Below are 55,923 nucleotides of genomic sequence, written 5' to 3'. Positions count from 1 at the left end.
TGAAGGTTGAACGATGAAGTACCGGGTGTGTTCGGAGCCGGGAAGGCGAGTTAAGGTTCAGGTGTCAAGCTTTACAAAACACGTGGAGTAAATTTGTAAATGATTCACAAGGGTGGATCATGCCCGCTCTGGTCCTAACGCATTGCCGGCATTCGGAAAAACTTCTCCAGGCTTGCTTACTTTGGCTAATTGTTTGATCTTGATCGAAGATATCTTATCCTAAAGGCGAAACGGATCAGAAGGAGTAGGGCCGGCAGAGCCCGTTCATGCCCGTGACAAAGCTCATGTCACCATCTTTACAATGTCGCCGCCTTTCGAAGTCCCCGATGAAAGGCTGATGCCTCCGGGCAGGAAGCCTGATGATGGAAACGGGCAGGGGAATAACGTCGCTCGTTCTGGTTTCCTGTGCCTGGAGCGCCTATCTTGCCTGCATCCGAATCCTGAGAAACGAACGCCTCATGCCTGTCCGCCGCCTCGATCCCATCCTCGTCGACCGCATCGCTGCGGGCGAGGTCGTCGAGCGCCCGGCGGCAGCGGTGAAGGAGCTGGTCGAGAACGCCGTCGATGCGAATGCCACCTCCATCGAGATCAATGTGGAGGCGGGAGGCCGTCGCCTGATCCGCATCATCGATGACGGCCGGGGCATGACGCCCGAGGATCTGGAACTGGCCGTCGAGCGACACGCCACCTCCAAGCTGCCGGACGGCGACCTGTTCGCCATCAACACCCTGGGCTTTCGCGGCGAGGCTCTGCCGTCCATCGGTGCCGTGGCGCGCCTGTCCATCCTCACCCGCACGGGGGAGGCCGAGACCGGCTCATCCATCGTGGTGGAGGCTGGCGTGAAGGGGCCGGTGCGGCCCGCGCCTGCGCCCAGGGGCACCCGCGTCGAGGTGACGGACCTCTTCGCCGCTACGCCGGCGCGCCTGAAGTTCCTGAAGAGCGACCGCTCCGAGGCGCAGGCGGTGGCGGAGATCGTCAAGCGGTTGGCCATCGCGCATCCGACGATCCGCTTCACCCTGTCGGGGGAGCACATCACCGCCTTCACCTATCCGCCGGAGGAGCCGGGCGAGCACGGCTTCCTGCGCCGTCTCTCACGGGTGCTGGGCGCTGAGTTCCACGAGAACGCCATGGCCATCGGCGTCGAGCGCGAGGGTGTGCGGCTTAACGGTTTTGCGAGCCTGCCGACCTATCACCGCGGCACCGGCACCTCGATTCACTTCGTGGTCAACGGGCGGCCCGTGCGCGACAAGCTGCTGATCGGCGCCGTGCGCGGCGCCTATGCGGATGTGATGGCCTCCGACCGGCACCCGGTGCTCGCCATCATGATCGATCTCGATCCGCACAGCGTCGACGTGAACGTGCATCCGGCCAAGACGGAGGTGCGCTTCCGCGATCCGAATTTCGTGCGCGGCTTCGTGGTGGCGGCCCTGAAGGAGGCCATCACCCGCCATGCCTTCCGCGCCTCCTCGACCGGCGGCATGCGCACGCTGGAGAGTCTGCGCCCTCAAGGCGCATTGCCCTCCTCACGCCCCGCCTATCCGCACCGCACGCACGCCATTCGCCCTGCGGGCGCCTTTGCCAACTGGCAGGCGCCCCTCGACGCGCCCGATCACTCCTATGCGCCGGCTTCCGGCCTCGCCGAGAGGCAGGCAAGCCTGCCCGATCTTTCAGCCCCCTCCGCCGACAGCCGTGCGACACTGCAGGAGGCGGAACCTCACACAGAGGAGTCGCCGCTCGGCGCTGCCCGCGCGCAGCTGCATGGCACCTACATCGTCGCGCAGACCCAGGACGGCATCGTCATCGTCGATCAGCATGCAGCGCACGAGCGTCTCGTCTACGAGCGCCTGAAGCGCGAGCGCGCAGCGTCCGGCATCGGGCGGCAGTTGCTGCTGATCCCCGAGGTGGTCGATCTCGATCCGGTGGATGCGGACCGCGTGCTTGCGGAGGCGTCAGCCCTGGAGAGCCTCGGCCTCGTCGTCGAGCCCTTCGGGCATGGCGCAATCCTGATCCGCGAGGTGCCGTCGGCTCTGGCCGGCGGACGGATCAAGGCGCTGGTGCAGGATGTGGCCGATGCCCTCGCCGAATGGGGGCAGGGGGCCTCGAACCCGCTCGAGGAACGGCTCGACGCCGTGCTCTCGCGCATGTCCTGCCATGGCTCGATCCGCGCGGGGCGGCGCATGCGGCCTGAGGAGATGAACGCGCTGCTGCGCGAAATGGAAGCGACGCCGCTCTCCGGCCAGTGCAACCACGGGCGCCCGACCTACGTGGAGCTCAAGCTCAGCGACATCGAGCGCCTGTTCGGACGGCGGTGAAACGCTCTTGACCGTGCGCTCCTCTTTGCGAGCGCGCTTCAGGGATGGTCAGATGCTGGTTTGCCAGAGCTTGAGATTCTTGCGCGCCGGCTTGGCGGCAAGATGGGCCGGCATCGCGGCGGCCTGGTCGAGGCAATCCGCGAAAGTGACCATGCGAGGAGCTTCCACTGCCGCGATCGCATCATCCTCTTCAGAGAAAGCAATGCCCGCGAAGTCACCCTTGCGCCAGCATACCCGCGCCCGGCGGACCTGCAGGTCGTGGGCTGCGATGAAGATCTCGAAGGTCTCGGGCAGATCCATCTGGGGCTTCAGGGCCAGCCTGGCGCCGCCGGTCGAGATGTCCTTCACCGTGCAGGGGATCATCGCGTCGGACCCCAGCAGGATCTGCGCCGGATGATGGGCACGAAAGCGCCGGGCGTGCCGGCGGTTGTCGGTGTCGATGACAGGGACCATGGAAGCGACCTGGGACAAATGGCCAATGAAGCTTTGCATTAACCATTTGTTAACCGACTTCTCAAGTCACTCCAAAGAGGTATCCCCAAAGGGGTTGGGGATGGGCACGACCTTAGAGCATCGTGCGGCCCTCCGGGGCCACACCCAACGATGCTCTCATTCATGGAGGATCCATCCGATGCTTTAGCGCGACGGCCCCTTTCGTTCCGCCGAGGCTGCCCAGATGTTCAGGTTGCCCTCGCCGGCGAAACGATCGATCTCGGCGAGTTCTTCCGGTGTGAACGATAGATTCTTGAGTGCGCCGACGCAGTCCACGACCTGTTCGGGACGGCTCGCGCCGATCAGGGCCGAGGTGACGCGCCCGCCGCGCAGCACCCAGGCCAAGGCCATCTGAGCGAGTGTCTGCCCCCGGCGTTCCGCAACGCCGTTGAGGCCGCGGATGCGGGAGAGATTGTCCTCGCTGAGGAAGGTGGTGCGCAGGGACTTGCCTTGCGCGGCGCGGCTCTCCTGGGGAATGCCGTTCAGATATTTCGTCGTCAGCATCCCCTGCGCCAGCGGCGAGAACACGATGGAGCCCATGCCGACATCGTCGAGGGTATCGAGCAAGCCATCCTCCTCGATCCAGCGGTTGAGCATGGAATAGCTCGGCTGATGGATGATGCAGGGCGTCCCGAGTTCGCGCAGGATGGCGACCGCCTCACGGGTGCGCTGGCTGTTGTAGGAGGAGAGGCCCACATAGAGCGCCTTGCCCTGCCGCACGGCCGAGTCGAGAGCCAGCATGGTCTCCTCCAGCGGCGTGTCCGGATCGAAGCGGTGGGAATAGAAGATGTCGACATAGTCGAGCCCTAGGCGCTTGAGGCTCTGGTCGAGACTGGAGAGCAGGTACTTGCGGCTGCCCCACTCGCCGTAGGGGCCGGGCCACATGCGATAGCCGGCCTTGGTGGAGATCACCATTTCGTCGCGCAGGCCTTGGAAGTCGTTGCGCAGGATATCGCCGAAGAGCGTCTCCGCCGAACCCGGCGGGGGGCCGTAATTGTTGGCGAGGTCGAAATGGGTGATGCCGAGATCGAAGGCCGTGCGGCAGATCTCCCGCGCGGTGGCCGAGGACTTGTCCTCGCCGAAATTGTGCCAGAGCCCGAGCGAGATTGCCGGCAGCATCAGGCCGCTGCGGCCGCACCTTTTGTAGATCATCTCGTCATAGCGATTGTCGGCGGGCAGATAGGCCATCGAACTCTCCAGCGCAGCAATGCGGCAGAAGACTTACATAGCGCGCCAAGCGCGTATTCAACAATGTGCTACCGACGTTCTCAGAAGCGCGTGATGACGCCGATGCCGATCCCCTCGAACCGATCCATGGCCATGAGGGCGGCGGGCGCCTCGTCGAGGCTGATGTGCTTGCCGACGAGCTTCTGCGGAGCGAGCTTGCCCGCGCGGATCATCGCCATCATGTCCTGATAGCGGAAGGCCTGCATGCCGTGGCTGCCGTAGATCTCAAGTTCATGCGCGATGATCTGCGCCATGGGCACGGAAGCCCGGGCATGGTCGCCCACCATCAGCCCGACCTGCACATGACGGCCGCGACGGCGCAGGTTCGCGATGGAGTTGAAGCACGTCGCAGGGCTGCCCAACGCATCGATGGAGACATGCGCGCCGCCCTTCGTGATCTCCTTCACCGCACCGACCACATCCTTGCTTGCACGCGCATTGACCGTTGCCACCGCGCCCATCTCCTGCGCGAAGGCAAGTTTCTCCTCCGTCAGGTCGACAGCGATCACGTTGGCGCCCATGGCAGTCGCGATCATGATGGCCGACAAGCCGACGCCGCCGCAGCCGTGAACCGCCACCCACGCGCCGGGCTTCACCCGGCCCTGATCGACGATGGCGCGGAACGAGGTGACAAAGCGGCAGCCGAGGCTCGCGGCCGTGGCGAAATCGAGTTCCTCGGGCAGCGCGACGAGGTTCGTGTCCGCGTAATCCACCGCCACATATTCCGCAAACGACCCCCAGGCCGTGAAGCCCGGCTGGAATTGCTGTTCGCAGACCTGATGGTTGCCGGAATTGCACTCGTGGCAGTGCCCGCATCCGCCGACGAAGGGCACCGTGACGCGATCGCCCTTTTTCCAGCGCGTGACTTGGCTCCCTGCTGCAAGAACCGTGCCGGCAAGTTCATGCCCCGGCACATGCGGCAGCACCACGTCGGGATCGTGCCCCATCCAGCCATGCCAGTCGCTCCGGCACAGACCCGTCGCCTCCACCTTGATCACCACGCCTGCCGCGGAGGGCGCCGGATCCGGAACATTCTGCACGCGCGGCGGCTGACCGAACTGCTCGAAGAGGACCGCTTTCATGATAAGCCTTGCCTGCGCGATGACGGGTGAGAAAGCGGTATAGCGGCTGGGTGAGGGGAGAGCAAATGCGAAAGCCGGCCATGTCAATTCAGGCGGTGTCATCCCCGCGAAGGCGGGGGTCCATAACCACGCCGCTTGCCCAGTCATGTGCTGCAGAGTCCGCTATGCCCTCTCCTGCGCCGTCAGCTTTTATGGATCCCGGACTCCGCTGCGCGGCCCCGGGATGACACCGGGGAAAACGATGAGCGACTTTTTTGCTTTCTCAGATCACGAAGAAGTCGTGGTAGGAGAGCTTGAGGTTCTTCGAGAGCGTCGCGATCTTCGCCTGGACCTTGGAGCCGGTGCCATCCGGGTCGTAGGAGAGCGCACCCGTCTTGCTGTCGTAGATGATGCGATCTTCCTTGTCCTTGGCTGCAGCAGCCTTCACGAACATATCCGCCTTGAACTTCACACCTGCTGCCAAGCCCTCGCCGAGCTTGGTGAAGATCTTGTTCTCCAGGTGGATCACATCATACCTCGGGTCGAAATCGTAGATCCGGTCGACATTGGTGCTCTTGTTCGGCTTGGTATCGAACACAAACACATCGTTGCTCGCGTCGGTGCCGCCATAGAGCTTGTCGTTGCCTGATCCGCCATAAAGCGTGTCGGAACCGGCATCGCCCTTAAGCGTATCGTTGCCGGACGAGGCTTTGAGCACATCGTTGCCGCTCAAGCCCTTGAGGGTGTTCGCGCCGGCATGACCAATAATCTCGTTGGCAATGTTCGAGCCGGTGAGGTTGGCGCCCTTCTTCGACGACACCCCCGAGAGCTTGAGCACCTCGATCTGCGCATCCGCTTTCAAAGCATAGCTGCCTCCGACAATGACCGTGTCCCGACCCTCGCCGGCGGCCTCTTCGAAAACATCTCCAGCCTTGATGGAGTAGGTATCGTTGCCGCGCCCGCCTTTCAGGATCGCCGAGCCGCTGCCGAAGAAAACGTCGTCGAAGAATGAGCCGATAATGCCTTCGATTCCGGTGTAGACATCGCCCGCCGCATCCCCTGCGCTACCGCCTGTAAGGCTCGCCGCGATGCCGCTCTTGGCGCTCGCAAAGGAAACGAAGTCTGTACCCTGGCCGCCGTTCAGGTGATCCGCTCCTGCGCCTCCTGAAAGCGTGTCGCTGCCGTCACCACCCTGGAGCAGATCGTCACCGTCGGCGCCGACGAGGGAGTCGTGACCGTTGCCGCCGTCCATCGTGTCTTTGAACGCGGTGCCGATATACTGATCGTCTCTAACAGTCCCTTGCAGCGACACCGCTTCATCACGCGGATCGACGATCTGGACGCCCTGCGAGTGCCGGACGAGGATGCGCCCGTCGGCTATGAGGTGAAGTTCCTGCAGATAGATGGACGCAGTTGTCGCTTCTTGGCTAACGCGGATGTCGTCGCTCAGTCGTTCTCCGTGCTTGTCGAAGATGGCGAAATGAACCTCCAAACCAGGCGCGCCACCTGCGGTGAGATCTGTCGCCTTCTCGTAAGCCACGGCGAATCCCCCGTCCGGCAATGCAAGCACATCCGAGTGCCCGGCGAACAAAAGGTCCGGCAGTGTGAGGGGCGAAACGGGCTTTACGCCGGAGACGGCGTTGCCTTCAGAATCATAGACTCTCAAGAAGGCATTGTATTCGGGTGTTCCAGCCGGGCCTTGCTCCATCCACGTCACAACAAAGCCGCCGCCTTCAAGGCCTGTGACCTTGATCCCTTCCTTGATGGGCGATGGGGTTGTTGAGATCTCGAAGGGTGCTGACAGAACCGGCTCGCCAGCTCCGGACGGCGTGAGCACGTAGCCTTTGAGGGACGACGTGCCTTCGCGTACCACCACGGCGACATTGCCATTCGACAGGGCTGTTACATCGGTGAGAGCGACTCCGGGCTGTGAGCCACCAGCCAAGCCAAGGTCCACTGCAGCCGAACGCGTACCATCCGGACTGAAGACGCGCAGATATGCGTGGCCGTCATCTTCGCTGCGGGCGCTGATGACCAATGTTCCATCATCGAGTGCTGCGATTGATTCCGCATAATCCCTGGCTCCGGAGATCGGATCGAAAACCGGTTTTGGCACCTCGATAGGTGCAAGATCGGCATTGTAGATGCAGACCCAAGGAGCCACGTAGGTGTTGCCGGAGGTGGGCGTGTGCACTGTCCACGTAATCGCGATACGTCCGTCCGGCAGTTCCTCCGCCATGGGATCGATGGCGAGGATCTCCAGCTTTCCGTTTATGCCCGGCACTTTGTGATCCGGTATGTCCAGGATCTGCTCAGCTTTCAGGGAGCCGTCCGCATTGTAGATCCATGCCTTGAGCTTGGTGTCTGGGAACGTCCCGGTCTTACCGACGAACAGGAAGGTGCCGTTGCTGAGCGCCGTCATGCGCGGGAATTGGATCCCGGTCGGAAGCGAGAAGGGAGATCCCCAGAGAAACGGTGCAGCCATGACGACTTCTCATTGCGGTCAAGAAAAAGGCGCCTCGTGGCGCGGTGACGCAATGTTATGCAGAATCAATGCTAGGACAACCGTCTTGTTGCAGGAGAGGGTTAAGCGTGCTCACTCGATGAAAAGCCCGAACACCACCTTCGTCTCTCCGTAAACCCGCCGCTCGATCTCTTCGAACCGTTCTGGCAGAGAAACTTCGACGCCCTGCGCCTCTTCCACGATCACGAGCGCATCAGGCACAAGCCAGCCGCCCTCGGCGCAGGAGCGTAGCGCTCTGGGCGCGAGATCCTTGCCGTAGGGCGGATCGCAGAAAACGACGGAGAAGGGAGCGTTGGGGGCGGCCTCGCCCATGCGGGTGGCGTCGCGGCGGAAGAGGCGGGTGGCTCCGCCGGCGCCGAGGGACTCCACGTTCTCCCGGATGATGCCGCGGGCCTGGGCGCCATCGTCGACGAAGAGCGCGAAGGCAGCGCCCCGCGAGAGTGCCTCCAGCCCCAAGGCGCCGGTGCCGGCGAACAGGTCGAGCACGCGCGCGCCCTCGATTGGGTCGTCGTAGGAATGATGGAGGATGTTGAAGACGGTCTCGCGCAGGTGGTCCGAGGTCGGACGGATGGCGTCCGAGCTCGGCCCCTTCAGCGAGCGGCCGCGCCAGCGCCCGCCCACGATTCTCATGGTCTGAACCTCATGAAGAGAGTCTCACAAAGCTTGCATCAAGCCTCATCCTGAGGAGGTCACGCAGTGACCGTCTCGCAGGAGGATCCAGTGCACCGGAATCTCCTGCGAGACGCAGCCTCACGGCTGCTCCTCAGGATGAGGATGGTGTTTCCTCAGGTTCTAGCGGCGACCGCGCGGGCCGCCTTTGGAACCGCCTTTGAAGCCGCCCTTCGAGGCGCCGCCCTTGGACGCGCCTCTGGGGCCACTCTTGAAGCCGCCGCCGGCGCCGCCTCTCGGCCCGCCGCGCGAAGGGCCGTCGCCCCGCGGAGGGCCGCGACGGGGACGCTCGTCATCGCCACGGGCGCGGAAGGGGCGGTCCCCCTCAGAGCGGCGAGGGCGGTCATCGCCGCCCTCACGAGAGCGGAAGGGCCGATCCCCCTGGGGCCGGCCAGGGCGATCCGCGCCACCTTCGCGCGAGCGGAACGGACGGTCGCCCTGCGGCCTGCGCGGACGATCCTCGCCGCTCTCGGTGCGGGCGCGGAACGGTCTGTCGCCGGCCGGACGGCGCGGGCGATCGTCATCGCGGCGTGGCGGACGGGGGCCACCCTCGCGGTCGCGCCTCGGCGGAGCACCGTCGCGATCATCCCGGCGGCGCGGCCGATCCTCGGCTCCGGCAGCACCCCGGCCTCTGCGCGGCGCGGGAGCTTCTTCCTCCTGAGGCTGGCGCACGAGGCGCTCCACCCGGACCTTGCGGCCTTCGCTGGAGGTAATCGCGCCGACGCGTTCGCGTTCACGTTCTCCGGCCACGGCGCGGGCCTCCCGCGGATCGGCGCCGCGACGGGGCATTTTCTTGCGCGGCGCATCCTCATCGGTCTCGCCGGCGCGCCATACGGTTCGCTTCGGCTCGAGACGCGAGGGGCGCCTCGCGGGCTCCTCCTCGTCACGGCTGCGGCGTTCGCCGTCACGGGCGCGGAACGGCCGCTCGTCATCGTCGCGGCGGCGCGGGCGCTCGTCATCGCGGTCGCGGCTGAAGCGGGACGGGCGCTCACTGCGCTCTTCACGGTCCTGCTTCTTCGGTGAGCCGAAGGGGGCGATGGGCTCGCGCACGGGGCTCTCGAAATCGACACCTGCTTCAATCGCGAGCGCTTCGCCGAGCTGATCCTTCAGCACCCTGGTGCGTACCTCCTCCACGAGGCCGACCTCGAGCTCGCCGAGCTGGAACGGGCCGAAGGACATGCGGATCAGGCGGTTCACCTGCAGGCCCATATGCTCCAGGATGCGCTTGATCTCGCGGTTCTTGCCTTCGCGCAGGCCCATCGTGATCCACGCATTGTCGCCCTGCACCCGGTCGAGGCGCGCCTCGATGGGGCCGTAATCGATCCCGTCGATGGAGATGCCGTTGCGGAGGTTGTCGAGGTCGGCCTGGTTGACCTCGCCGTGGGCACGCACCTTGTAGCGGCGCAGCCAGCCGGTATCGGGATGGGCGATCACGCGGGCGAGGCCGCCGTCGTTCGTGAGCAGAAGGAGCCCTTCCGTGTTGATGTCGAGACGGCCCACTGCCACCACGCGCGGCAGATCCTCGGGCAGGTTGTCGAACACGGTCGACCGGCCTTCAGGATCCTTGGCCGTGGTCACGAGACCGCGAGGCTTGTGGTAGAGCCACAGGCGCGTCCGCTCCTTGGCCGGCAGAGGCTCGCCGTCCACGGTGATCCTGTCGGCGGCGGTCACGTTGATCGCAGGCGATTCCAGAACCTTGCCGTTGAGGGTCACCCGGCCTTCCGCGATCAGCACCTCGGCATCCCGACGTGAGGCGACACCGGCGCGGGCGATCACCTTGGCGATGCGGTCCTCGACAGGCTCCTGGGGCTCGGCTCGCACGGCCGGGCTCTCGTCGCTGGCGCGCAGTGGGCGATCCTCCGCCGAGCGGTCGAAGCGGCGCGGGCGATCCTCACCGGCCCGTCCCCGGAAGGGCTTGTCCCCTGCGCTGCGGGCACGGAACGGCTTGTCGCCACCCTCCGAGCGGGGACGGAAGGATTTCTTCTCGCTACCCTCGAAGCGGCGGGGACGCTCATCGTTGTCCCGGCTGCGGAAGGGGCGATCACCACCTTCCGCACGCGGACGGAAGGGTTTGTCGCCGTCACGGCTGCGGAAAGGCTTGCCTGCTCCCTCGCGGGGCTTGCGCGGGCGGTCGTCGTCGCCACGGGCGCGGAAAGGCTTGTCGCCGCCTTCGCGAGGCTTGCGGGAGGGCCGGTCGCCCGAGGAGGTGCGGCCACGGTCGGAGCGTCCCGGCGGACGGCCCTTGCGATTATCGTCGTTGCTGTCGGTCATAGGAGCCTGATAGCAGAGGAGTGGTAGAGAAGCGAGGGCTATAGCATCGGACGTGAAAAGTGGACTTGCACTTTTGGGATCTGTTCCGATGCTGCATTCTTACATCAGCGCATCGTGTGGACCGGATCCGGTCCACACGATGCGCTAGGGACAAACGCGCTTGACGGACAACGCCGGGTCAAACCCATTCGATCCTCAGGGGCAGGGCCCCATGAGCCTGGCCTTCGACGAGGCCCGCGCCGCAGCCGCGCGCGGGGAGGTGCCTGTGGGTGCGGTCATCGTCAGGGACGGGCGCATCGTCGCCAGAGCCGGCAACCGTCCGCGCGAGCTGCGGGATCCCTCTGCGCACGCCGAGATGCTCGCCATCCGCCTGGCCTGCGAGGCCCTCGACGACGAGCGTCTCTCCGGCTGCGACCTCTATGTGACGCTCGAGCCCTGCACCATGTGCGCCGGGGCGATCTCCTTCGCCCGGATCCGGCGGGTCTATTACGCCGCCCATGACCCCAAGGGCGGGGCGGTCGATAATGGCGTGCGCTTTTTCGACCAGCCCACCTGCCACCACGCCCCGGAGGTCTATGGCGGCATCCGGGAGAGCGAGGCGGCGGCCCTGCTGCGGGAGTTTTTCGAGGGACGGCGATAAGGACGGCATGAAAAAGCCCGGAGCATTGAGCTCCGGGCCTATCCGTTGGTTCCTTACCAGGATTTAGCGGTTCTTATCCGTGGTGCCGGTGCGCGAGATGCCAGCGCTGCGCTCGTCATCAACCTCCACCTCGGTCTTGCGCACCGTGTCGGAGATGGTTTCCGTGCGCTGATCGGCGTCCTTGCGCACGACCACTTCCTCGACGACGCGGGCCTCCTTCGAGACGACGGCTTCCTCAGAGCGCTCTTCCATCTCGATGGAGCGCTCGCGGAAGAGATCGCCATCGTTCACCGAGCCGGTGCGCGCGGTGCCCTCGACCGGGCGGCGCTCGACGGATACGCGCTCCTCCTTCAGGGAGACCTGCTCCTGCACCGGACGTTCGGTGACGTGAGAGCGGATGCGCACGCGGCCATGGCTGACCTCGCGCTTGCCCACATGCAGCTCTTCCTCGGCAACGGGGATCACCTCGTCGCGATCCGAGCTGCGGTCCCGAGCGTACAGGCTATCGTCCTGGAGGCTTTCGCGATCGCGCGTGCCGCCGCCGGTCAGGCCCGTGCCCAGCACGCCGGCCGATGTCGTCGCCGTGCCTCCCAGATCCGCAACGCCCGAGTCCTGATGGCTCCAGCCCTCGGACCGCCAAGCATCCTGCTGCTCGTCGAGATCGAGAACATCATCGTCGTCGAGGATGTCGACCACGCGGTCGACCTCGTCATCATCGCAGCGCACGGCAATGAGAGCGTGGCCGCGGCGCACGCCTTCTGCATAGGCGCGGGCGTCATCATGCGGCACGCCGTTCGTGGTCAGGTAATTCTCGACACGGTCGTGGTGCGATCCGCTGGAGCTCTCGTCGAAATTGCTGGCCCCGTCCCAGGTCCGATTCTCGCCCGAAGCGGTGAACAGGCAGATCTTGCCCTGCGAGATGCCCGATTGTGCCAGCTCACGGACGATGGAAGAAGCTTGAGAGTCGCTGCTGAAAAGGCAAGTTACAGTCTTGGCCATTGCACACAATCTCCATGGGCCGTCAAAGCGGCCCGGTTGCTAAGAGTTACAGGTGACTCAGAACAGCTGAGCCGCATCACTGAAACGATCGCGGTATCAGACGCAGTGACTTATCAATTGCTGCTCGTGGACTTCGTTCCCGAAGACAAGCTGACTACGTGTTCTTTCACGTGCTTTCATGTATCGGTGTTCGCATCATCGTCGGTCGGTACGCGCTCGATGACGGCGCGCTGCTTGCGAAGCTCTACAGGAGTCTCGACGTCTTCGCTGGTTCTGCGCTTGTGAACGTGCAGCTCCTCTTTCAGGACAAGACGTTTCTCGACGACCAGAACCTCCTCGAGGATGGGAATGATCGTCACGTCGTTCTCGGTGCGGATTTCAGGAGCGCGATCAACGATCCGATCAATAGGAACCCGCGTCACCTCAACCTTTTCTCCGTCAAGCGTCGCCTTGACCATCTCCGTCTCGACATCGACGCTTGTGCGGACACGAACCTTGCCTGTAGTAACTTCTTGCTTGTCGAGGCGCAGCTCTTCTTCCATGAGCGGAATGACCTCCGTCTCAGACGATTCGCTCTGTAGATTCGGCTGGTCCGAAATGTGCTTGGCCATGAATGGGATCCCGTCTGCAGCGGTGAACGTGCCGCTTGCATGACAGGTTCCTCCCACCATGGGTGCGAAGATCGATGCTCTAATTGTGCAGGAAGGCCTGCAACGCCTCCAGGGTCGCGCCCGGGTTTTCCTCAGCCACGAAATGTCCCGACGCCACGCCGATGCCGTTCGCCTTCGGCGCGAAGCTCCGGCGCCAGATATCGAGGGGCTTCTGGTTGTGGCCGACGGGACCACTGACGAGATAGAAGTCGCTCCAGATCACGTAGGTCGGACATTGGATCGTCTTGCCGGCTGCAAGGTCGGCTTCGTCCGCTTCGATGTCGCGCGTGGCGCCGGCCCGGTAATCCTCGCAGAAGGCATGGATGCGCGTGGGCTCGTTGCAGCTCTGCCAATAGGCTTCCAGCGCCCGATGATCGAAGGCTCCGAGATCGCCGGCGGCGGACCATTTCCGCATCAGGCCTTCGAAATAGGGGATCGGATCGCGCCCGATCTCCTCCTCCGGCTTGGGATAAGGCTGGGACAGATAGCCCCAATGCGCTTCGGGAATCGTGCCGGCCCGCATCTGCTCCCACACGTGATAGGTCGGCAGGATGTCGAGAAGCGCGAGACGCTCGACGCGGCCCGGATGATCGAGCGCGAGCCGGTAGCCGACCCGCGCGCCGCGGTCGTGCCCGGCCACCGCGAAATGCACATGGCCGAGGGCCTCCATGACCTCGACGACGTCCCGGCCCATGGCGCGCTTGGAATAGGTCTCGTGCTTCGGATCGCCCTTGGGCGCCGTGGACCAGCCATAGCCGCGCATATCCATGCAGACGACCGTGTGGGTTTCGGCGAGCGTCGGTGCCAGGCGGTGCCACATGGCATGCGTCTGCGGAAAACCGTGCAGCAGGACGAGCGGCTGCCCGTTGCCCTTGCTGCGCGCGAAGATGCGTCCGACCTCAGTGTCGATCCAGTGGCTTTGGAAACCTGGGAAGAGATCGTCGCTCATCGTCAGCCGCTCGCCTGTTACGGAATGGCCTCGATAATAAGCTAGAGCGCCGATCCTCGAAATTGATGGGCCGGCTCCGGAAAATGGGGCGCAACCCAAAGGAGAGAAAACTTACCTAACGTCATCAGTCAATAGGGGTAGGCACATTTTTAGCCGTGCTCACGCTCCACTGCCCGCCAGCCGATGTCGCGGCGGCAGAAGCCCTGGGGCCAGTCGATCCGGTTGACGGCCTCATAAGCCTTCCTCTGGGCTTCGGTGATGGTGGCGCCGAGGGCAGTCACGTTGAGCACCCGTCCGCCGTTGGCGACGATCCGGTCGCCGTCCTGCTTCGTGCCCGCGTGGAAGACGATGACGTCGTTGAGCTCCTCGGCCCGGTCGATGCCCTTGATCTCCGATCCCTTCTCCACCGCCCCTGGATAACCGTTGGCCGCCATCACGACGGTGAGCGCTGCGGCATCCGACCATTGCAGGGAGATGGTGTTCAGGACACCATCGCAGGCGGCGAGCAGGGCGGTCACGAGATCGGATCTCAGGCGCGGCAGCAGCACCTGGGTTTCCGGATCGCCGAGGCGGGCATTGTATTCGATGAGCTGCGGCCCATCCTCGGTGAGCATGAGCCCGGCATAGAGGATGCCCGTATACGGCGTGCCCCGCGCCTTCATGCCCGCAAGCGTCGGCTCGATGATCTCGGCGATGACACGGGCCTGCAGCTCCGGCGTCAGCACCGCGGCGGGCGAATAGGCGCCCATGCCGCCGGTGTTCGGACCCTTGTCGCCGTCGAACACGCGCTTGTGGTCCTGGGCCGTGCCGAAGGGGATCGCGCGCGTGCCGTCGCAGAGCGCGAAGAAGCTTGCCTCCTCACCCTCAAGAAAGGCTTCGATCACCACCTCGGCCCCGGCCGCACCGAGGCCGCCGCCGATCATCATGTCGATGGCGCCCTCCGCCTCCTCGAACGATAGGGCGACCACCACGCCCTTGCCGGCAGCAAGGCCGTCCGCCTTCACGACGATGGGAACGCCATAGCTGCGTACATAGCTTTTGGCGGTCTCCGCATCGGTGAAGCGCCGGTAGGCGGCGGTGGGGATGTTGAACTCGGCGCAGAGATCCTTGGTGAAGGCCTTCGAGCCTTCGAGCTGAGCGGCCGCCTTGCTCGGCCCGAAGGCCTTGATGCCCGCAGCCTTCAGATCGTCCACGAGCCCGGCGACGAGGGGCGCCTCCGGCCCGACCACCACGAATCCGATCTTCATCACCCGGCAGAAATCGATCACCGCCCGATGGTCGGTCACGTCGAGCACCACATTGGTCCCGTGCTGCGCCGTGCCGGGATTGCCGGGGGCTATGAGGAGCTTGTCGCAGAGGGAACTCGCCGAGAGGCTGCGCGCCAGAGCATGTTCCCGTCCGCCGGAACCGATGAGAAGAATGTGCATGGGCTTGCCTCCTCGTGATGTCAGCGCTCTTAGCGGCTCGTAAGGCTGAAGCCTACCCCCGACCTGGGCGGAGGCTGTGTCTTTTGAAAAGTCGGCCTGTTGCGAGGAACGATCATCAAATGACGAACAGGTCGCTGTTTGTTAATTTTGGCTTTGTGGAGAAGATGGCAATCTCAACTGGTTTGAACTTGGTGTTGGAACCATCCGCATCATAGGAGAGAATGCCGCTCTTCCTGTCGTAGACAAGATAGTCGTTCATCCTTTGCCTTGTCGGTCGCGAAGTATGCTTTGCTGACCTTCGCAGGCTTGTCGATCGATCCGAGCTTCCCAAGCTTCGTGAACACTTTATTGTCGAGCCAGAGACTGTCGAACATGGGGTTGAAGTCTGAGATCTTATCCCGGTTCTTGCTTGTGCTCGGCTGTGTGTCGAAGACAAAGGTGTCGTAGCCAGATTCTCCTTTCAGGGTGTCAATGCCCGAACCGCCCCAAAGCCTGTCGCTGCCCACACCTCCATAAATCGTGTCATTGCCCGATCCGCCATAGATCAGATCGTTGCCTGCGCCGCCCTTGAACGTATCCTTGCCAGAGCCACCTCTCATGACATCCGACGAGGATGAGCCGGTGACGTTCTCGTTCGGCACATCGCTGATGGAGACCGTGAGATCCTGCTCGAACACCTCGCCAGCCTTGTCCTTGACCTGGAGCCGGATGGTATGAGCACGGGCCTGTTCGTAGTCGAGGAGGGAAGCATTCGCGATAACAATCGACTGTCCGTCGGCACCAAGCTTGAACCGGCCGCCGGCACTGTCGACGAGGCTGAATGTGAAGGTCTCTCCTGTATCTTGGTCAAGCGCCGAGAGGTTTCCGACTAATAGACCCGCCTTGGAAGCTTCGCTGACAAAGCTGCTGTTCAGGATGATCTGATGAGGGGGGGTGATGATCTCGAAGCGTTGCTGGAATATCTCCGTAGTGCCTTTGTCGCCAAGTCCCATCCATGTCACGACCCAGCCACCATTTGCTAAGGCAGACACATCTGGAAATTCTGGGTTTTCACTAGTCAAAGACGTAACGAGCAGATCTGCCACAGAAATCGCAACACCATTCTTATCATAAGCCTGCTGATAGATGTCTGAACCAGATCCATCCTGTGCTGTGGATATCCAGGTGATGACCCATCCCCCATTCGACAGGGCAGTGGCTTTCCCACTCATCTGTGCACCCGACGTGGATTTGTTGACGATCCGATAATCTGGATCAATGGGTGTGCCGCTCGCATTCAAGCGTTGCATGTAGACGTCAGAGCCCGAGCCAGTGCCTCTATCCTCGGTGCTGATCCTGATCGATGTGCCATCAGACAAAAGCGTCAAGTCCGATGAGGAGTTGGCAGGGGTATCGTATGGAAAAAGCGCCTGCCCATCCTTAGTGTATCGCTGTTGAAAAAGGCCTATGGCAACGGGATCATAGGACAGCCAGGACACAATCCATCCGCCGTCGGAAAGGGATGTCACCTTCTCTATGAATTGGCCCTCGTCCGTACGGACATTTACCCGCTTCTCAATGGAATAAAGAGGCTGGCCATCTCTATCATAACGTTGCTGGTATATATCGTCTCCTGATAGGTCCATCGCCGAGCCATCGGGATTATAGGAATGCCATACAACCACCCAGCCTCCGTCGGCGAGGGCTGTAATGCTAGGACGGCTCTGAGCGAGATATGTCATCAAATTAACATGCTGCTCTGCCGGGTATACGGCTTGTCCGTTCTTGTCGTAGCGTTGCTGGTAGATCTCAAGTTCGGAGCCGCCTCCGATGCGTTTATGCCAAGTTACAACCCAGCCTCCATCGGTAAGTCCTGTAACTTCGGCCTGCTCACTAATGTCGCCGGTCGGATTTCCTAAGTAGTCTCTTATTGTGGAGCTGACCTGCTGCTCAGAGCCGATATTGATGATCGAGGCCATTTGATCTGACTATTTTCCCTTGGGGTAACCAGCGTTTCTAGCTGATCTCAGGTTGAGGATCGATTGACGGACCGGAAGTTATCCACGGTTCGCGACGCGGCTTCTGACCGCCCTTGGCAGGGCCCTGCGGCACGGGGTAGGTTCACGTCATGTTCGCAGAAAAAGCCCCTTCGAATGCCCAGGAATGGTCGGTGTCCGATCTCGCGGGCGCTCTCAAGCGCACCCTGGAGGATGCGTTCGGCCATGTGCGCCTGCGGGGCGAGGTGTCGGGCTATCGCGGGCCCCATTCGTCCGGGCACGCCTATTTCTGTCTGAAGGACCAGAATGCCCGCATCGATGCGGTGATCTGGAAGGGGGCTTTCTCCAAGCTGAAGATTCGCCCCGAGGAGGGGATGGAGGTCATCGCCACCGGGCGAATCACCACCTTTCCGGGTTCGTCCAAGTACCAGATTGTCGTCGAGAGCCTCGAGCCCGCCGGCATCGGAGCGCTCATGGCGCTCCTCGAGGAGCGCCGCCGGAAGCTCAATGCGGAGGGGCTCTTCGCGCCCGAGCGCAAGCGGCGACTGCCGTTCCTGCCGCAGGTGGTCGGCGTCGTCACGTCCCCGACCGGAGCCGTGATCCGCGACATCCTCCACCGGCTGGAGGACCGCTTCCCGCGCCGCGTGCTGGTGTGGCCCGTGCGTGTGCAGGGCGAGACCTGCGCGGCGGAAGTGGCCGCCGCCATCCGCGGCTTCAATGCGCTCGAACCGGGCGGGCGAATCCCGCGGCCCGACGTGCTGATCGTCGCCCGCGGCGGCGGCTCCATCGAGGACCTGTGGGGCTTCAACGAGGAAATCGTGGTGCGCGCCGCCGCCGAGAGCGCGATACCCCTCGTCTCGGCGGTCGGCCACGAGACCGACACGACGCTCATCGACCATGCCGCCGACATGCGGGCTCCCACGCCCACGGGCGCGGCGGAGATGGTGGTGCCGGTGCGCGTCGAGCTCATGGCCGCCGTCAACGACCTCTCCCGGCGTCATGTGGAGGCGTCTCTTCGTCTCGTGGACCGTCGCCGGTCGGATCTGCGCGCCACGGCCCGGGCTCTGCCGAGCGCAGAGGCGCTGTTCTCCCCCAAGCGTCAGCGACTCGACCTTGCCGCCACTAAGCTTGGGCCCGCGCTTATGGGTAATGCCCGCCGGAGTGAGAACCGGTTAAAGGAGGCATATAGCCGTCTCGTTCGATACTCACCGGTTTCACGTCTAGCAGCTATGCGCGCTAAGTTAGATGCAGTCGGACCGCGTCCCTACAATGCGGTCTGCCGCTCGGTTGTGTTGAAAAACGAGACATTGAAGCAGGTTGGCGAGAGGTTAGTCGTCTCCCGCGAGGCCCTGCTGCGTGCCGAGCGGACGCGGATCGTTCAGATGAACGAGGTCATGAAGAGTCTCGCCGAGCGGCTCGATCCGGCGATAAAGGGGCAGATGACCCGCAAGGCCAAGCAGCTGGATGCCGTATCAAAACTCTTCGACAGCCTGAGCTACAAATCCGTGCTCAAGCGGGGTTTCGCGCTCGTGCGGGATGCGGAGGGTCGGCCCCTGAACTCCGCGGAGGCCGTGCACGACGGTCAGGCTCTGGTGCTCGAATTTGCCGACGGCAAGGCCGATGCCACCGGCGGGCGCATCGGCACGCGGCCCAGACCTGCGAAGCCGAGGGTCTTGGTGGCGGAGGAGCAGGGCGCTCTGTTCTGAGTTAAAGCATCGGCCCGGGGGCCGCGTCGGCGACCCAAAGGGCCACGCCAGCGAAAACCGGGTCCACTTTTCTGCACGATGCTCTAAGGTTGGAAATCCTCCCGCGTCGTCCTTATGTGAGGAGCGGCGCAACGCATTTTCGATGTCCTTCATGTTGAACAAGTTCGAACGCAGCGGCGGCGAGGCCGTCGTGCAGTATCTCGACAGCAATCTGCGGGTGGTGAAGCCCGGAGCCTTCGTGCGTTGCGCGGTGACGGGGGTCGAGATCCCCTTGGACGAGCTGAAGTACTGGAGCGTCGAGCGGCAGGAGGCCTATGCCTCGCCGGAGGCTGTGATGATGCGCATCACCGGACGGACAGCACCCGGTCGATAATCCGCCCTCCTCAGGCGATGCGCAGGCGCCGTTCGTTGATGCGCCGCAGGAGAAGATTGCGCAGGCCCGTCTCGTTCTCGATCCTGAGCCGCACCGGCAGCGCCATCAGCTCAGGCCAAGCCTCCCCGGCGCCGGTTATCCGCACAAGGTCCTTTTCCGTCGTGACGGGCATAAGCTCCCGGGCTTCGGCTTCCTTGCGCAGGGCGGCCACTTCTTCGGGTTTGTAGGGATGGTGGTCGGGAAAGGTATGCGTGACATCCGCGATGGCCCCGCAGGCGTGCAGCGTGTCGAAGAACTTCTCGGGCCGCCCGATGCCGGCAAAGGCCATCACCTTCCTGCCCTTGAGCGCCTGAACCGCCTCGCTCGCGGGTTCAAGGGCCGCCGTGAACACGCGCTTCCCGTGCTCGTCCGCCTCCTGGGCGACTTGGCGTCCCGGCTCCCCGTCCCCGATCACCAGAACGGCATCCACCAGGGGCCACTGGGCCGCCATGGGCGCCCGCAAGGGACCTGCAGGCAGAGGCAGGCCGTTGCCGATGCCCGTGGCTCCGTCGACGACGGCGATGGTGCAATCCTTGACCAGGGTGGGATTCTGGAGCCCGTCATCCATGATGACGACCGTTGCGCCGATCTCATAGGCGAGCCGCGCTCCGGTCGGGCGGAAGCGGGATACGATGGTCCGGGCCGTGCGGGAGAGGAGGATGGGCTCGTCGCCCACATCGGCAGCCTCGTGCTGTGGCTGGACCCTGACGGGACCGGGGAGCCGGCCGCCATAGCCTCGCGACAGGAACGCCGGGCTCTCGCCAGACGCATCCAGGATCGTGGCGATCGCGAGAGCCGTCGGGGTCTTGCCGGCTCCGCCCGCCGTGAAGTTGCCGATGCAGATGACCGGCAGCTCCATCTGCTCGCCGCGCCGCCTCATTCGTCTTGCCGCAACGGAACCGTAAATCAGGCCGGCTGGGCGAAGCAGGTTGGCCTGCAGCGAAGGGGAGGGTTGCCACCAGAAGCGCGGGGCGCGCATCAGCGGCGGGCTCCCAGTTTGGCCTGCACGATGAAGGGTTCGACGGATTGCATCGTGCGGTCCACTGCGCCGCCCAAGGCCTGCACCGCGTCGCCGGCGGCGCGGGCCATGTCACGGGTCACGGCCGTGTTGCTGAGCAACTCGCTGACCGCCCGCGCCAGGGCGCCGCTGTCCTTCACCATCAGGGCACCTCGCGACTGATCGAGGGCGTCGTAGATTTCCGCAGCCGTATGGACATGGGGACCATGCAGGATGGCGGCTCCCAGCTTGGCGGGTTCGATGGGGTTGTGCCCGCCGATGGGCACGAGGGTTCCTCCCACCAGGACGATCGGGGAGAGTCGGTAGAACAGTCCCATCTCGCCTACCGTGTCGACCACGTAGACGTCGGTCGCACGGTCGGGGTGCATGCCCTCGGAGCGCCGCCCCGCCCGCAGGCCCGCTTGGCTTACAAGAGCCGCGACCTCGGGACCTCGATGGGGATGGCGCGGGGCAATGATGGTCAGCAGATGGGGATGGCGCTTCGCCAGGGCGCGGTGCACGGCGATGACGGCGGTTTCCTCGCCGGGATGCGTGCTCGCAGCCAGCCAGACGGGGCGTCCCGCGATCAAGCCTGAGAGCTGAGCCACCACCCGCGGATCGGCCGGGGGCGGGGCTGCGTCGAACTTGATGTTGCCGGTCACCGCCACGCGGGGAGCGCCGAGGCGCGCCAGCCGCTCCGCATCCTCGGATGTCTGGGCGAGACAGAGGGCGAAGCGCTCGAGCAGCCCTCCGATGATGCCGGGCATCTTCTGCCATCGCTGGTACGAGCGATCCGACATGCGGCCGTTGACCATGACGAGCGGGATGTCCCGCTCGGAGAGCGCCATGATCGTGTTCGGCCAGATTTCCGATTCTGCGATGAGGGCCAAGTCGGGCTGCCAGTGGTTCAGGAAGCGTCTTATATAACGTGGCACGTCGAGGGGGACAAACTGGTGCACGGCACCGGGCGGCAGCCGCCGGGCGATCAAGGCGGCCGACGTCCGGGTGCCGGAAGTCACCAGCACGGCAAGCCCGCGCTGGGTCATGCGCTCCACGACCGGCAGCAGGGACAGGGTCTCGCCGATGCTGGCGCCATGGACCCAGATCAGGTGGCCCTTGGGCCTCTGGCGGCTGGGGTAGCCCTGCCGCTCCCCAAGGCGCGTCTTGTCCTCGCGGCCCTTACGCTGACGCCAGTAGAGGAGGCCGAGAACGGCGGGTTCCAGCACGGAGACCAGGGTTCGATAGGCCCTGAAGAGGAACGGGAGGCTCATGCTCGGGAGCCTCCCACAAGCATGGGGCTGGTTTTGGATCCTGGATCCTGGGAGCCGACAAGGCCATAGGCCCGCTCATGCACCCGGTCCAACTCCCGTTCCACGCTCTGGCGCAGGCTTTCGATGGCCTGGTCATCGGCATCCCTATGCACGTAGACCGGCTCGCCAAGCACGATGGCGCCGCGGCCGAACGGCAGGCCGATGCTCGCCCTGTCCCAGCTGTTGAAGTCGATGCGGCGGCTGGTGACCACGGCCACGGGCACGATCGGCCGGCCTGACAATTGGGCCAGGGTCACGATGCCAACGCCGCAAACCCGCGAGATCTTGGGGATGTCGGCCGTCATCACCACCATCTCTCCATCGTTCAGGGACCGCAGCATGGCGCGCATGGCCTGGACGCCGCCTTTCTTGCGGATGTCGCGGCCGCGCGCGCCCGAGCCGCGGATGGCGCGGACCCCGAGATGACGCAGGGCAATGGCGTTGAACTCGCCGTCGCCCGAGCGGGAGACGAGGCTTGCGGCCCGATCCTGCGGCCGCTTGGCAAAGTGAATCATGAAATGCTGCCCGTGCCACATGGCAGCGATCACGGGCATCTCGATTCGATCATAGGCATCCGCCGGTTCCATGACGAACCTGTTCGTGCGCTGCACGAGCTTGAGATAGCCCGCCACAAGAAAGCCGAGGGCTTCCTGCACGGCGCGAGAGCGGATGAGGCGCTTGGCGAGACCCATCGTGTCCGGGTCAGCCCTGATGCGGGTCCAGCAGGCGATGGAGGTGGACGATGAAGTAGCGCATCTGCGCGTTGTCCACAGTCGCCTGCGCCTTGGCTTTCCAAGCGGCATGGGCCGAGGCGTAGTTCGGGAAGACTCCGACGATGTCGAGCTTGGAAAGATCCTTGAAATCGACGGATTCGAGGCTGGTGAGTTCGCCGCCGAAAACCAGATGCAGGAGCTGCTTGCCAGGCGTGTCGGTCATGGTGATTGGGCTCTTCTGACGAGGGTTGTGACGATTGAGGCTAAGGGAGCCGGTGATGTCTCAGGCTCTCATGGCTCCAATAGCACGAGGATGCAACTGTGACGCAACGGCAATCATCTCATCATGGGAGGGTTGCGGCTTGTTGTAGACGGGGATCGAACCGTCCAGCCCTGTCAGAACGCCGCCCGCCTCCCGCAGGATGAGATCGGCAGCGGCGATGTCCCAGTCCTGCGCATGGGCCGAGACGAGGCCCACATCGATGGAGCCGTCCGCCACGCGGGCCAGCCTGAGCGCCAGCGAGGGCACCTTGGGCAGGTGTTCGATAGGACTGATATGCCGCTCGAGCCGGTCGACGAGGGGCTTGGGTCCTGCCACCCGGACGGGATCGGGAAAGCGCTCGGGTTCGGGCAGTTGCAGCCTTGCGCCGTTGCTCCACGCTCCTTCGCCGAGCCTGGCCTCATAAAGACGATCATGGATCGGGGCATGCAGGATGCCGAGGACGGGCTGGCCGTCCCGGACCAGGGCAATGGAGATCGCCCAATCCGGATGGCCCGAGGCAAAGGCGCGGGTGCCGTCGATGGGATCGACGATCCAGACATAACTCCGGCCAAGCCGCGCCGGATCGTCGGCCGTCTCCTCGGAGAGCCAGCCCGCCTGTGGGAGCAGCTCGGAGAGGCGGCCTTTTAGAAAGCTGTCGAGAGCGATGTCCGCCTCCGTCACCGGGGAGCTGTGGCCCTTGTACCAGAGCTTGGCGGCCGTCTGCGCGCCGGCGCGGTAATAGGGCAGAGCCAAGTCCCCCGCGCGGCGGGCGGCGTCGCGCACGGCCGTTGCGAGGGAGGACGGGGAGGGAGGTGAAGGGGACAGCATCGAACCTGAGATGGGGATTACCAGCGGGAGATACCATATCCCACCACCCTGACCCCCGCCTTTTCCGAGGCGATAGACGTGATGTTTTAAGACAGTCTTGAGAGGCCTAGATCATGCAGTCCAGGGTCATGGCCGCAAACAGGACCAAGCCCGCATCCCGGTTCGACCGGAAGAGGCGCAGCGCCCCGGCGCCATCGCCCCTGTCGATCCGCGCGGCCTGCCAGCCCAGGTGGAGGGCGAACAGACCCAGGCCCGCAAACGAGATCAGGCCGGCTCCGGCCCGCATGAAGGCTGCGGCAATGAAGATCACCGTGAGAGCGTAGCAGATGCCGACGCTAAGCTGCACCCGCTCGCCGAAGAAACGGGCGGAGGACTTGATCCCAGCGATCTCGTCATCCTCGATGTCCTGCAGGGCATAGATGGTGTCATAGCCCACCACCCAACTGATGCTGCCGAGATAGAGAAGGATCGGCGCCCAGGCTAGCGAACCGAAGGCAGAGGCCCAGCCCATCAGGGCGCCCCAGGCGAAGGCGAGACCCAGCACGATCTGCGGCATCCAGAAGAAGCGCTTCATGAAGGGATAGAGCGCGACGATGCCGAGCGAAGCAAACCCCGTGGCGATGGCGAAGCCGTTGAACTGGAGCAGGACGATCAGGCCAACGAGACCCTGGAGGGCGAGGAAGGCCAGGGCGCCCTTGAGGGTGATCTGTCCAGAGGGGAGGGGGCGCTGGCGGGTCCGCTCGACGCGCGTGTCGAGATCCCGGTCGACGATGTCGTTGTAGGTGCAGCCCGCCCCGCGCATGGCCACGGCGCCGATCAGGAACAGGACGCAATGGAGCGGATCGGGCCAGGGCCGGCCGGCATGAAGCGCCGCCAGCGCCGCCGACCACCAGCAGGGCAGGAGAAGCAGCCACCAGCCGATGGGGCGCTCGATCCGGGCGAGACGCAGGTATGGCTTAAGGGAGGGCGGCGCCCACCGCTCGGCCCAATGGCCCCTGACGGCATCGGGCAGGGAAGGCGCGGCAGGGCGCTCCATGGAGTTGAGGCCCTCGGCTTAAAGGGCGCGACTTACATAGCGCCCTTGGGAACGCTGAGGGTGCCGGTCAGGCCGCCGCCCATTTTGCCTGCCATTCCGCCCTGCTGGCCTTGCTGGGCCTGCTGCTTGGCACGCTTTTCCATCTCGGCCATCTTAGCCGCGGCCTGGCAGGCGTCGCCCTTGACCTTCGTGACTTGCTTGTGGGCCTGCGCGAGCTCTTGCAGCGCCTGATCGGGGATCTGGCACCAATCCTTGTTCTCGGTCATCCATTTCTGGCCGACTTCGCCATTGGTGGCCAACTTGGTGAAGAGCGAGCAGGCGGAGCGCGCGTCGATCTTCTTCCCCCCCTGGGTCAGCTTGGCGAATTGTTCGCTCAGGCTCCGCCGTTCGGCGATGATCTTCTGCCCTTCCTGACAGCCGCTCACCTGCGCGAAGGCGGGAGCGCTCACAAAAAAGCCGGCGACGGCCAACGCAGCCAGCAGATGCAAACGAAAACGCGTCATGCCCAAAATTCCCTCGAAAAGCCCGCGGCGTCTCGCGCGCCTGAATTCTGTTAACAGGTGAACGGCCATGAGGCCAAGAGGCGAATGGTCGCCTGAGGTCCAACCTGTGCCATATAACACCTGAATTTCCCGTGACCAAACCGGACGCCCCTCTCCCTGGAGGCGGAGGAACTTGATAGAGCTTGGGCGGCTCAGCGCAAGGTTGTCATGGCTGAATACGATTTCAACGCTCCCCGCCTCTTCGTCGACGGACCCCTTGAGAGCGGCGCCAGAATCGCCCTCGACCGAGGCCAAGCCAACTACCTGCTGAACGTCCTGCGCCTGAAAAGCGGGGATTCCGTCCTGATCTTCAACGGCCGGGACGGGGAGTGGCGGGCCGAGATATCGCCGGAGGGGCGCAAGGCCGCCGATCTCGTCTGCGTGGAGCGCACCCGCGAGCAGGGCAAGGCCCCTGACATCATCTATGCCTTCGCGCCCCTCAAGCATGCCCGTCTCGACTACATGGTCCAGAAGGCGGTGGAGATGGGAGCGGGCATTCTCCAGCCGGTTCTGACGCAGCGGACCCAGAGTTCCCGGGTCAACCTGGAGCGCATGCGAAGCAACGCCATCGAGGCTGCCGAGCAATGCGGAATCCTGTCGATCCCGGAGGTGCGCGAGGAGGAGAATTTAGAACGCTTTATCAGAGGCTTGGAGAAGGAACGCCTGGTCATCTTCTGCGACGAGGATGCATCCGTTTCGAACCCGGTCGAGGCCCTGGCCAAGCTTGGGAACAATCAAGCTAGTCTGGTTGTTATCGTGGGACCCGAAGGAGGGTTTACCGATCAGGAGAGAGCGCTTGTCGCCGCCCACGAAAGATGTGTTTGCGTATCGTTGGGACCGCGAATCCTGCGTGCCGACACAGCCGCTGTGGCCGCACTGGCAATCGTTCAGTCCGTGCTCGGCGATTGGAACTGATCTCGTCGTCCGACGACGGCTCAAGCCAATCCGCCTCTAGCCTCAAAAGCTTAGCAGTTTTACGCCGCGTCGCCCCATTCCGGCCCCATTGAAACGGAGTCTGGGCGATCGCCGCAGGCCGATCCGCATGTGCAAGGGTCATTTCTAAAGAATAAAGAAGGACACGAGGAAATGAGCTGGGATTTCAAGTTCGGCATCGAGGAGGAGTATTTCGTCAACGATGCGCCCAGGCGGGATATTGCCAAAGGCAAGATGAAGGAGTTCTTCGCCGCCTGCCAGGATCAGGTCTCGGGCGACATCCAGCCCGAAATGCTGGAGCCGCAGCTCGAGATCGCCACCAAACCCTCCCTGGAACTCGCCGATGCGCGCGCGCAGCTCGCAGACCTGCGATCCTCCGTCGGGGCCGTGGCCCGCGACTTCAACCTGTCCATCATGGCCTCCGGCACCCATCCGCTCGCCGTCTGGTCGCGGGTGCGCCCCAACACGCAGCCGCGCTACGGCAAGGTGATGCACGACCTGCAGATGCTCGGCAGCCGCACCGTCCTGTGCGGCATGCATGTCCACGTGGAAGTGCCCGACCTGAGCATGCGCGTGGACATCATGAACCGGATCCAGCCCTACCTGCCGCTGCTTCTGGCGCTGTCCACCTCCTCGCCCTTCTGGCAGGCGCAGCGCACCGGCCTTCTCGGCTACCGGCTGGCCGCCTATCGCGAACTGCCGCGCACGGGCTTCCCGGACCTGTTCGAGAACGAGCAGGATTACCAGCGCTACATCGATACGCTCGTCGCCGCCCGGGCCATCGAGAACTCGAGCTATGTCTGGTGGGTCATCCGCCCCTCACTCAAGCATCCGACCCTCGAGCTGCGCGTGGCCGACAGCTGCACCCGGCTCGACGACACCATCGCGATCGCGGCTCTCTATCGCTGCCTCGTGCGACGCCTGAGCCTGGACACCACCCTGAACGCCGGGCAGACCGGCGCCTCGCGCGCCATCAATGACGAGAACGGCTGGCGCGCCCAACGCTACGGCATCCACGGAAGCTTCGTGGATGAAAAGACCCGCACCGCCAAGCCCCTGCGCGTACTCCTCGACGAAACCCTCGATCTCGTCGCCGAGGACGCCAGGGAGCTCGGCTGCCAGCGTGAACTCGATATCGCCCGCTGGATCGTGGCCCGCGGCACCAGTGCCGATCAGCAGCTGACGCTCTATACTGAAGCCGTCGGCCGCGGCCTGTCGAACCGGGATGCCCTGGCTGGCGTGGTCGATTGGCTCAGTGCGGAGACGATGGGGGAGCCGGCATTCCGGCATTGATGAGGGCGTCAAAGGAGGGGGCATAGGATCGAGCCCAAAAGTGCAAGTCACTTTTACGGCCGATGCCCTAGCCCACATCCTTTTGTGCATGGGTCCCGCATTGCACCTTGGCGTTAAGCCCCTTATTGAGTCCCGACCCTGAGTCGGCGCGCCTTGAACGCGCTTGTTTGATGAGGTGATGCATGGCGCGGGACGTATCCGATACGACCCCCATCGGTGCGCGGTCGGAACTCGTGGAATGGATCGCCTCAGGCGAGAAGCCGCGTGAATCCTGGCGGCTTGGCACCGAACACGAGAAGGTTCCATTCTACACAGTCGATTCCTCGCCCGTCCCCTATGACGGCGGCCGGGGCATACGTGCGCTTCTGGAGGGCTTGCAGGAGCGCACCGGCTGGGCACCGATCATCGAGGGAGACCACCCCATCGGCCTCGCCGACGAAGAGGGTGGTGGAGCGATCTCGCTGGAGCCCGGCGGGCAATTCGAGCTGTCGGGCGCGCCGCTGCGGACGCTGCACGAAACAGCCCGCGAGACGGCACAGCATCTCGCCGACGCGAAGGCCGTCGCCGAGCGCCTCGGAATCGGCTTTCTCACCCTCGGCATGAGCCCGCTCTGGACGAGGGATCAGACGCCCGTGATGCCGAAGGCCCGCTATCGCATCATGACGAACTACATGCCGAAGGTCGGTTCGCTTGGCCTCGACATGATGTACCGCACCTCCACGGTGCAGGTGAACATGGACTACGCGTCCGAGGCCGACATGGTGAAGAAGCTGCGGGTGTCTCTGGCGCTGCAGCCGATCGCGACCGCGATCTTCGCCAACTCGCCCTTCACGGATGGCAAGCCCAACGGCTATCTGTCCATGCGGTCGAACATCTGGCTCGACACGGACAGGCACCGCACAGGCATGATGGCCTTCGCCTTCGAGGATGGCTTCGGCTACGAACGATATGTGGAGTGGGCGCTCGACGTGCCGATGTACTTCGTCAAGCGCGACTCGACCTATCACGACGTGGCGGGCGCCTCCTTCCATGATCTGTTTGCGGGCAAGCTGGCGCAATTGCCGGGCGAACGCGCCACGCGCTCCGACTGGGCGAACCACGTCTCCACCCTGTTCCCGGAAGTGCGGCTCAAGCGCTATCTCGAGATGCGCGGCGCGGATGTCGGCAACCTCGAACACATCGTGGCCCTCTCCGCCTTCTGGACCGGTCTGCTCTATGATGAAGTCTCTCTCGACGGCGCCTGGGACCTCGTGAAGGGCTGGAGCGCGCAGGAGCGCGAGCAACTGCGCGCCGACGTGCCGAAGCAGGCGCTGAGGGCGAGCATCGCCGGACGCTCCGCGCAGGACATCGCGCGCGATGCGCTGGCGCTCTCCCGCGCCGGTCTCCAGCGCCGCGCCTACCTGGATGGGGCCGGTCAGGACGAGACGCGGCATCTCGCCTATGCGGAGGAGATCGTGTCTTCAGGCCGCACCCCGGCGGAGCGACTGCTGGAGCGCTATCACGGGGCCTGGAGCGGTTCGGTCAAGCCGGTCTTCAGCGAGTGCGTGTTCTGATCAAAGGACGGCTCTGACCAGCGCAGATTCCGTTCAGGCGGCTTTCGCGCTGGCCACGCGGTTGCGCCCGTCCTGTTTGGCGCGATAGAGAGCGGAATCAGCCAGCGTGATGAGATCGTCCGGACCGATGCGTGAGCGGTCCAGGCTCGGGATCCGGGTGGCGCTGCCGATGCTGATCGTGAGAATGCGGCTGGGGGGATTGGCGTCGTGCCGCACGCGAAGGGCTTCGACCTTCGCACGCAGATCCTCTGCGATGATCGCCGCATCGGACTCGTCGGCCCCCGGGAGAAGAATGGCGAGCTCCTCGCCGCCGTAGCGCGCCACCAGATCCCCGGGCCGGCGGGCCGCACAGGCAATGGTCTTGGCAATGGTCCGCAGGCATTCGTCGCCCGCCTGATGGCCATAGATGTCGTTGTAGGCCTTGAACTGATCCACATCGATCAGGAGCAGGGAAACGGGGGTCTTCTGGCGCGCGGCACGAAGCCATTCCGATTCGAGCTGCTTGTCGAATGTCCGGCGGTTGGCAAGGCCTGTCAGGCCATCCGTGGTGGCAAGGATGGCGAGTTCGGCCTCCGCCTGCTCCCTTCGGCGCAGGGTTCCGCCAAGGGTCCAGCCGAGCGATCCGATCGTGAGGATGAGCAGGCCGATGATGGTGCCGCGGAAAACGAATTCCTCGTTCCATCGCGCAAGAGCTTCGTCCCGTCCGACGGCCGCCACCACGCCGACGGGAAAGATGTGGTTGCGCTGGTAGCCGCCGATGCGGGTCAGGCCATCGATCGGAGAGGCATAATCGTAGTTGCCGGAGCCTCTCGCATTCCTGAATTGCGGGTCGTTCAGGACATTGGTTCCGATCGCCCGTTCGATATAGGGGTAGCGCGACAGGATCGTTCCGTTCTGGTGAAGGAGGGTGATGGTGCCCTGCGATCCCACGTCGAAGCGGCCGAAGAAGTTTCCGAAATAACGGGGCGGCACGCTAGCCTGGACGACGCCGCCGAAGCTTCCATCCGGCTTGTTGAAGCGCCGCGAGAGGGTCAGCACCCAATCGCCGCCAAGCGGATCGCGGATCAGGGGGCCGACGAACCAGTTGCTGCTGCTTGTGGTGCTGTGATGCTTGAAAAGGTCCAGGCCGCGAATGTTCACGCGCCCGCTATGGCCTGGCAGCGAACTGCTCAGCAGAGTACCGTCCTCTCCGTAGATCGTCAGCGCCTTGATGCGCTGCAGCGGCTGAACCCGCTCGACCAGAAAAACGTCCAGGCGCGCGATGGCATCGGGCAGGGTGCCGCCCGTCTCGACCCTGTCCACCACATCCACCAGAAGCGCGTCCGCCAGCTCGAAGGTGTCCTGCGCATGCTGGGTCAGAGACTTGGCGAGGTTCAGGGTCTCGGCCCGGATGCGGTTGATCTCATGGTCGCGCTCATGCCAGTCGCGCCATCCCTCCAGGGCCAGGATGGCAAGGCAGACCACCAGCACGAAGGCTCTGAGGCCTCGTGCCGAGGATCTCGGCCTTTTCTGAGCGAATGCGGTCATGATGGCCCCACCATATCAATCCAGGCTAGCCTGAAGCTAACTTGAGGCCGAGGATCCCGGAGACGATCAGGCCGATGCAGACCAGGCGCATCGCCGTTGCAGGCTCGCCGAACAGATAGATGCCCAGCAACGCGGTTCCGACGGTGCCGATTCCGGTCCAGACCGCGTAGCCGGTTCCGACCGGCAGGGTCTTGAGGGCGAGGCCGAGGAGGATGACGCTGACGACCATGCTCAGTCCAGTCAGCACGGAAGGAACCAGCCGGGTGAAGCCGTCGGTATATTTCAGGCCAATGGCCCAGCCGATCTCGAAAAGCCCGGCAAGGGCAAGCCAAGTCCATGCCATGACAGGACCTCCGTCATAGGCAGGGCCGTCCCTACCGTGTGTCATGAAAGCGAGGTCGTCCTCAACCTCTCCGGATATAGAGGGTCCGGAAAAGCTTCTCAACAAAATCCGGACGCGGCGAAAGGTCTGCTTGGGAAATTAGTTACCGGGTTCCTCGGGCGGCTGAGCCGGGCGGCCCAGGGCGGCGTAGGGGTCGAAGGGCGTATAGATCTGATGCTGCCATTCGTCGCCGCAATTGATGCAGATCGAGCGAACCATGTGGTTGCTCCGCTCGAGGCGCTTGAGCAGCCTGTCCTGCCGCTCGATGGCTTCGCTGGCCTCCCGGTCGACGCCGGACGGGCGGACGCTGAACCGGAGAGTCTGGTCCTGCGGTACATCCTGGGCGAACGCCGCTCCCGTGAGCAGAAGGAGGCTGGCGGCGGTCCAGAGAAGGCGAGGCATCGGGAATCCTGCGGCTGTTTGGGCTAGCCGACTGGACTCCAGGCGACACTGTTTCGTCAAGGCATGAAAAGGAGCATGAGACTTTTGGCAGCGGCAGGCTTGCCCCGCCGCTGCCCGCCGATGGTTCTAGAACCGCACGCCCAGACTGGCGCGCAGGGTATGCTCCTGGTCGCGCTGCCCGATGGCGCCGTCGTACATGAGCCCGACGGCGACCTTCTCGCTCACCTGCCAATTGATGCCCGCCTCCACCACGAGGCTGTCGCGGTCGATGGGAGCGCCCACGACGAGGAACGGGGCGGGGAAACCATCCACGGTGAAGCGCGCCTCCGGGGCTACATCACCGAAGGCATGACGCCAGCCGAGCATGCTCTTGAAGGTGACGCGTCCGGCTTCCGTCGGCATCGTTGCGACGAGGCGTGCACCGAGGGTGGAGTAGGTGGTGTCGAAGGCAGCCACCTCGCCGGTTGCCCGGAAGGGCGAGGCGTTCTCCACCACGTCATGACCGCTCACATGCACATGGGCTAAACCCAGGAAGGGCTCCAGGGTGACCCGATCCGAGAGCAGGAACGTGTAGCCGACCTCCCCGAAGACCTGCACGGAATCGGCGGAGGTATCCGTCTCTCCGCCCTGGAAGCGCCCGGCCACGAAGCCACGGGAAAGGTCGATCTCGTGGTGGGCATAGGCGACGCCCCCGCGTAGCGTCCAGGCCCCCAAAGCGGCAGAGCCGTAGGCGCCGATATGGAAGCTGTCGATGTTGCCGGACGCGGCAGCCGCGTCGATGTCGAAGGAGGTCGCAAGGTACCCTGCCGCGATGCCGAGGCGGTAGGGCGTGCCGAGACCGCCGTCCACGCCGACGACGATGCCGCCTGTCGTCCGCTCCATGGCGGCGGAGGTCGGCGTTGCATCGGTGCGCCCGAGGGAGCCGAGAACCTTGCCCCAGACGCCCCAGCCGGACCCTTGCGAAGCCGGTGCCGGGGCATCCGCCGGTGCGCCGCGCACCGGGGCATCCGCCGCATGTTGGACGGGCACGGAATCGATCGCCACAAAGGACGGCATGGCCCCCATGGCATCGGAGGATGAGCAGCGCAGGCGGCAGAGGATCGCTGCCCGGAACAGGTTCTCGTGATGCAGGATCGTGATCGGCGGGGTGGTCTCGGGCTGCAGGGGAGGAACGGGTCCCGGGCGCGGGCCGGGATTGGGCCCGGGACCAGGCCCAGGCCCAGGGCCGGGGAAGATCGGAAGCAGTTCGAGATAGACGTTGCTCGCATCCTTGGTCAGGAGAGGCTGGAAGAAGATCAGGTCGTCGACACCGTTGAATTGTCCGGTCACTCCCTGCCTCGCCGTCAGGATCGTCCAGCGACCCGGCGAATAGGTGGCCCGCTCCGCATGGACCTCGACCGTGCCGCCCTGGATGGTGGCTCGTCCGTCGGCCACGATGCGGTCGCTCTGGAACCGGTTGTTGAGATCGACCCGGTAGGTGGTGCCTGCGGCGATGTTGACATCGCCCCTGACATTCAGGGTGCGGATGTCGCCGACACCGGCACGGCTTGTGGCCCCGTTCACGCCGGGGGAGAGGAAGCTTCCTGAAAGCGCGTCGATGCTGCCTACCGTGCCCGTCCCACCAAGCGTGGCGCCCCGATGCACCGTCATGTTCGATCCGCCCATGCTGCCGGTCACGAGGAGCGTGCCCTCGCGCACGGCCCAGGGCATGGCGGTGTTGTTGTCGTTTTCCGTGGTCCAGGTGGAGGTGTCGACCTTCTCGTATTGCTCGAACTCGCGGTACCGGGCATTGGCGCCGATCTCGCGCATGTTGAAGGCGGCATCCGTGCGGCCGCCGAGCTTGAACGTATCCGTGCCCAACCCTGCACGGACATGACCTTCGATCCTCGAACTCGCGCCGATGAGAAACGAGTCGTTGCCGGCGCCGAGGTCGACAGCCGCGCCGCCGGTAGCCTCCGTGCGGATCAGGCCGAAATTCTCGATGACCTCGGAGCCGAAGCGACCGCGCAGGGCAACCTCGTCACGGCTGACGATCCGGCCGTCGGCCTGGTTGACGATGATGTTGGTCTGGCCGGCATTGCTGATGACGTAGAGGCCTTCGCCGTCGGCCCCTAAGCCCTGCACGGTGCCCCGGTTCTCGATCCGGTTGCTGTTGCCCTCGACCTTGATGCCGCGCCCTTCGAGCCCCGAGGCCGTGATCGTGCCGCTGTTGGCGATCGCGCTGCTGTTGCCGATCAGGCGGATGCCGTCCGCAGTGAAGCCGCTGGTGGTGATGGTGCCGCTGTTGGTGATTGTTGCGTTGTTGGCCGCATTCGCCGTGCCGCCGCCATCGGCGCGGATGCCCTCGCCGCCGGCGCCCGTGGTGCGGATCGTGCCGGAGTTGACGAAGCTGTTGTTATGGCCCTCTGCAATCATGCCGCGGGCGGAGGAGCCCGATGTCTGGAGGGTGCCGCTGTTGCGCAGGACGTTGTTGCTGCCGCGCGCGATCAGCGCCTCCGACGATGTTCCTTGGGTTGAAACCTGGCCCGAGTTGACAAGCGTATTCCTGCTGCCCGTGGCCTCCAGACCGTCCACCGAGTTCTGGCTCGTCGAGACCGAGCCGTTGTTGGTGATCGTGCTGCCGTCGTCTTCAGCATAGATCGCATTGAAGGCTTGGTTCGCATTGCCGCCGGTCACGGTGATGGTTGCCCCATTGGCGATGGTCACCGTGCTGTTGCCCTCGACGCGGATGGCGGCCTCGCTGGTCTGCATCACGGTATCGGCCTGCACCTCGACCGAGGACGGTGTGTTGTCAGTCGCCCAGTAATGGTTGGTCGTCGTGCCCGAACAGACCACGCGCGTCTGACCGCCAGAGACGCTTGATGTGCAAGCCGCCTGCGCCGAACTGGCGAAGGCCGTCGCGGCGAGGCCCAAGGCCAGCATGCTTGTTGCAGAGGGCCAATAGAGGGATGGGATTGTCGGGTCAGCCGAAGAGGCGCTTGGCTGCTTCCGGCGAATTGACTCAATCGACCCTGCGTCGCCTCGGTTCGACATGACGCTTCCTCCCTGCCGTTATTGTGTAACGGCGTCAGCTAGGAGGGGCGTACGGCCAGGGTACTCTTCATTCAGAGAGGACAATGGTCCCGACTAAGGAAAAGATGAAAACGGCCAGCGCCATGTGCGTTTTCGCACATGTTTCATCGATCGGACTCATCCCGCAATCCCGGATTCTGGGAACGCGATTGCGGGATGAGCCGATTAAAACCGGATGCTTCTCGATCAGATCTGCCGTACCGCGCCTTTGGCGGCGCTGGTGGCGAGCATGGCATAGGCCTTGAGGGCCGCCGAGACCTTGCGCTTGCGGGGCGCGGCCGGCTGCCAGCCCTTGGCCTGCTGCTCGGCGCGGCGGCGCTGGAGTTCCGCATCGTCGACCGCCAGGTGGATGCGGCGGTTCGGGATGTCGATCTCGATCCGGTCGCCGTCCTGCACGAGGCCGATGGTGCCGCCTTCCGCCGCTTCCGGCGAGGCATGGCCGATGGAGAGGCCCGAGGTGCCGCCCGAGAAGCGGCCGTCGGTGATGAGCGCGCAGGCCTTGCCGAGGCCCTTCGACTTCAGATAGCTCGTCGGGTAGAGCATCTCCTGCATGCCGGGTCCACCGCGCGGTCCCTCGTAGCGAATGACCACCACGTCGCCCGCCTTGACCTTGCCGTTGAGGATGCCGCTCACGGCATCGTCCTGGCTCTCGAAGACGATGGCTGGGCCGGAGAACACCAGGATGCTCTCGTCGACGCCGGCGGTCTTCACGATGCAGCCGTCAAGCGCCAGGTTGCCGGAGAGCACCGCGAGGCCGCCATCCTTCGAGAAGGCATGCTCCGCGTCGCGGATCACGCCGGCGGCGCGGTCCGTGTCGACGCTGTCGTAGCGGCTCTCCTGGCTGAAGGCGACCTGCGTCGGCACGCCGCCCGGCGCCGCCCGGAAGAAGTCGTGCACGGCGTGCGAATTCGTGCGCCGCACGTCCCAGCGGTCGAGCGCCGTCTTCATGGTCTCGGCATGGACGGTGGGCACGGAGGTGTCGAGCAGGCCTGCGCGGTCGAGTTCGCCTAAGATGCCCATGATGCCGCCGGCGCGGTGCACGTCTTCCATGTGAACGTTGGCGATGGCAGGCGCCACCTTGCACAGCACCGGCACGCGGCGCGACAGGCGGTCGATATCCTCCATCGTGAAGTCGACCTCCGCCTCGTGCGCGGCGGCGAGCAGGTGCAGCACCGTGTTGCTCGATCCGCCCATGGCGATGTCGAGGGTCATGGCGTTCTCGAACGCCGCGAAGGACGCGATGGAGCGCGGCAGCACGCTCTCGTCGTCCTGCTCGTAATAGCGGCGGGCGAGATCGACGATCAAGTGGCCAGCCTCGACGAAGAGGCGGCGGCGGTCGGCATGGGTGGCGAGCGTCGAGCCGTTGCCGGGCAGCGACAGGCCCAGCGCCTCGGTGAGGCAGTTCATGGAATTGGCGGTGAACATGCCCGAGCACGAGCCGCAGGTGGGGCAGGCGGAGCGCTCGATCGCCTTGATGTCCTCGTCGGCGATCTTGTCGTCGGCGGCGGCCACCATGGCATCCACGAGATCGAGCTTCTTCGTCACGCCGTTGAGCACGACCTTGCCGGCCTCCATCGGGCCGCCGGAGACGAAGACCACCGGGATGTTGAGGCGCATGGCGGCCATCAGCATGCCGGGGGTGATCTTGTCGCAGTTGGAGATGCACACCATCGCGTCGGCGCAATGGGCGTTGACCATGTACTCGACCGAGTCCGCGATCAGCTCACGGGAGGGGAGGGAATAGAGCATGCCGTCATGGCCCATGGCGATGCCGTCATCCACCGCGATGGTGTTGAACTCCTTGGCGACGCCGCCTGCCTTCTCGATCTCCCGCGCTACGAGCTGGCCGAGATCCTTGAGGTGGACGTGGCCCGGCACGAACTGGGTAAAGGAGTTCACGACGGCGATGATCGGCTTGCCGAAGTCGGAATCCTTCATGCCCGTGGCCCGCCAGAGGCCGCGGGCCCCCGCCATGTTGCGGCCGTGGGTGGTGGTGCGAGAACGATAGGCTGGCATGACTTCCCCTACGATTTTCAGCCTTGTTCAGCTGAAATTGCGCATTTTGCAAGAAAATTTGCCATTCCTTGTGGTCACGGCTGCTTTGTCGCAAGGTAATTGCTCCTGGCCACGCTTGGTGGAGCCCGGCTGAAGGAACAACAGGATTGGATCAGACAGCCTCCCATCGACCCTTGCGCCGTGCAGTCGCCATCGTGGCAGCCTTGAATCTCGGCTATTTCGGGATCGAGTTTGCGGTGGCGCTCGGCATCGGGTCGGTGTCGCTGTTTGCCGACAGCATCGACTTCCTGGAGGATGCCTCGATCAACCTCCTCATCCTTCTGGCCTTGGGGTTTCCAGCTCGAACGCGGGCGCGGGTCGGCATGCTGCTGGCTGGCATCATCCTCGTGCCGGGGCTCGCAACCCTCTGGATGGCCTGGGAGAAGTTTTGGACACCGGTCCCGCCCGAGCCGCTGCCGTTGTCCTTGGCCGGAGCAGGGGCTCTCGTGGTCAATCTCACCTGCGCGCTCCTGCTCGCCCGCTACCGCCATCACAAAGGCAGCCTGACGAAGGCGGCGTTCCTGTCGGCCCGCAACGATGCCGTCGCCAATGTGGCCATCGTGGCGGCGGGCTTGGTGACCGCTGCCACCCTGACCGCTTGGCCGGACCTGATCGTGGGCCTCGGCATCGCTGCGATCAACGCCGATGCGGCACGGGAGGTGTGGGAAGAAGCCCGCGAGGAGCACCGGCGAGGAGTACTGGATTGAAACGCCGCGAGCCTGAGCCGCGTTGTCCTGCCTGAGCCACCACGAACAGGCAGGACCGCGACATGCTGACCAAAGATGAACTGGATGCCCCGGCCCATCTGCAATACGAGCCCATCGGCACCGCCGGCCAAGGCCATCCCAGCGACGTGAGGGAGTTCAAGTCCCTGCGGGAGGCCGTTCACTGGGCCATGAACAACGAGGCACCGGCCGGAATGGAGGCCGTCATCCGGGCTGCTTCCGGCGCCGTGCTCGGGCCGCGTCACCTGGAAGAGATCTGGTCGAGCCTGCAGGGGCCATGAGCCTCCATTGTCATTCCGGGTCCGCATAGCGGAGCCCGGAATCCATAACCACGACGCTGCTCGCAAGATCACAACGGTTTACGATACGTCTTATTCTGCACGGTTGGCGGTTATGGATTCCGGGCTCGGCTCTACGAGCCGCCCCGGAATGACAGGAGGGACTCAAATCCAACCTAGGCTCAACCCGCCCACAATCAGGTAACGTCCCGTCTTGGCCAGCACCACGAGCGGGATGAAAACCCGCAAGGGCTCCCGCAGCAGCCCTGCAACGATGGTGAGCGGATCGCCGATGATGGGAACCCAGCTGAGCAGCAGCGTCCAGCGCCCGTAGCGATGATACCAGGCTTCGGCCTTGGCCATCTGTTTCCGCTTCACGGGAAACCAGCGCCGATCCTCGAACCGTGTGAGGAAGCGGCCCAGAAACCAGTTCACGATCGAGCCCAGAATATTGCCGGCGCTCGCCACGAGGATCAGCAGCCACCAGGTGTAATGCTCGGCCACCAGCATGGCGAAGAGAACCGCTTCCGATTGGAACGGGAAGATCGTGGCTGAGAGGAGGGCGGCGGCGAACAAGGCGCCGTATTCGGCAAGATGCGGCATGAGTCGGGGTGAGGGAAAATCGGGGCAGGGCTCAGGGCTTGAAGCCTGAACGAAGTGAGCCCTACCACGATTTCTCGCCCCTGCCGAATTGACCTTCTGCGAGGCAGGTCAGCGCTGCGACTGAGAGAGCCCCGTCAGCGCCTCCCCTGTGCCTCATTCAGTACTTGGGCTCGCTGAACGATCCATGCTGCGCCTGCGGATTCAGACGTGCGAATTCGTCCCCCTTCATGTGAACGAGCGTCGCATGATCTCCGGCTTCGAAGTAGACGTCCTGCTGCCGGTCCATGTCGTCATCGATGATGACGTCGATCCCATAGCAGGAGCCGACCGGTGGAATGGCGCCGCGGTCGCAGTCGCGGAAGACCTGGACGATCTCGTCCTCGGAAGCCAGGCGCAGTTCCTGGCCGAGTTCGGTCTTGAGATCGGACAGGCGCAGGTGATGGGAGGCCGGCATCACGGCGAGCATGTAATCCTGGCCCTTGCTGAGCATGACACCCTTTGCCACGCGATCACTGGGGATATGGCCGGCATGGGCCGCGCCGAGCGATGTCATGGCAGGTTCGTGCGGGATCAGATCGTATTGGATTCCCCTGTCAGCCATATAGCGATGCAGGGTCGGTGCTATTGTCATGATGACCTCCCATGAGACGAGGATGCTCGCGGATCAGGAGGGCGGTCTAACTGAACATACCGTCGCTGCGGGATGCGCGGATGCAAGTGACGGATCAATGGTACACCCCTGGCTGGCCGGCTTCAATCGATTGGAGTCTTCGCCAACCAAGAACGCGCCTGCCCCGAGTTCCCGGAACCAGGCCATGCTTGCACTGTCCGACGAGGTTCATTACGAACGACCCAAGATCTTGGCTCAGGCAAGACCTCGGCTCATGCTGGGCCTTGTCTCATGCGCGTCCTGGTGAAGCGCTGAATAATTCTCCCGCAGGAAAACTTCTCTTGGATCGGTTCGACGTTGTGGTGATCGGCGCAGGCGGCGCCGGGATGATGTGTGCGGCGGAGGCCGGCAAGCGCGGGCGTTCCGTGCTGGTTATCGACCATGTGGCCAAGCCTGGCGAGAAGATCCGCATTTCCGGCGGCGGCCGCTGCAACTTCACCAACCTCAACGCCGCACCGGCCAATTACATCTCGCAGAACCCGAGCTTCGCCATCTCGGCCCTGCGCCGCTACACTCAAGCCGACTTCATCGCCCTCGTGGAGCGCTATGGCATCGCCTATCACGAAAAGACGCTTGGGCAATTGTTCTGCGACGGCTCGTCGAAGCAGATTGTCGATCTGCTCCTGAACGAAATGCGGCAGGCGAATGTGGAGCTTCGCCTCTCCACCTCCGTGCAATCCGTCGAGAGGATGTCCGAAGGGTTCCTGCTCAGCCTCTCGCAAGGCGCGGTGCAGTGCAGCTCGCTCGTGGTGGCGACCGGCGGCAAGTCCATTCCGAAGATGGGAGCGACGGGCTTCGGCTATGATCTCGCGCAGCAATTCGGCCTCAAGCTTGTCGAGACGCGGCCGGCCCTCGTGCCCTTGACGCTGGAGCCGACCATGCTGGAGCGGCTCGCCCCCCTCGCAGGCGTTGCGGTCGAGGCCGTGGCGACCTGCGGCAAGACGCGGTTCGCCGAGGCGCTGCTCTTCACCCATCGCGGATTGAGCGGTCCGTCGATCCTGCAGATCTCCTCGTACTGGCGTGAGGGCGGCGAGATCGAGCTCTCCCTTCTGCCGGGCGTGAACCTGTTTGAGGAATTGCGGACGGCGCGCGCGCAGAACGGACGGCAGGCGTTGCAGACCGCCCTCTCGGTGTTTCTCCCCAAGCGGCTGGCGCAGCTGATCGCCGAAACGGAGAAGGGGCCTGCCAATCTCGCGGATTATGCCGACAAGCGACTTCGCGCCATCGAGGAGGCCGTGAACCGGTGGCGCTTCAAGCCGGCGGGCTCCGAGGGCTACCGCACCGCCGAGGTGACCCTGGGCGGCGTTGACACCCGCGAGCTGGACTCCCGCACCATGGAGACGAAGGCGGTGCCGGGCCTGTACTTCATCGGCGAGGTGGTGGACGTGACCGGCTGGCTCGGCGGCTACAATTTCCAGTGGGCCTGGTCCTCGGGCTGGTGCGCCGGACAGGCGGTCTGACGCAGCGGATCGCGGTTCGCCAGCGAGCTTTTCCAAGAGCACGTGTGCGCAAAGTCACATCGCCTGCCCGACGGGAAAGTTTTCAACCTGAAGTTCATTGAGAAGCCTCGGCGGATTATCGATATGTTATTTCATAATAAGATCCGGCAAGGACGTCTTTGTTCAAAGGGGGCTTAGGGAATATCCTATGATGAAAACTCTCTATGTCCTGCCTCTTCTTGTGGCATCAGGACTTGTTGCTGTGCCGGAAGCCTATGCGCTGACGTTGGACAATGGTCGGAACCTGAACGGTCTTGCCTTCAATGGCCGCAACCTGAACGGCCGGAATCTGAACGGCGTCGCCCTGCGGGGCACGGCCGAGGCAGCCGGTGCTGTCAAGGCAGTGACCGTCATCCTTCAGGATGGCGAGCGCGTGACCCTCAATTAACATCATGAGGGAGGGCCTTCGTCCGGCAACGGGCGAGGGTCTTTGCCGCCTTGGCCATGCCATTCCGTTCCCCCATCGCTGCGCTCGCCGCAACCCTGAGCCTTTTGACCTCGGATTCCGGGCCTGCGTCCAGCGGCCGCCTCGAGGTCGCCGAGGGCGAGTTCCGCCTGCGTTTCGACGATGGACGCCTGCTTGCGAGCAACGCCTTGGTCGGGGCACGCATCGTGATCGAGAACGGTGTCGAGGCCATCCGGGTTCTGATCGATGCGGTCGAGGAGGACAAAACCGCTGCAGGCAAGCCGCTCGTTTTGTACCGGCTCATGGTCGAAGATGCGGCGGGGCAGGGTACCCATGATGCCTGCCAGCCAGACGCCCGTGGACGGCGGCTGGGTCTGCCCCTGCTCAAGGATGCCGGCATCACCTTCACCTGCACCAGCGGTGCGGAGGGCAAATGCATCCTGATGGGCTACCGGCCTTGGGATGATCGTCCCGATGCGCCCATGCGCGATCTTCATGCCGCCTGCGTGAATATGGTGCGGGCCGATTACGGTGGCGACGATCACCCGACCACGCGTGACGGCACCGCCATCGACGTCTACGACCGCTTCGGAATCCAGAAGCCGGAAACGGCCGACCCGATGCCCTTCGAGGCGGCCTGGGGCAGGAATGGCGCCATCTGCGTGGCACACACCCGTATCGCAGGGAACGTGACGCTCGACGAACTGGCGCAACGCTACTCGACCCTCCGCCATCATCTCGGTCCCGAAGCCTGCACGGAGGAGGCCATGCGCCGCCATCCTGACGTCCTCCTGTTCAACCGCTCGGCCTTGACTGATCCCTGACGGATGGCTCGGTTTTCTGGGTCTTTCCCCAAGGCTGTGCTATTCTTCCGGCCTTGATGGCTTACATCAGGAGGGTCTCATGCAGTCGGGCATGGTCCTCATCTGGATCGGTGCGTTCCTCATCATTGCCGGGATCGTGCTTGCGGCAGGCCAGGTGCTCTGGAGAGGGCGCCTGAGCGATCCTCACAGAATGGGCTCCACGGACTCAAGTGCCACGCTCGAACCGCAGGGTCGGGTGCGCCCCTTCCATCCCAAGCATCACTGGCCCACCATCGCGCTGGTTGCGCTCGGTGTCGTCCTCATGCTGGCGGAAGCTGCCGTCTGATCATCATCTCAAGGGTTGAAACCGGACCGGGCCGGTCCAGTTCAAGCCTCATCCGCCGCCTGGCTTGCGGCAACGCTCTCACGTCAAAACCGGAGATCTCCCATGCAGCAGCGTCGGCTTGGTCAGTTGCAGGTGTCCGCCCTCGGCCTCGGTTGCATGGGCATGTCGGAGTTCTATGGCAACGGCGATGAGGCGGAATCCATTGCCACGATCCATCGCGCCATCGAGCTTGGTATTACCTTCCTCGACACCGCCGACATGTACGGCGTCGGTCGCAACGAAGAGCTCGTCGGCCGTGCCATTGCGGATCGGCGCGACAAGGTGGTGCTCGCCACGAAGTTCGGCAATGTGCGCGGCCCCAATGGCGAGCGCCTCGGTATCAGCGGCAAGCCCGATTATGTGCGCCAGGCCTGCGAGGCGAGCCTGAAGCGGCTCAAGATCGATGTGATCGATCTCTACTACCAGCACCGGGTCGATCCCGAGACGCCGATCGAGGAGACGGTCGGCGCCATGGCCGATCTGGTGCGCCAGGGCAAGGTGCGCTTCTTAGGCCTCTCGGAGGCCGGCCCTCAGACCATCCGCCGCGCCCATGCGGTTCACCCCATCACCGCATTGCAGACCGAGTACTCGCTCTGGAGCCGCGATCCCGAGGACGAGATCCTGCCGGTCGTGCGCGAGCTCGGCATCGGCTTCGTGCCGTATTCGCCGCTCGGCCGCGGCTTCCTCACCGGGCAGATCAAGAGCGTGGACGATCTCGCAGCCGATGATTTCCGCCGCAACTCGCCGCGCTTTCAGGGCGAGAACTTTCAGAAGAACCTCGACCTCGTGCGCGAGATCGAAGCCATGGCCCGCGAGAAGGGCTGCGCACCCTCGCAGCTCGCGCTCGCCTGGGTGTTGGCGCAGGGCCAGGATATCGTGCCGATTCCCGGCACCAAGCGCCGCCGCTATCTCGAGGAGAATGCGGGCGCGCTCGAGGTGACGCTCTCGCAGGATGATCTGGCGCGCGTCGACCGCATCATCCCGTCGGGCGCCGCCGCCGGCACGCGTTATCCGGAGCCGGGCATGAAGATGGTGGGATTGTAGTTCCTACGCAGCCGACGAGGTGTTGACGGGGAGGGATTCGAGCGCTCCCGCTTCGTCGATGCGGCGGACGAGGTCGTCCACCTCTTCCTCGGTCTGGTAGATGCCGAAGCCGAGGCGCAGACGCTGGCCGCGCACATCGGTCACCACGCGCAACTCTTTCAGATCGTTGTGGATGGCCTGTGCGACAGGGGTCTGGAAGGTGAGAAAATTGCCGCGCCGCATCTCGTCCGCCGGCACCACGAGCGAGGCGTCTTCGAACGGGGCGGAGCCGCCGATGCGACGCAGGAAATGCTGCTGCAGCGCCTTGGCGTGGGCGTGGATGATGCCTGGCGTGATGCCCTCGTCCGCGAGCCAGCGCATCACCGCGTTGAAGCGGTAGAGGCCGGACGGGTCGAAGGTGGCGCCCATGAAGCGCCAGCCGTCATCGCTGTAGCCCAACTGTCCGCTCTGTGCATTGGTGAGGTTGCCGAAGGCGGCATACCAGCCGGTGTCGCGCGGGCGAAGGCCCCAGCCGGGCGGGCAATGCATGAAGCAGGCGCCTTCGCCCGCCATCGCATATTTATAACCACCGGCAACATAGAACACCCGCTCCGCAATGCTTCCCAGATCCGTCGGCCGCGCCATGAAGCCGTGATAGCCGTCGATCACGATCATGGCGCCGTCGCGGTTGCATTCCGCGAGGTGGCGTCCATCCAGCGCGAAGCCCGAATTGAAGAACACCTGGCTGACGAAGACGAGATCGTAGCCCGCCTGCGCGGCGCAGAAGAAGCGGTCCTCGAACGTGGCGAAGGGCTCCGCCGGCACGCGCGTCACGGTAACCAGCCGCTCTTCCTCCAGTCGCGCGATCTGGCGCGTGAAGGAGTGGAACTCACCATCCGATGTGAGGATGCGGACCGGCCGGTCGGTGGGAAAGCAGGAGAGAATGCGCTTCAGAAATTCATGGGTGTTCGGCGCAACTGCGATGGTGGACGGATCGGGCAGGCTGAGATGCTCCGCCACATGCCCGCGGAACTCGTCGAGCACCGAGCCTAAGATGTGCTCCCACTTGTCGTCCATCAGGCGCGCGGCGTCGTCCCAGGCCTGCATCTGCGCCTCGCGCGTCACATCCGGCCAGGGATGGTGGCTGTGGGCTGCGAAATGCAGGCGGTCCGGCTCGGAGTTGAGGAAACGGGAGAACTGGGAACGAAGATCAAGCATGGGTGCATCTCTCAACGATCAAAGCTTGCCGCGTACGGACCAGAGTTCGGGAAAGAAGTAGTGTTCGAGCGCCTTGCGCAGGTAGGCGACGCCGCTGCTGCCGCCCGTGCCGCTGCGCATGCCGATGATGCGCTCCACGGTCTTCATGTGCCGGAAGCGCCATTGCTGGAACGCGTCCTCCATATCGACCAGCTCCTCTGCGAGTTCGTAGAGATCGAAATGCTCGCCCGAGTGGCGGTAGATCTCCTCCCACGCCGCTTCGACGCCGGGATGCGCCGTGTAGGGCTGGGTCACGTCACGCTCGAGCACCTCCGCCGGAATGGCATAGCCGCGCCGGGCCAGCAGGTGGAGGGACTCGTCGTAGAGGCTCGGTGCCCGGTAGGCAGCTTCCATTTGCTCGGCGAGGTCGCTCCGGTGCCGGTGCGGCGCCATCTTCACCGCGTCCTTGGCGCCGAGCTTGAACTCGACCAGCCGGTACTGCCAGGACTGGAAGCCGGATGATTTGCCTAAAGCGGGCCGGAAGCTCAGGTAGTCCGAGGGCGTCATGGTGGAGAGCACGGTCCAGGCCTGGATCAGCTGTTCCTGGATCCGGTTGATCCGGGCCGTGCACTTGAAGGCCGGCTGCAGCTCATCGGCCCGGATATGGGCCAGGGCCGTATCGAGCTCCCGGTTCAGGAGCTTGAGCCACAGCTCCATCACCTGATGGATGGTGATGAAGAGAAGCTCGTCGTGCTCGGAGGTCAGGGGGGACTGGGCGGAGAGGAGGGTGTCGAGCCGGAGATAATCCCCATAGCTCATCCCTTGGGAAAAATCGGTGTGGATCCCGTCTGTCGCAGCCGACAAGTCTTTCTCTCCCTGAACTGCTTCCGCTTGGGTGCGGATTATGGTCCTGCCGTAAGGACCTTCTACGAAAGTAGGACATCCCGGCAGGCTTGTCACGCGGTGCCGGGCGGAATTGGCTTTCCACCCTCGAGAGGATAGGTTGCCGCCCGGCAACGATCCCGAACCGGAGACACCCGCGCATGACCGACACGCTTCCCGACCGCCTGTCCTCGAACCCGGATAGCCCCTACTACAACGAGGAACTGCTCGCGAAGGGCGTGGGCATCCGCTTCAACGGGGCCGAGAAGACCAATGTGGACGAGTATTGCGTCAGCGAGGGCTGGGTCCGGGTGGCCGCCGGGAGTGCCAAGGATCGTTTCGGCAACCCGATGACCATCAAGCTCAAGGGCAAGGTCGAGCCCTATTTCCAGACGAAGGCATAAAGCTTTTATGCCGGAAAGGCCTTTCCCTCTCGCTGGGGCAGGGCTGGACGTGAGGCTGAGAGCGTCCCAAGATCGGGATCAGGCTTGTCAGGTGAGGCCCGGCCTCCTTGGGAAAGGCTTATCCTGAATGCTTCTGAGGCGACGAACGATCCTTGTGGCGGCCTGCCTGTTCGGCGGGCCCGCTCTCGCTCATAGCTGGTATCCGTTCTGGTGCTGCGACGACCACGATTGCCGCGCATTGGTCGAAGCCTATGGCGAAACCGTCACCGAGACCGCTGATGGCTGGCGGCTCTGGGATGGACGGCTTATCGGCCGCGAGTACGGAAAGATGTCGCCGGACGCGAAATTCCATCTCTGCGAGGAGCCGACCACACGCGCCATCATCTGCTTCTTCGCCCCGCAGGGGGCTTCCTGACCTGAGAGCCTCAAGGGCCTGCAGGTGATCTCGAAAAGCCGCCGAGCCTGCACGTGCCCCTTCTGGAAAAGCTTCTCCCTGCGAAGGGCTGCAGAAACGGTGGGGCGAATCGCAAAAAAGAAAGCGCCCGCTTTGTCAGGGGGCGCCTTAAGGTCCGACCCGTAGGGGCAATAGAGGGTCGTGAACCTCTCTATTCGAATAGTAATCTGTCCAAAATGTGACGAGTTGAGGTGCCAATTAAGCATGTCAAGAGAACAGATGTGATATTCTGACGCAATCGATCGTTTATTTGCGAACTATTTGGCTTGATCAGGCGAAAATTATGATTTATGCCGGGTTAACCGTAGGGGCAAATACGGTCCGAAGGGTCGCGAACACAGTCAAACAATAGGACTGGGCGCGGCCCTTTTTGTTTTTATTGCTAGGAATACGGTCCGTTACTTTTCGTCCGGTGTGGGACGCCTGCGACCGCTCCAGGAGAAACCTAATCTCGTCACCGTTCTGCTCAGTATCTGCTCCGTGCGCGGGCGCACGCCCTTATTTTCCTTTATGTTATAACCCAGTGAGCTGTAACATCATGATGCCCTAGTCCAGGACGGATACGAGTGGATAGGGCTCCTTACGGCAACCATAGGAGACACTGAGGATGGCGGTTATCTACGCAGACGGGGACACCACTGGAACCGCAGGTCGCGACGAGATCTATGGTGGAAGCGGTGCCGACGCGATCGATGGACGTGCCGGGAACGACTGGATCCAGGGCAATCGTGGGAACGATTCGCTTTGGGGTTACACAGGCAATGACACCATCTGGGGCGGCAGCGGCGATGACTTCATTCTCGGCGAAGCCGGACGTGATACCCTGACCGGCCATGGCGGCTATGATGCGTTTGTGTTCACTCATAGGCCATCGACGTCGAACGTCGATACGATCACCGACTTCAGCGTGAGGTATGACACGATCGTTCTGTCGACAGCCATCTTCAAAGGCGTCGGTGTTGCCGGGCGCGATATGAAGGCAAGCGCCTTCTGGACAGGGACGGCGGCGCACGACGCAAACGACCGTATCATCTATAACAAGGGTACAGGTTCATTGTACTATGATCCGGACGGAACCGGTTCAAAATCGGCTGTCGAGTTCGCCAAGATCGATGCGAACCTGAAGCTGACTTACAAAGACTTCTACATCATGGTCCCATGATGCCCTTGCGGGGCGGGCAGATATTCGTCTCACGTCCGTTTCGCGCGAGCTTCCTGAAGGCGCTCCATGAGCGCCTTGATGTCCTCGGCCGCCTTCAATCCTCGGATGCCGATCACCCCGCGATCAACCGTCCTGCCGTTTTCATCCTTGCGCCCGTTGAAGAATACGTCGCGTTCCTGCTTGGACATCTTCAGGAGGGTGCGGGCTTCCGTCTCGATCCGCCATTCCTCGGACCAGGTGCTGACGGGTTGGCCGGTGAGTTCGGAGATGGCTGTGGTGTGGCGGGAGTAGGTCATGCCGAGGGTATGGCAGGAAGAGATGAAGAAAGCTTAGCTAAGCCATTCTCTAGAGCATCGGACCCAAAAGTGGACCCACTTTTGGGTCCGATGCTCCAACTCTTGGTTGGCGCATCGTTGAGCGCAGACCCGGAGGGCCGCGTCAGCGACCCAAAGGGCCACGCCAGTGAAAACCGGGTCCACTTTTCTGCACGATGCGCTAGTTCGTAAATCGCGCCCCATAATGGGTTCCGTCTGTCCAAACCAGCCTCACCATGGCTGTGGCCCCTGCGTCGGGAATTCGAAGTTCGAATTCCAGGGGAACATCTGCAGGGGCCGAAATCACAAGGCGGACCCCGGATTTCGACATGTCCCAGATGCAGCACCCAATCGGCGTCGCGCTCTCGGGACCTGCGATCCAACCCTCCAGGACGGTGGAGAAGCGCTCGTGTGATCGACGCTCAGGCATTCCAGGGGTCATGCAAGGGGTCCATGATTGAGGTGTTACCCTTGTACGCAAGCAGGCTGGTGCGAGGCTATCCAGTGCGTATCTGCCAGCGCCGGGACCGGAAGTGCTGATCCGTAAACCCCTCCGGGCTCAGGCATGCCCCATCGGTCCGTCGATGATCACGTGCGGGCACAGGCGCGAGCAGCGCTCGATCCGGCCATCAACCCTGTAGATAGCCTGGAGCAGGGTGGGGGTGATGACGTCATTCACCGGGCCGCAGGTGACCATGGTGCCCGCATCGATCACCATCACCCGGTCGGCGACGCGCAGCACTTGGTTGAGGTCGTGGATCGCGAGCACCACGCAGATCCCCCTGTCCCGCGCGAGCGAGCGGATCAGGGCCAGCACCTCCACCTGCCGGTGCAGGTCGAGAGCGCTCGTCGGCTCGTCGAGCAGCAGGATTTTTGGCTCACGCACGAGCACTTGGGCCAAGGATACAAGCTGACGCTGCCCGCCGCTGAGCTCGTTGAGGCCCTTGAAGGCGATGGCCTCGATGTTCAGGCTGAAGAGGACCCGGTCGACCTCCTGGAGATCCTCATCGGTGACTTTGCGCGGCGCGCCCTGCTTGCGGGCGAGCAGGACGGACTCGTACACGGTCAGAACCGTGTTCACGGAGGTGTCCTGCGGCATGTAGCAGACATGGCTCTCAGGGGAGCCCGACGCGCCATCGCCGATGCGGATGTCGCCGGGACCGTCGAGCAGCCCGGCGATGCGCCGGAACAGGCTCGACTTGCCGGCGGCGTTCGGCCCGATGACGGCCGTCACCTCGCCGCCTTTCAGGGCCGGCGTGGTGACGCCTGAGAGCACCTCCTGCTTGCCGTAGCGGACGCCGACATCGGTGAGTTGCAGGGTCGCTACCATGCGCGCCTCCGGGTGGACATGATCAGGCTGAAGAGGAAAGGCACGCCCACGAGCGCCGTGATGATGCCGATGGGAAAGATGGTGCCGGGCACGATGGACTTGCTGACGACCGAGGTGAGCGAGAGGATCGCAGCACCCGACAGAACGGAGGCCGGCAGGAAGTAGCGTTGATCCTCGCCCACCAGCATGCGGGCGATATGCGGTCCGACGAGCCCGATGAAGCCGATGGTGCCCACGAACGCCACCGGCACGGCGGCGAGCAGGCTGATGATCATCATGGTCTCGAGCCTGAGCCAGCGCACGTTGACACCGAAGCTCGCGGCCTTGTCGTCGCCGAGGCGCAGCGCCGTCAGCGCCCAGGCGCGACGCATGAAGAGGGGCAAGGACACCGCCACCACCGCCGTGGTGATGGCAAGCTTCGGCCATGTGGCGCGGGTAAGGCTGCCCATGGTCCAGAACACCACGGCCGAGAGCGCTTGCTCCGAGGCGAGATACTGCACCAGCGCGAGCAGCGCGTTGAAGGTGAACACGAGGGTGATGCCGAGCAGCACGATGGTCTCGACGGTGACGCCGCGCTGCTGGCTCATGAAATGGATGAACAGGGCCGCAGCCATCGCCATGAGAAGCGCGTTGATCGACACCACATAGTCGATGGCCCAGGGCAGGAAGCCGACGCCGAACACGAGGGCGACCGATGCGCCGAAGCTCGCAGCCGCCGAGATGCCGAGGGTGAAGGGGCTGGCAAGCGGATTGTTGAGGATCGTCTGCATCTGCGCGCCCGCCGCCGAGAGCGCCGCGCCGACGACCACCGCCATCAGTGCCACCGGCATGCGGATGTCCCAGATCACCACACTGATCTGCTGCGAGACCTCCGGCGAGCCCATCAGGGCCAGCACGACCTCGCGCATGGTGTAACGGGCCGGGCCCAGGCCAAGATCGGCGATCACGGACAGGATCAGAACGAGCCCGAGCGCAAGAAGCACGAGTTTCTTGCGCTGGACCAGGACGCAGTAGGTGCCGCGTCCCTTAGGGATAGCAATGGCAGGGGAGTGGGCCAAGAGCCTATTCCTTGTCGCTGAGGGAGACCCAATAGCCGGTCTTGTAGGGCACGGGCAGAAAGCGCTCGTAGAGCGTCTTCATGGTCTGGTCCGGATCGACGTCCTTGAACAGCTCCGGGTGCATCCACTTGGCCATGGCCTGGATGGCGACGAACTGATAGGGGCTGTTGTAGAACTGGTGCCAGATCGCGTGGACGCGGTTGTCCTTGACCGCCTTCACGCCGGTATAAGCCGGACGCTTCATCAACCCGGCAAGCTTGGTTCTCGCCTTAGCCTTGTCCGCGCCGGAGCCGACGCCGACCCAGGCGCCGCCGGGCACATAGAGCTCCCAGTTCGAGCCTGTGACGATGACGTGGTCGGGATTGGCCGCGATGATCTGCTCGGGGTTCACGACGCCGAAGGTGCCGGGGATGATCTTGGCCGCGAGGTTCTGGCCACCGGCCACCTCGACGAACTTGCCGAAGTTCTCGTTGCCGAAAGACATGCAGCAATCGTCCGAGTAGCCGCCGGCGCGCTCCACCATCACCAGGGGCTTGGCGGGATTGGCCTTGGCGAGGCGCTCGGTCACGAGATCGATCTGCTGCTTGCGGAACGTGATGAACTCCTCCGCCCGCAATTCCTTGCCGAACAGCTTGCCGATGAGGCGCATGCTCGGATCGGTGTTCTCGAACGGCTTCTCGCGGAAGTCGACGAACACCACCGGGATGTCGATCCTGGCGAGCTTCTCGATGAGTTTGGCGTCGTCGGTGGCCGTCTTCGCCTCGATGTTGAGGAGGATCACGTCGGGCTTGAGCGAAACCGCCTGCTCCACGTCGAAGGTGCCTTCCTTGAAGCCGCCGAAGGTCGGGATCTTCTCGATCTGCGGATACTTGGCGAGATAGTCCTTGTAGCCGTCGAGATCCGCCTTCTGCAGGTCGTCGCGCCAGCCGACCACGCGCTTGAACGGCTGATCCGTGTCGAGGGTGGCGACGAAATACATCTGCCGGCCTTCGCCGAGGATCACCTTCTCGACCGGCGCCTTCACCTCAACCTTGCGGCCAGTGATGTCCGTCACGGTGATCTTGTCGGCGGCATGGGAAGGAGCGGGCAGGAGCCCGATGAGCGCCAGGGCGGCGCAGAAAGCCAGTTTGGAGAGTTGCATCATGCGCCTCGCATCGATTGGGAAAGCGGGCCTCTCGTAGGTTCGTTCACATAGTCATGCAAGCAATATCTTTTAGAATTACTTTAATTAAAAAGAGTAAAACCGCAGTTTAAAATAATTCTATTCTGCAGTTTACAATAGTTCCAGTTTGACGTCTCCAGATTTTGCTTCTAGAGGAGCGCCGGAACTCATCTTCACCACGAGCTTTTCATGAATGCGAACTACACGCTCCGGGACGAGATCCGCGACTACTGGTCGGCACGCGCGGCAACCTTCGACGAGCAGGTGGGGCACGAGATCTTCTCGGAGGCGGAACGGCAGGCGTGGCGCGATCTGCTCCTGCGCCATCTCGGCCCAGGCGAGGGGCACCGGGCCCTCGATCTCGCCAGCGGCACAGGGGTGATCTCCCATCTTCTGCATGGTCTCGGCTTCGACGTCACCGGCCTCGACTGGTCGGAGGCGATGCTGAGCCAAGCGCGCGCGAAGGCGGCCCGGCGCGGCGCCGATATCCGCTTCGTCATGGGCGATGCGGAGCTGACGCTGGAAAAGCCGGAGAGCTACGACGTGCTCATTACGCGCCACCTGGTGTGGACCCTAGTGGATCCCAAGGCGGCCTTCCGGGAATGGCATTCCCTCCTCAAACCCGGCGGACGGCTCCTCATCGTCGACGGAGATTTCGTCTCGGACACCCTCGTCAGGCGCATGATCCGCTTCGTCGAGAAACTGGTGCCTGGGATTGCGGGAACTCCGCATGCGCCCAATGCCATGCGCGAGACCCATGAGCGCATCCTGAAGCGGGTCTACTTCTCCAAGGGCGCACGCGCCGAGGAGGTAGCGGCCCTGCTGCGTGAGGCGGGTTTCGCGCAGATTGTCATCGATCGCAATCTCAAGCCGATCCACCGGGAGCAGGCCAGGAACCTGCCGCTGCTGAAAGGCCTCGAGCGCGCGACGCAGCATCGCTATGCCGTTCTTGCGGTGAAGGCTTAAGCCTGAAACGTCATGGTCTGCACAGCCGGATCGTGCTCTCTGCGCTGGAATGGCCTCAGCGCCGTTGTGGTGAGAGCGAAGAAAAACGGGAGCGGGATCACCGGCACAAGGGCGGCCATGACGGTGTGGGTTCTATCCTGCGGCGCGGAGGCTACCCCGCCAGAAAACCCGCGAGCGCCCGCGGATCCACGTTGCCGCCGCTGATGATGATTCCGACGCGCTTGTCCTTGCAGGGTACGATCCCGCTGAAGGCCGCGGCCGCCGACAGGCAGCCTGTGGGCTCGACCACGATTTTCATCCGCTCGATGAAGAAGCGCATGGTGTTGACGAGCTGCGCATCGGAGACGGTGAGTATGTCATCGACGAGCGCGCGCATGATCGGGAAGGTCTTGGATCCGACATAGGTGGTCTGCGCCCCGTCGGCGATGGTGGCGGGGACGGGGATCCTGACGATGGCGCCCGAGCGGAACGATTGCTGCGCGTCGTTGCCCGCTTCCGGCTCGACGCCGTAGATGCGGCACTCGGGCGAGAGCGCCCTGGTGGCAAGGGCCGATCCGGCCAGCAGGCCGCCGCCTCCGGTGCAGACGAACAGCATGTCGAGGGGGCCGACTTCCTCGAACAGCTCCTTCGCCGCCGTGCCTTGGCCCGCGATCACATCCTCATGATCGTAGGGCGGAATGAGCGTGAGGCCGCGCTCCTGCGAGAGCCTACGTCCGATGGCCTCGCGATCCTCCTTATAGCGGTCGTACAGCACCACCTCGCCGCCATAGCCTTTCGTGGCCGCCACCTTCATGGCCGGCGCATCCTGCGGCATGATGATGACGGTGGGCACCCCCTGCAGCTGGCCCGCATAGGCGATCGCCTGGGCGTGGTTGCCGGAGGAGAAGGCCACGACGCCGCGCTTCTTCGCCTCGGCAGGCAGCCGCGCAATGGCATTGTAGGCGCCGCGAAACTTGAAGGAGCCCCCGCGCTGGAGGTTCTCCGCCTTGAAGAACAGTTTTCCTCCCGTCCGCTCGTCGGCGGTGCGGGAGGTGAGAACCGGCGTGCGATGGGCTATTCCCTCGATGCGCTGCGCCGCCGCCAACACGTCGTCGTAGGTGGACAGTTTGGGTTCGGAAAGTGGGAGGCTCATGCTGATGTCACCGATTCTTCTTCGAGATGCGATTCTTCTTCGAGATCAAGGAGCTTTCTACAGGGTTTGGCGCGAAATCTCAGCTCAAACCCGAAAGGGCGAGCGGAATTGCGCAATAAGGAGGTTAATCCATTTGAGTACCTATACAGCCTTACATAAGGCTGACACAAGGATGAGGGGCTCCTGAGAAACATGGGCGGGCCGTCGCCAACAAGAGCTCTCGGCCACCCGAGCAGCGGCGGAGCCGCCCTGCAATCGTGTTTCTCCCTTGAAGGAGATCACATGTCCACATTGCGCTACATCTTCTACGGAGGCGTCGAGGGCGCCTATCAGAATCAGGATCTGAGCGATCTTTCGTTTCTGGACCCGATCTATGGAGCAAATGTCGGCGGGTATCAGGAAGGACAGCTCATCACCGGCTACCTGTCCCTCTCCGGAGATGCTCTTGCGATCGCGAACGGCTTTCCGCGCGGCACCGAGTTCGAGTTGCCCGGCACGACGCCCGGGCTCGACTTCTTCTTCGAGCAGCCGCGGGTCGGAGATTATACCGAGGCCGACATTCTCGCGAACGTCAGTCTCGCGATCGGTGGTGCGGGAGAGCCGCTGCCATCCTTGCGGGTTAGAGTTTTCGATGGCGCCGACGGGCCGAATGTCCTCATCACCGCATCTGGCGCCGATATCAGTGACGACAACGACGCCATCGCTCGTGCGGATGGACTCTGGCTGCCCGAAGATGTCAAGCCACTGGTGCTGAGCGGAACGAACGGCAGCGACACCCTGCGCGGCACGGCCCAGTACAACTTCCTGTCCGGCGGCGGAGGGGGCGACACGCTCTTTCTCAAGACCGGTCAGGGCTGGATCTGGGGCGGCAATGGCAGCGACTCCATCAAGGGAGGAGACAAGGGCGATTATCTGTTCGGCGGCTATGGCAGCGACAAGATCCTCGGGCGCGGCGGAGATGATGTGATCCGCGGCGGCGACGGCAAGGACGATCTGCGTGGCGAGCAGGGTGCCGACACCGTGGACGGCGGCACCGGCAATGATTCCGTCAAAGGCGGCAGCGGCGACGACGTCCTCGGCGGCCACTCCGGTCATGACAAGATGTACGGCAACGACGGCGCGGACACCATCCGCGGCGGCTTGGGCAACGATTCGATCGATGGCGGCAGCGGCAACGATTGGATCTATGACGGTGGGGGCAACGATACCCTCAAAGGCGGCCCAGGCGACGATCTCTTTCTCTTCTCGTCGGGCGACGCAGGCGGGAAGGACAGGGTGAAGGATTTCAGGCCCGGCCATGACAGCATCACCATCGAGAACGATCTGTTCGAGACCTTCGAGCAGATGCTCGACGGATATACCGCTCAGGTCGGCGACAATGTCGTGATCACCTACGCTCTGGGCTTCACGATCACGCTTGAGGATCTCCGGATCTCCCAGCTGCGCGCTGATGATTTCGGCTTCTCGCCGAACGGCTGAATGAGGACATTATCCGGGCGTTCCGGGAAGCGCCCGGATAGGGCCCAAGACCTTGGCGCCCCCTTGCCCGAAGTCTTTCGGATGACATAGGGCCAAAGAGATGCTCGTGCCGGAACAGCCGTCCGCCCTATCCGTTCATCCTGATCGAGGCAAAGGCTCAGGAGGAGGCTTCCCATGGACCTATGGCAGATGGTCGTGTCGGATCACGCGAATATCGAGGAGCTTTGCCGCGAAGTGCTGCGGGCAACGGGCGCCGGCCCCAACAGCCGCGCCGAACTCTTCGCCGATCTCCAGGACGAGCTTGAGCGGCACATCGCGGCCCAGCAGAATGTTCTCTATCCCGCCCTGTCCGGCCACGAGCGCACGGGCAGCTATGTGGCCGATCTCGAGCGCAGGCAGGAGGACATCCTGCGCCAGGTCGATGAGCTGGCCGCTCGCCGCAACAAGGACAGCCACGACTGGGCGGCAGATTTCAAGGACCTGACCGGCTCCATCCGCCATGCCTTCACCCTGGAGGAGAACGGGGTGATGATCGTCGCCCGCGGCGTCTTCTCCCCCCGCGAGCTCAAGAGCCTGCAGAGGGATTATGAACGTGAGCGGATCGCATCCCTTGAGGCGCGCCGCTGGCACATGCCGCAATCCATGATGCCGAGCCGCTACGGCCTGCCCACGGGCACGGTCTTCGGCGTGCTCGCCGGCTTGGCGGCCGTGGGAGCCGGAGCCCTGCTGTGGAGCATGAACCGGTCTGGCTCCACAAGCGTGCGGCAGAACAGGCCCATGCGTCCGGCATCGCGCCGCCCGCAGCCGCCGTTCCCGGTCGAAAGCGGCGGCGTCGACCGCAGCCTGGAAGGCTCCCGCCGCGGCTCCATGGGGCAGGATCCCTTAGGGGCCCGGACCTATTCGAGGGCTGGCGCGGCCTCGGCAGCCGGGAGTTCCATGGCTTCCTCCGCGGCATCCTCCGACGGAATGCGCGGCCAGCAGGGGCCGGGAAGCACGCCCCAGGCGGATGACGCCCTGCTCCATGGCGCAGGCAGCGGAACCTCGCCGGCGGCGGGCGGCAGCCCTTCCGACGACAACTGGTTCTCCTCCGCCCATCCGCCGCGGGCGCCGTCGGGTCTCTCCACGCCGCTGCAGCCGGGCGGAACGCTGCCCGCAGGCGGTCCCGCCGCATCCCCAGGCTCCGTCGGCACCGGCGGCGCCCAGACAGGCGGCGCGGATTCAGGTTCGCTGAAGCGCGACGGACGCTAACAGCCTAAAAGGCCTCATGTCTGAACGTGAGGCCTTTTTCATGAGCGTCGCTTGAATGCTGTCGAGCAGGCGCAGCTATAGCATCGGACCCAAAAGTGGACCCACTTTTGGGATCCAATCCGATGCTCCAACTCTTGGCTGGCGCATCGTTGGGCGCAGACCCAAAGGGCCACGCCAGTGAAAACCGGGTCCACTTTTCTGCACGATGCGCTAGGCAGCCTTCACGTTCGTGCCCCAGCGCCGGTGCAGGAAGCGCTCCCAGGGCGAGAAGAGCAGGCGGTCGACGAGAAGGCCGATCACCACGATGACGATCATGATGCCGATCACCTGCTCCATGGCGTTCAGTTCGCGCCCGTAATGCAGCAGGTGGCCAAGGCCGAAGCCTGTGAGGATCGTCACGTAGATCTCCGCCGCCATGAGGGACCGCCAGGCGAAGGCCCAGCCCTGCTTCATGCCGCTGACGAGGAAAGGCAGCGAAGCGGGCAGGATCACCCGGGTCCATTTGTGCAAGCCCTCCGATCCC

General features: G+C 63.9%; 53 protein-coding genes and 1 pseudogene (1 of these 54 running past the window's edge). 20 read left to right on the top strand and 34 right to left on the bottom strand.

What is annotated here, in order from left to right; all coding sequences use genetic code 11:
- Positions 1-458: 458 nt before the first annotated feature.
- Positions 459-2,312: a DNA mismatch repair endonuclease MutL gene (gene mutL / locus ILT44_RS02395; RefSeq protein WP_204237959.1), complete on the top strand. Its 1,854-nt coding sequence runs from the start codon at positions 459-461 to the stop codon at positions 2,310-2,312.
- Positions 2,313-2,360: 48 nt separating this feature from the next.
- Here mutL and ILT44_RS02390 read toward each other — a convergent pair whose 3' ends face one another.
- The 6 genes and pseudogenes from ILT44_RS02390 to ILT44_RS02365 all read right to left on the bottom strand — a co-directional run bounded on the left by ILT44_RS02390 (position 2,361) and on the right by ILT44_RS02365 (position 10,556).
- Positions 2,361-2,765 (bottom strand): PilZ domain-containing protein, encoded by a 405-nt coding sequence (locus ILT44_RS02390; RefSeq protein WP_204237958.1) that lies wholly within the window; start codon positions 2,763-2,765, stop codon positions 2,361-2,363.
- A gap of 183 nt (positions 2,766-2,948) precedes the next feature.
- A complete protein-coding gene (gene mgrA, locus ILT44_RS02385) occupies positions 2,949-3,992 on the bottom strand; it encodes an L-glyceraldehyde 3-phosphate reductase (protein WP_204237957.1) in 1,044 nt (347 codons plus the stop codon).
- Positions 3,993-4,072: 80 nt separating this feature from the next.
- Entirely contained in the window at positions 4,073-5,113 is a 1,041-nt protein-coding gene (locus tag ILT44_RS02380) for a zinc-dependent alcohol dehydrogenase family protein (protein WP_204237956.1), read from the bottom strand.
- Positions 5,114-5,375: 262 nt separating this feature from the next.
- A complete protein-coding gene (locus ILT44_RS02375; protein ID WP_204237955.1) occupies positions 5,376-7,577 on the bottom strand; it encodes a hypothetical protein in 2,202 nt (733 codons plus the stop codon).
- A gap of 111 nt (positions 7,578-7,688) precedes the next feature.
- Positions 7,689-8,249, bottom strand: a pseudogene (gene rsmD, locus ILT44_RS02370) (16S rRNA (guanine(966)-N(2))-methyltransferase RsmD); the annotation flags it as partial.
- Between the two features lie 159 nt (positions 8,250-8,408).
- Complete coding sequence (locus ILT44_RS02365) at positions 8,409-10,556, bottom strand: pseudouridine synthase (protein WP_204237953.1); 2,148 nt, start codon at positions 10,554-10,556, stop codon at positions 8,409-8,411.
- Positions 10,557-10,767: 211 nt separating this feature from the next.
- On the opposite strand from ILT44_RS02365, the gene ILT44_RS02360 reads away from it, so the two are divergent.
- Positions 10,768-11,196, top strand: a complete 429-nt coding sequence (locus ILT44_RS02360; protein ID WP_204237952.1) for a nucleoside deaminase — start codon at positions 10,768-10,770, stop codon at positions 11,194-11,196.
- A 63-nt stretch (positions 11,197-11,259) separates the two neighbouring features.
- On the opposite strand, the gene ILT44_RS02355 is transcribed toward ILT44_RS02360, so the two are convergent.
- The 5 genes from ILT44_RS02355 to ILT44_RS02335 all read right to left on the bottom strand — a co-directional run bounded on the left by ILT44_RS02355 (position 11,260) and on the right by ILT44_RS02335 (position 17,179).
- Positions 11,260-12,195 carry a YsnF/AvaK domain-containing protein gene (locus ILT44_RS02355; protein ID WP_204237951.1) on the bottom strand — a complete coding sequence of 312 codons (936 nt, stop codon included), beginning with the start codon at positions 12,193-12,195 and terminating at the stop codon, positions 11,260-11,262.
- Between the two features lie 176 nt (positions 12,196-12,371).
- Positions 12,372-12,737: a YsnF/AvaK domain-containing protein gene (locus ILT44_RS02350; protein WP_204237950.1), complete on the bottom strand. Its 366-nt coding sequence runs from the start codon at positions 12,735-12,737 to the stop codon at positions 12,372-12,374.
- A gap of 148 nt (positions 12,738-12,885) precedes the next feature.
- A complete protein-coding gene (locus ILT44_RS02345; RefSeq protein ID WP_204237949.1) occupies positions 12,886-13,794 on the bottom strand; it encodes an alpha/beta fold hydrolase in 909 nt (302 codons plus the stop codon).
- Positions 13,795-13,943: 149 nt separating this feature from the next.
- Positions 13,944-15,221, bottom strand: coding sequence for a phosphoribosylamine--glycine ligase (gene purD, locus ILT44_RS02340; protein WP_204237948.1), 1,278 nt, complete (start codon positions 15,219-15,221; stop codon positions 13,944-13,946).
- 209 nt (positions 15,222-15,430) lie between these two features.
- Complete coding sequence (locus ILT44_RS02335) at positions 15,431-17,179, bottom strand: calcium-binding protein (RefSeq protein WP_204237947.1); 1,749 nt, start codon at positions 17,177-17,179, stop codon at positions 15,431-15,433.
- A 149-nt stretch (positions 17,180-17,328) separates the two neighbouring features.
- Between ILT44_RS02335 and xseA the strand changes: the two genes are divergently transcribed.
- Complete coding sequence (gene xseA / locus ILT44_RS02330; RefSeq protein WP_204237946.1) at positions 17,329-18,903, top strand: exodeoxyribonuclease VII large subunit; 1,575 nt, start codon at positions 17,329-17,331, stop codon at positions 18,901-18,903.
- A 151-nt stretch (positions 18,904-19,054) separates the two neighbouring features.
- The gene (locus ILT44_RS02325) at positions 19,055-19,276 is read left to right on the top strand and encodes a DUF2093 domain-containing protein (protein ID WP_204237945.1); all 222 of its coding nucleotides are present in this window, start codon (positions 19,055-19,057) and stop codon (positions 19,274-19,276) included.
- A gap of 10 nt (positions 19,277-19,286) precedes the next feature.
- On the opposite strand, the gene lpxK is transcribed toward ILT44_RS02325, so the two are convergent.
- From lpxK to ILT44_RS02290, 7 genes are all read right to left on the bottom strand, one after another.
- Positions 19,287-20,294 carry a tetraacyldisaccharide 4'-kinase gene (gene lpxK / locus ILT44_RS02320; RefSeq protein ID WP_204237944.1) on the bottom strand — a complete coding sequence of 336 codons (1,008 nt, stop codon included), beginning with the start codon at positions 20,292-20,294 and terminating at the stop codon, positions 19,287-19,289.
- Complete coding sequence (locus tag ILT44_RS02315) at positions 20,294-21,583, bottom strand: 3-deoxy-D-manno-octulosonic acid transferase (RefSeq protein WP_204237943.1); 1,290 nt, start codon at positions 21,581-21,583, stop codon at positions 20,294-20,296. Before ILT44_RS02315 ends, lpxK begins: the two co-directional genes overlap by 1 nt.
- The gene (locus ILT44_RS02310; RefSeq protein ID WP_204237942.1) at positions 21,580-22,314 is read right to left on the bottom strand and encodes a lysophospholipid acyltransferase family protein; all 735 of its coding nucleotides are present in this window, start codon (positions 22,312-22,314) and stop codon (positions 21,580-21,582) included. The genes ILT44_RS02315 and ILT44_RS02310 overlap by 4 nt, the downstream gene beginning before the upstream one ends.
- Positions 22,315-22,324: 10 nt before the next feature.
- A complete protein-coding gene (locus tag ILT44_RS02305) occupies positions 22,325-22,558 on the bottom strand; it encodes a DUF4170 domain-containing protein (RefSeq protein ID WP_204237941.1) in 234 nt (77 codons plus the stop codon).
- Positions 22,559-22,618: 60 nt separating this feature from the next.
- Positions 22,619-23,425, bottom strand: coding sequence for an inositol monophosphatase family protein (locus ILT44_RS02300; RefSeq protein ID WP_204237940.1), 807 nt, complete (start codon positions 23,423-23,425; stop codon positions 22,619-22,621).
- A gap of 106 nt (positions 23,426-23,531) precedes the next feature.
- The gene (gene ubiA, locus ILT44_RS02295; protein WP_204237939.1) at positions 23,532-24,461 is read right to left on the bottom strand and encodes a 4-hydroxybenzoate octaprenyltransferase; all 930 of its coding nucleotides are present in this window, start codon (positions 24,459-24,461) and stop codon (positions 23,532-23,534) included.
- 32 nt (positions 24,462-24,493) lie between these two features.
- Positions 24,494-24,964: a hypothetical protein gene (locus ILT44_RS02290; protein ID WP_204237938.1), complete on the bottom strand. Its 471-nt coding sequence runs from the start codon at positions 24,962-24,964 to the stop codon at positions 24,494-24,496.
- A 207-nt stretch (positions 24,965-25,171) separates the two neighbouring features.
- Between ILT44_RS02290 and ILT44_RS02285 the strand changes: the two genes are divergently transcribed.
- From ILT44_RS02285 to ILT44_RS02275, 3 genes are all read left to right on the top strand, one after another.
- Positions 25,172-25,918 (top strand): 16S rRNA (uracil(1498)-N(3))-methyltransferase, encoded by a 747-nt coding sequence (locus tag ILT44_RS02285; protein WP_204237937.1) that lies wholly within the window; start codon positions 25,172-25,174, stop codon positions 25,916-25,918.
- Between the two features lie 171 nt (positions 25,919-26,089).
- A complete protein-coding gene (locus ILT44_RS02280; RefSeq protein WP_204237936.1) occupies positions 26,090-27,229 on the top strand; it encodes a carboxylate-amine ligase in 1,140 nt (379 codons plus the stop codon).
- A 182-nt stretch (positions 27,230-27,411) separates the two neighbouring features.
- Entirely contained in the window at positions 27,412-28,782 is a 1,371-nt protein-coding gene (locus tag ILT44_RS02275) for a glutamate--cysteine ligase (RefSeq protein ID WP_204237935.1), read from the top strand.
- 33 nt (positions 28,783-28,815) lie between these two features.
- On the opposite strand, the gene ILT44_RS02270 is transcribed toward ILT44_RS02275, so the two are convergent.
- The 5 genes from ILT44_RS02270 to ilvD form a co-directional block, all read right to left on the bottom strand.
- Complete coding sequence (locus ILT44_RS02270; RefSeq protein ID WP_204237934.1) at positions 28,816-30,309, bottom strand: sensor domain-containing diguanylate cyclase; 1,494 nt, start codon at positions 30,307-30,309, stop codon at positions 28,816-28,818.
- Positions 30,310-30,334: 25 nt separating this feature from the next.
- The gene (gene sugE, locus ILT44_RS02265; protein ID WP_204237933.1) at positions 30,335-30,652 is read right to left on the bottom strand and encodes a quaternary ammonium compound efflux SMR transporter SugE; all 318 of its coding nucleotides are present in this window, start codon (positions 30,650-30,652) and stop codon (positions 30,335-30,337) included.
- Positions 30,653-30,790: 138 nt separating this feature from the next.
- Positions 30,791-31,093 carry a hypothetical protein gene (locus tag ILT44_RS02260; RefSeq protein WP_204237932.1) on the bottom strand — a complete coding sequence of 101 codons (303 nt, stop codon included), beginning with the start codon at positions 31,091-31,093 and terminating at the stop codon, positions 30,791-30,793.
- 126 nt (positions 31,094-31,219) lie between these two features.
- On the bottom strand, positions 31,220-34,015 hold the full coding sequence (locus ILT44_RS02255; protein WP_204237931.1) for an autotransporter family protein: 2,796 nt from the start codon (positions 34,013-34,015) through the stop codon (positions 31,220-31,222).
- Positions 34,016-34,351: 336 nt separating this feature from the next.
- Complete coding sequence (gene ilvD / locus ILT44_RS02250) at positions 34,352-36,181, bottom strand: dihydroxy-acid dehydratase (protein ID WP_204237930.1); 1,830 nt, start codon at positions 36,179-36,181, stop codon at positions 34,352-34,354.
- Positions 36,182-36,327: 146 nt separating this feature from the next.
- Here ilvD and ILT44_RS02245 point away from each other — a divergent pair, with 146 nt between their 5' ends.
- A complete protein-coding gene (locus tag ILT44_RS02245; protein WP_204237929.1) occupies positions 36,328-36,927 on the top strand; it encodes a cation efflux transmembrane domain-containing protein in 600 nt (199 codons plus the stop codon).
- A 62-nt stretch (positions 36,928-36,989) separates the two neighbouring features.
- Positions 36,990-37,226 carry a hypothetical protein gene (locus ILT44_RS02240; protein ID WP_204237928.1) on the top strand — a complete coding sequence of 79 codons (237 nt, stop codon included), beginning with the start codon at positions 36,990-36,992 and terminating at the stop codon, positions 37,224-37,226.
- A 162-nt stretch (positions 37,227-37,388) separates the two neighbouring features.
- Here ILT44_RS02240 and ILT44_RS02235 read toward each other — a convergent pair whose 3' ends face one another.
- Positions 37,389-37,826 (bottom strand): YqaA family protein, encoded by a 438-nt coding sequence (locus tag ILT44_RS02235; protein ID WP_204237927.1) that lies wholly within the window; start codon positions 37,824-37,826, stop codon positions 37,389-37,391.
- A gap of 157 nt (positions 37,827-37,983) precedes the next feature.
- Entirely contained in the window at positions 37,984-38,457 is a 474-nt protein-coding gene (locus ILT44_RS02230) for an aminoacyl-tRNA deacylase (protein ID WP_204237926.1), read from the bottom strand.
- Between the two features lie 320 nt (positions 38,458-38,777).
- On the opposite strand from ILT44_RS02230, the gene ILT44_RS02225 reads away from it, so the two are divergent.
- The 5 genes from ILT44_RS02225 (at position 38,778) to ILT44_RS02205 (ending at position 42,633) form a co-directional block, all read left to right on the top strand.
- The gene (locus ILT44_RS02225) at positions 38,778-39,956 is read left to right on the top strand and encodes a BaiN/RdsA family NAD(P)/FAD-dependent oxidoreductase (protein ID WP_204237925.1); all 1,179 of its coding nucleotides are present in this window, start codon (positions 38,778-38,780) and stop codon (positions 39,954-39,956) included.
- A 187-nt stretch (positions 39,957-40,143) separates the two neighbouring features.
- Positions 40,144-40,383 carry a hypothetical protein gene (locus ILT44_RS02220; RefSeq protein ID WP_204237924.1) on the top strand — a complete coding sequence of 80 codons (240 nt, stop codon included), beginning with the start codon at positions 40,144-40,146 and terminating at the stop codon, positions 40,381-40,383.
- A gap of 56 nt (positions 40,384-40,439) precedes the next feature.
- On the top strand, positions 40,440-41,225 hold the full coding sequence (locus tag ILT44_RS02215; protein ID WP_204237923.1) for an ADYC domain-containing protein: 786 nt from the start codon (positions 40,440-40,442) through the stop codon (positions 41,223-41,225).
- A gap of 79 nt (positions 41,226-41,304) precedes the next feature.
- Positions 41,305-41,550 carry a hypothetical protein gene (locus tag ILT44_RS02210; RefSeq protein WP_204237922.1) on the top strand — a complete coding sequence of 82 codons (246 nt, stop codon included), beginning with the start codon at positions 41,305-41,307 and terminating at the stop codon, positions 41,548-41,550.
- A 102-nt stretch (positions 41,551-41,652) separates the two neighbouring features.
- Entirely contained in the window at positions 41,653-42,633 is a 981-nt protein-coding gene (locus tag ILT44_RS02205; protein WP_204237921.1) for an aldo/keto reductase, read from the top strand.
- A gap of 3 nt (positions 42,634-42,636) precedes the next feature.
- Here the strand turns inward: ILT44_RS02205 and ILT44_RS02200 are convergent, their stop codons facing one another.
- Complete coding sequence (locus ILT44_RS02200) at positions 42,637-43,830, bottom strand: aminotransferase class V-fold PLP-dependent enzyme (protein WP_204237920.1); 1,194 nt, start codon at positions 43,828-43,830, stop codon at positions 42,637-42,639.
- An 18-nt stretch (positions 43,831-43,848) separates the two neighbouring features.
- On the bottom strand, positions 43,849-44,673 hold the full coding sequence (gene kynA, locus ILT44_RS02195; RefSeq protein WP_204237919.1) for a tryptophan 2,3-dioxygenase: 825 nt from the start codon (positions 44,671-44,673) through the stop codon (positions 43,849-43,851).
- 179 nt (positions 44,674-44,852) lie between these two features.
- Between kynA and ILT44_RS02190 the strand changes: the two genes are divergently transcribed.
- The 3 genes from ILT44_RS02190 to ILT44_RS02180 all read left to right on the top strand — a co-directional run bounded on the left by ILT44_RS02190 (position 44,853) and on the right by ILT44_RS02180 (position 46,711).
- Entirely contained in the window at positions 44,853-45,095 is a 243-nt protein-coding gene (locus ILT44_RS02190) for a DUF3297 family protein (protein ID WP_204237918.1), read from the top strand.
- Positions 45,096-45,222: 127 nt separating this feature from the next.
- Positions 45,223-45,510, top strand: coding sequence for a hypothetical protein (locus ILT44_RS02185; RefSeq protein ID WP_204237917.1), 288 nt, complete (start codon positions 45,223-45,225; stop codon positions 45,508-45,510).
- Positions 45,511-46,156: 646 nt separating this feature from the next.
- Entirely contained in the window at positions 46,157-46,711 is a 555-nt protein-coding gene (locus ILT44_RS02180; RefSeq protein ID WP_204237916.1) for a calcium-binding protein, read from the top strand.
- A gap of 29 nt (positions 46,712-46,740) precedes the next feature.
- Here the strand turns inward: ILT44_RS02180 and ILT44_RS02175 are convergent, their stop codons facing one another.
- The 4 genes from ILT44_RS02175 to ILT44_RS02155 all read right to left on the bottom strand — a co-directional run bounded on the left by ILT44_RS02175 (position 46,741) and on the right by ILT44_RS02155 (position 50,557).
- Complete coding sequence (locus tag ILT44_RS02175; RefSeq protein WP_204237915.1) at positions 46,741-47,007, bottom strand: DUF7696 family protein; 267 nt, start codon at positions 47,005-47,007, stop codon at positions 46,741-46,743.
- A gap of 577 nt (positions 47,008-47,584) precedes the next feature.
- Positions 47,585-48,355, bottom strand: coding sequence for an ABC transporter ATP-binding protein (locus ILT44_RS02165; protein WP_204237913.1), 771 nt, complete (start codon positions 48,353-48,355; stop codon positions 47,585-47,587).
- Positions 48,349-49,413: a FecCD family ABC transporter permease gene (locus ILT44_RS02160; RefSeq protein WP_204237912.1), complete on the bottom strand. Its 1,065-nt coding sequence runs from the start codon at positions 49,411-49,413 to the stop codon at positions 48,349-48,351. The genes ILT44_RS02165 and ILT44_RS02160 overlap by 7 nt, the downstream gene beginning before the upstream one ends.
- Before the next feature lie 4 nt (positions 49,414-49,417).
- Positions 49,418-50,557, bottom strand: a complete 1,140-nt coding sequence (locus ILT44_RS02155) for an ABC transporter substrate-binding protein (protein WP_239467839.1) — start codon at positions 50,555-50,557, stop codon at positions 49,418-49,420.
- A gap of 207 nt (positions 50,558-50,764) precedes the next feature.
- Here ILT44_RS02155 and ILT44_RS02150 point away from each other — a divergent pair, with 207 nt between their 5' ends.
- On the top strand, positions 50,765-51,541 hold the full coding sequence (locus tag ILT44_RS02150) for a class I SAM-dependent methyltransferase (RefSeq protein WP_204237910.1): 777 nt from the start codon (positions 50,765-50,767) through the stop codon (positions 51,539-51,541).
- On the opposite strand, the gene ILT44_RS31390 is transcribed toward ILT44_RS02150, so the two are convergent.
- Positions 51,538-51,660, bottom strand: a complete 123-nt coding sequence (locus tag ILT44_RS31390) for a hypothetical protein (RefSeq protein ID WP_255549658.1) — start codon at positions 51,658-51,660, stop codon at positions 51,538-51,540. The genes ILT44_RS02150 and ILT44_RS31390 overlap by 4 nt on opposite strands.
- Positions 51,661-51,692: 32 nt before the next feature.
- Positions 51,693-52,673 carry a threo-3-hydroxy-L-aspartate ammonia-lyase gene (locus tag ILT44_RS02145; protein WP_204237909.1) on the bottom strand — a complete coding sequence of 327 codons (981 nt, stop codon included), beginning with the start codon at positions 52,671-52,673 and terminating at the stop codon, positions 51,693-51,695.
- A 282-nt stretch (positions 52,674-52,955) separates the two neighbouring features.
- Between ILT44_RS02145 and ILT44_RS02140 the strand changes: the two genes are divergently transcribed.
- Positions 52,956-54,152 carry a calcium-binding protein gene (locus ILT44_RS02140; RefSeq protein WP_204237908.1) on the top strand — a complete coding sequence of 399 codons (1,197 nt, stop codon included), beginning with the start codon at positions 52,956-52,958 and terminating at the stop codon, positions 54,150-54,152.
- A 174-nt stretch (positions 54,153-54,326) separates the two neighbouring features.
- Entirely contained in the window at positions 54,327-55,400 is a 1,074-nt protein-coding gene (locus ILT44_RS02135; protein ID WP_204237907.1) for a hemerythrin domain-containing protein, read from the top strand.
- A gap of 210 nt (positions 55,401-55,610) precedes the next feature.
- Here the strand turns inward: ILT44_RS02135 and ILT44_RS02130 are convergent, their stop codons facing one another.
- Positions 55,611-55,923, bottom strand: partial view of an ABC transporter permease gene (locus ILT44_RS02130; protein ID WP_204237906.1) — the end only. Its footprint extends 461 nt past the window's final position; the window shows 313 of its 774 coding nt (coding positions 462-774); the start codon falls outside the window, past its right edge; its stop codon occupies positions 55,611-55,613.

Source organism: Microvirga arvi, from assembly GCF_016892765.1.
Classification (GTDB): domain Bacteria; phylum Pseudomonadota; class Alphaproteobacteria; order Rhizobiales; family Beijerinckiaceae; genus Microvirga; species Microvirga arvi.
Note: the sequence above shows the minus strand (reverse complement) of the source record. Positions and strands in the feature narration are given on the sequence as shown.

Bases quoted from the DNA above. Each gene is read 5' to 3' on its own strand.
- ILT44_RS02270 (WP_204237934.1), bottom strand. From the start codon at position 30,309: ATGACCGCATTCGCTCAGAAAAGGCCGAGATCCTCGGCACGAGGCCTC.
- xseA (WP_204237946.1), top strand. From the start codon at position 17,329: ATGTTCGCAGAAAAAGCCCCTTCGAATGCCCAGGAATGGTCGGTGTCC.
- ILT44_RS02375 (WP_204237955.1), bottom strand. From the start codon at position 7,577: ATGGCTGCACCGTTTCTCTGGGGATCTCCCTTCTCGCTTCCGACCGGG.
- ILT44_RS02290 (WP_204237938.1), bottom strand. From the start codon at position 24,964: ATGACGCGTTTTCGTTTGCATCTGCTGGCTGCGTTGGCCGTCGCCGGC.
- ILT44_RS02145 (WP_204237909.1), bottom strand. From the start codon at position 52,673: ATGAGCCTCCCACTTTCCGAACCCAAACTGTCCACCTACGACGACGTG.
- ILT44_RS02360 (WP_204237952.1), top strand. From the start codon at position 10,768: ATGAGCCTGGCCTTCGACGAGGCCCGCGCCGCAGCCGCGCGCGGGGAG.
- ubiA (WP_204237939.1), bottom strand. From the start codon at position 24,461: ATGGAGCGCCCTGCCGCGCCTTCCCTGCCCGATGCCGTCAGGGGCCAT.
- ILT44_RS02260 (WP_204237932.1), bottom strand. From the start codon at position 31,093: ATGCCTCGCCTTCTCTGGACCGCCGCCAGCCTCCTTCTGCTCACGGGA.
- ILT44_RS02350 (WP_204237950.1), bottom strand. From the start codon at position 12,737: ATGGAAGAAGAGCTGCGCCTCGACAAGCAAGAAGTTACTACAGGCAAG.
- ILT44_RS02380 (WP_204237956.1), bottom strand. From the start codon at position 5,113: ATGAAAGCGGTCCTCTTCGAGCAGTTCGGTCAGCCGCCGCGCGTGCAG.
- ILT44_RS02300 (WP_204237940.1), bottom strand. From the start codon at position 23,425: ATGCTGTCCCCTTCACCTCCCTCCCCGTCCTCCCTCGCAACGGCCGTG.
- ILT44_RS02220 (WP_204237924.1), top strand. From the start codon at position 40,144: ATGATGAAAACTCTCTATGTCCTGCCTCTTCTTGTGGCATCAGGACTT.
- ILT44_RS02135 (WP_204237907.1), top strand. From the start codon at position 54,327: ATGGACCTATGGCAGATGGTCGTGTCGGATCACGCGAATATCGAGGAG.
- ILT44_RS02185 (WP_204237917.1), top strand. From the start codon at position 45,223: ATGCTTCTGAGGCGACGAACGATCCTTGTGGCGGCCTGCCTGTTCGGC.
- ILT44_RS02205 (WP_204237921.1), top strand. From the start codon at position 41,653: ATGCAGCAGCGTCGGCTTGGTCAGTTGCAGGTGTCCGCCCTCGGCCTC.
- ILT44_RS02215 (WP_204237923.1), top strand. From the start codon at position 40,440: ATGCCATTCCGTTCCCCCATCGCTGCGCTCGCCGCAACCCTGAGCCTT.
- ILT44_RS02190 (WP_204237918.1), top strand. From the start codon at position 44,853: ATGACCGACACGCTTCCCGACCGCCTGTCCTCGAACCCGGATAGCCCC.
- ILT44_RS02315 (WP_204237943.1), bottom strand. From the start codon at position 21,583: ATGAGCCTCCCGTTCCTCTTCAGGGCCTATCGAACCCTGGTCTCCGTG.
- ILT44_RS02240 (WP_204237928.1), top strand. From the start codon at position 36,990: ATGCTGACCAAAGATGAACTGGATGCCCCGGCCCATCTGCAATACGAG.
- ILT44_RS31390 (WP_255549658.1), bottom strand. From the start codon at position 51,660: ATGGCCGCCCTTGTGCCGGTGATCCCGCTCCCGTTTTTCTTCGCTCTC.
- ILT44_RS02255 (WP_204237931.1), bottom strand. From the start codon at position 34,015: ATGCTGGCCTTGGGCCTCGCCGCGACGGCCTTCGCCAGTTCGGCGCAG.
- ILT44_RS02175 (WP_204237915.1), bottom strand. From the start codon at position 47,007: ATGACCTACTCCCGCCACACCACAGCCATCTCCGAACTCACCGGCCAA.
- ILT44_RS02365 (WP_204237953.1), bottom strand. From the start codon at position 10,556: ATGACCGACAGCAACGACGATAATCGCAAGGGCCGTCCGCCGGGACGC.
- ILT44_RS02325 (WP_204237945.1), top strand. From the start codon at position 19,055: ATGTTGAACAAGTTCGAACGCAGCGGCGGCGAGGCCGTCGTGCAGTAT.
- ILT44_RS02210 (WP_204237922.1), top strand. From the start codon at position 41,305: ATGCAGTCGGGCATGGTCCTCATCTGGATCGGTGCGTTCCTCATCATT.
- purD (WP_204237948.1), bottom strand. From the start codon at position 15,221: ATGCACATTCTTCTCATCGGTTCCGGCGGACGGGAACATGCTCTGGCG.
- ILT44_RS02275 (WP_204237935.1), top strand. From the start codon at position 27,412: ATGGCGCGGGACGTATCCGATACGACCCCCATCGGTGCGCGGTCGGAA.
- ilvD (WP_204237930.1), bottom strand. From the start codon at position 36,181: ATGCCAGCCTATCGTTCTCGCACCACCACCCACGGCCGCAACATGGCG.
- lpxK (WP_204237944.1), bottom strand. From the start codon at position 20,294: ATGCGCGCCCCGCGCTTCTGGTGGCAACCCTCCCCTTCGCTGCAGGCC.
- ILT44_RS02285 (WP_204237937.1), top strand. From the start codon at position 25,172: ATGGCTGAATACGATTTCAACGCTCCCCGCCTCTTCGTCGACGGACCC.
- ILT44_RS02140 (WP_204237908.1), top strand. From the start codon at position 52,956: ATGTCCACATTGCGCTACATCTTCTACGGAGGCGTCGAGGGCGCCTAT.
- ILT44_RS02235 (WP_204237927.1), bottom strand. From the start codon at position 37,826: ATGCCGCATCTTGCCGAATACGGCGCCTTGTTCGCCGCCGCCCTCCTC.
- ILT44_RS02180 (WP_204237916.1), top strand. From the start codon at position 46,157: ATGGCGGTTATCTACGCAGACGGGGACACCACTGGAACCGCAGGTCGC.
- ILT44_RS02355 (WP_204237951.1), bottom strand. From the start codon at position 12,195: ATGGCCAAGACTGTAACTTGCCTTTTCAGCAGCGACTCTCAAGCTTCT.
- ILT44_RS02310 (WP_204237942.1), bottom strand. From the start codon at position 22,314: ATGGGTCTCGCCAAGCGCCTCATCCGCTCTCGCGCCGTGCAGGAAGCC.
- ILT44_RS02345 (WP_204237949.1), bottom strand. From the start codon at position 13,794: ATGAGCGACGATCTCTTCCCAGGTTTCCAAAGCCACTGGATCGACACT.
- ILT44_RS02335 (WP_204237947.1), bottom strand. From the start codon at position 17,179: ATGGCCTCGATCATCAATATCGGCTCTGAGCAGCAGGTCAGCTCCACA.
- mgrA (WP_204237957.1), bottom strand. From the start codon at position 3,992: ATGGCCTATCTGCCCGCCGACAATCGCTATGACGAGATGATCTACAAA.
- ILT44_RS02150 (WP_204237910.1), top strand. From the start codon at position 50,765: ATGAATGCGAACTACACGCTCCGGGACGAGATCCGCGACTACTGGTCG.
- ILT44_RS02230 (WP_204237926.1), bottom strand. From the start codon at position 38,457: ATGACAATAGCACCGACCCTGCATCGCTATATGGCTGACAGGGGAATC.
- ILT44_RS02165 (WP_204237913.1), bottom strand. From the start codon at position 48,355: ATGGTAGCGACCCTGCAACTCACCGATGTCGGCGTCCGCTACGGCAAG.
- ILT44_RS02390 (WP_204237958.1), bottom strand. From the start codon at position 2,765: ATGGTCCCTGTCATCGACACCGACAACCGCCGGCACGCCCGGCGCTTT.
- ILT44_RS02155 (WP_239467839.1), bottom strand. From the start codon at position 50,557: ATGATGCAACTCTCCAAACTGGCTTTCTGCGCCGCCCTGGCGCTCATC.
- ILT44_RS02200 (WP_204237920.1), bottom strand. From the start codon at position 43,830: ATGCTTGATCTTCGTTCCCAGTTCTCCCGTTTCCTCAACTCCGAGCCG.
- ILT44_RS02280 (WP_204237936.1), top strand. From the start codon at position 26,090: ATGAGCTGGGATTTCAAGTTCGGCATCGAGGAGGAGTATTTCGTCAAC.
- mutL (WP_204237959.1), top strand. From the start codon at position 459: ATGCCTGTCCGCCGCCTCGATCCCATCCTCGTCGACCGCATCGCTGCG.
- ILT44_RS02305 (WP_204237941.1), bottom strand. From the start codon at position 22,558: ATGACCGACACGCCTGGCAAGCAGCTCCTGCATCTGGTTTTCGGCGGC.
- sugE (WP_204237933.1), bottom strand. From the start codon at position 30,652: ATGGCATGGACTTGGCTTGCCCTTGCCGGGCTTTTCGAGATCGGCTGG.